The organism is Methylomonas sp. MgM2 (assembly GCF_054172045.1).
In genome coordinates, this window is the sequence record NZ_JBSYXO010000021.1 from 1 (window position 1) to 57,479 (window position 57,479).

A 57,479-nucleotide genomic window follows, 5' to 3' on the forward strand; every position below is an offset into this window, starting at 1 on the left:
ATCAGGCTAGCAGACCACCCGGCGCTTCAAAAAATGGCGTCGAAACCGAAGGTATGGCGGCAAATTTCAACAGCCTGTTAACGCAGCGCGTCCCTTTGACCGACTTGTTAGCCAACGTAGCCCGGATGTAATGAAATGGAATCCGGGGAATGAAGGACATCAAATCCCGGATTGCGCTTTGCTTCATCCAGGCTACTGTCGGCCGATATAAATCAAAAAGTCTGATGGGCCGAGCGCGACCGGCCGTTTTTGACCTTATAACATTAGCCGGGTCAAACGACGATATTCAAGACTAGCGCGGCGAAAATACCTGCCGCGACGTCGTCCAACATGATGCCGACGCCGCCGCCGACATGCCGGTCCAGCCACCTGATCGGCCACGGTTTGACAATGTCGAAGAATCTGAACAAGACGAATCCGGTCAGCAGGTTTTGCCATGAAAACGGCAACCAACACATCGTAATCAGAAAGCCTGCGATTTCGTCCCAGACGATACCGCCGTAATCGTGGACGCCGAGTTTTTTCGCGGCCGCATCGCAGATCGCGATACCGGCTAAAATGCTGATTGCGGTCGCGGCCAGATAAATCCAATCGTTAGTCAGCCGCAAGCCCATATACAAGGGTATTGCCGCGACAGTCCCCAAGGTGCCCGGCATTTTCTTCGCCAAACCGGAACCGAACCCGAATGCCAACAATAACACAGGATCTCTGACGATTTGCGCTGCGCTTAAACGGTTATCGCCGTAATGTTTTCTAAGAAAAATGCTCATAGCCCCTGGCCTCGACTCGAAGGATTTGCCCGTCGCGCCGGATCCGCAAGCCCGGCTCGGCTTCTATGACGCCGACACAAGGGCTCTCTGCCGGTACTTTGTCGGCTAGCCTCTCAGGCACGGTAAAACACAGTTCGTAATCGTCGCCGGCGGTCAGCGGCATTTGCCAATCGCCGGTTTGGTCGATGTAATCCCGCACTGGCGTCGACAACGGTAATCGATCCCAATCCAGACAGGCACCAACTTGGCTTTGGTCCAAAATATGGCCTAAATCCGAGGCCAAACCGTCGGAAACATCGATACAGGCATTGGCGATACCGCGTAGCGCGATACCTTCTTGCACGCGCGGAAACGGTCGATTGAAACTGTGTAACGGCGGTCCGGCGTCGGCGCAGCGGTAACCTTGTTTGATTTTCAAGCCCAGGCCGGCATTGCCAAGTTGGCCGGTAACAAAAATCAGGTCACCGACGCGAGCGCCCGAACGCAATAATGCGCTACCCTGCGGCACCGCGCCCATGGCCTGAACCGACATGGTCAAGGGTCCCGACGTGGTGTCTCCACCGATCAAGTCGACGTTATGCCGTTGAGCCAGAGCGATGAAACCGCCGGCAAAGGCTTGCAACCACTCTTCATCGACCTTGGGCAATGTCAAAGCCAAAGTCACTGCGAACGGCTCGGCCCCCATGGCCGCCAAATCGCTCAAGTTGACCGCGAGCAGCTTATGGCCCAAAGATTCCGGGTCGGCACCGGCAAAAAAATGCACGTTTTCCACCATGGTGTCGGTGGTTACGGCCAGTTGAAACCCGCTCGGCAAATTCAATAAGGCGCAATCATCGCCAATGCCAAGCTGCGTAAAAGGATGTCGCGGCGCTTGAATCGCAAAGTAGCGTTTTATTAAATCAAACTCGGCCAAGGCCATGATCGGCTACTTGGCTCGTTTGGCGGCGATTTCAACGGCGCGATGCTTCTGCGAAACCTTATCCAAAATACCGTTGATATATTTGTGACTGCCCTCCGCGCCGAAGTCTTTGGCCAAATTGACGCCTTCATTGATGATGACTTTGTAAGGCGTTTCCAGCCTGTTTATCAATTCATATACGCCTATACGTAAAATCGCCCGCTCGACCGGGTCGATCTTCTCGACCGGTCTGTCGACGAACTCCGTCAATGCGGCGTCGATGGCGTCAAGCTGTTTCGGCACCCCATGAAAAAGTTCGCTGAAATAGCTTTTTTGCGCCCCTTTCAAATGTTGTTCTTCCAGAAAATACGTTTCGATGCGGGTCAGGCTTTCGCCGCTCATCTGCCATTGGTAAAGCGCCTGAACCGCGCATTTGCGGGCATTGGTTTTCGCTTGACTCATTAATTGCCCATCGTTCTGAACAAACTGACCACTTCGATAGCCGACAAAGCGGCTTCCGCCCCTTTGTTGCCTGCTTTGGTGCCGGCACGCTCAATGGCTTGTTCGATGCTATCGACTGTCAACACGCCGAAGCTCACCGGAATATCGTATTGCAATCCGACTTGCGCGATGCCTTTCACGCATTCGCCGGCCACATATTCGAAATGCGGCGTGCCGCCGCGGATCACGGCTCCCAAGGCAATGATCGCATCGTATTTCTTGGCGGCGGCGACTCGCTTTACCACGACGGGCATCTCGAATGCACCCGGCACTTTGACCAAGGTGATGTCGTTTTTATCGGCTCCGTGACGGACGAGCGCATCGATCGCGCCGTTTTCCAGTTGTTCGACGATGAAGCTGTTAAAACGTGAGGAGACAATGCAAAATTTGCCTCCTTGCGCGGATAGCGCACCTTCCAGGATATTGACTGCTGTCATAAGTTACCTTCGTAATAATTGCTAAAAATGCGTAAAAACCAATGATGCTTTCGGCGGAGTTTTATTTCGCGCTATCGATATGCTCGACGATTTCCAAATCGAAACCCGACAAACCGATGTATTTTTTCTGCGCGCCCATGACCTTCAAACGATGCACCCCCAAGTCCGATAAAATCCTCGATCCGGTACCGGTAGTGCGCCAATCCGAATCGGCGCTGAGATCTTTGGCGGTCTTGACGCCGTGATCTTGCATCTGATAGGTATGAATCAGCTCCACTAACGATTTGTTGTCTTCTTTCTGCCGAATAATGACCAAAACGCCGCAACCGGCTTCGGCAATTTTTCGCAAGGCCTCTCTGACCGGCAGACTACAATCGCTGCGCTTGGAGAAAAACAAATCGTCGACCAGATTACGCGCGTGAACCCGCACTAAAACGGGCTTATCGCCGGCTACATCGCCCATCACCAGCGCCAGATGCACATTGTCGTCGTTGTGATCTTGATAGGCGTACAGCTTAAATTCGCCAAATTCGGTCGGGTAGGTGCATTCGGCGATGCGTTCCAGCGTGTTTTCGTGCTTGATGCGGTAATGAATCAAATCGGCAATGGTGCCGATTTTAAGGCCGTGCTGCTCGGCCAGCTTTTCCAAGTCCGGACGCCTGGCCATGGTGCCGTCGTCATTCAGAATCTCGACGATCACCGCGGCGGGTTCGACGCCCGCCAGCCGAGCCAGATCGCAGCCGGCTTCGGTATGGCCCGCCCGGTTCAATACGCCGCCGGCCTGCGCCATGATCGGAAATATGTGGCCGGGTTGCACCAGATCGGTGGGTTGAGCCTCTTTTGCGACCGCCTTCTGTACGGTCAGCGCCCGGTCGGCTGCGGAAATCCCGGTCGTGACGCCTTCGGCCGCTTCGATCGAAACCGTGAAATTGGTGGTGTAAGGAGTCTGGTTGTCGCTGACCATCAGCGGCAGGCGCAATTGCTGGCAACGCTCGCGGGTCAATGTCAAACAAATCAAGCCGCGGCCGTATTTGGTCATGAAATTGATGTCCTCCGGCCGGACGAAGGCCGCCGCCATCAGCAAATCGCCTTCGTTTTCTCTGTCCTCATCATCCATGATGATAACCATTTTGCCTTGGCGCAGGTCTTCGATAATCTCTTCTATGCTATTCATTATTTAATAAAGCCGGCATTTTGTAATAAAGCCTCGGTGACGCCACCTTGGCATTGTGCAGCGGCTTCGCCCTGCATCAATCTTTCCATATAGCGTGCCAACAAATCGACTTCCAAATTCACTTCCGTACCTGCTTCCGTTTCACCCAATGTGGTTTCCTGCAAGGTATGCGGCACGATGTTGACCGAGAAATAGGCACCGTCGACGGTGTTGACGGTCAGGCTGACGCCATTGATGCAAATCGAGCCTTTTTCGGCAATATATTTGGCTAAGGCGTCCGGCGCTTTGAACTTAAAACGAATCGAACGCCCGTCCGCATGTTTTTCCACCACCTTGCCAATGCCGTCTACGTGGCCGCTCACGATATGCCCGCCTAAACGGCTGGTCGGCATCAGCGCTAGTTCCAAATTGACTTTGGTTCCGGCACGGGCCAATTTCAAGGTGGTCCGAGATAAGGTTTCATTGGAAACGTCGGCGCAGAAATAATGGTCGCCCAATTCGACGGCGGTCAAGCAAACCCCGTTGACGGCAATGCTGTCGCCCAGCGCGCAATCGGATAACGATAATTTGCCGGTGTTGATCTTCAACCGGCAGTCGCCGCCGCGCGGCTGAATGGCGGCAACATCGCCTATCGCCAAAATAATGCCAGTAAACATCGATTCCCTCGTAAACTTAACGAGACAAAGTCAAGCGCAAATCGGGCCCAACTTGTCTAAACTTGTTGATATGAAAGTTCTTTTTGTCAGCCATGCTTTGCAATTCGGGAAACTGAAACAAACCGCGGGCCTGGTCGCCCAATACGCAAGGCGCAATATAAATCAGCCACTCGTCGACCAGATTCGTTTCAAGCAAAGCGCCGTTCAAACCGGCACCGGCTTCGACCCAGACGTTATTGATTTGCAACTTGGCCAGCAGCTCAAAGGCTTGTCGCAGATCGACGCGGCCCTCATATGCATCGACTCGAAAAACCTTAGCGCCGGCGTCTTCCAGACGTTGGCGTTTGGCCGGATCGTGACTGGCCGTAATCACCCAAGTCTCGCCGGGCAATTGCAGCATTTTGGCATTCAACGGCATTCTTAATGCGGAGTCCAGTACCACACGGACAGGCTGTTCGACCTCAAAATCCACTCGTGCATTCAACGACGGATCATCGGCCAGCACCGTATCGACGCCGGTCACAATCGCGCCGCTCTCCGCCCGAAAAAATTGGACATCCTCGCGGGCCTTGGCCGAAGTGATCCATTGACTTCGGCCGTTGGCCAATGCGGTACGCCCGTCTAAGCTCATGGCCAATTTACTGCGCACGTACGGCAAGCCGATTGTCATGCGCTTAACAAAGCCGCGATTGAGTTCTTCGGCATCTTGTTGCAACAGCCCGCAGCTTACTCGAATGCCGGCATCAGCCATTCTTTTCAGGCCGTCGCCGGCCACTAAAGGGTTGGGATCCTGCATCGCCGCCACCACCCGCGCAATACCGGCCGCGATCAAAGCATCGCTGCACGGTCCGGTACGGCCATGATGGCTACAGGGCTCCAATGTCACGTAAGCGGTGGCGCCTTTGGCTTGACCGGGATCAAGCAACTTTGCCAGCGCATCGACCTCGGCGTGAGCTTGGCCTGCCCGATAGTGCCAACCTTCGGCAATGACTTTACCGTCTTTTACCAACACGCAACCGACACGCGGATTCGGATCGGTCGTATAAAGCCCTTTATTGGCCAGTTCCAGGGCTCTAGCCATAAAGCCGGCGTCGGACGACATCATGCGTTCTGTAACTTTTCGATCATCTCGGTAAACTCGCTAACATCTTGGAAGCTACGATAGACCGAGGCAAAACGCACGAACGCGACATGATCCAACGAACTGAGCTCTTTCATAACGAGTTCGCCGAGTTCGTTTGCATGAATCTCCCGTTCACCTTTTCCGACCATATTTTTCTTGATACGGTTAATCGCCGCTTCAACTTCATCGACTTTAACCGGCCGTTTTTCTAATGCCCGCTGCATGCCTGCGCGTAGCTTGGCTTCGTCAAAGGGCTCGCGCGCGCCATTGCGTTTAATGACGCGCGGCAAGCTCAACTCAACGACTTCGAAGGTAGTGAAACGCTCCTTGCAAACGAGGCATTCCCGGCGCCGCTTAACCTGATCGCCTTCGTCGACCAAGCGGGTGTCGATTACCCTCGTATCCTGTGCCGAGCAAAATGGACAACGCATACGCCAATCTCAAAAAACAAGCCGTTGAAAACGGAGCATTTTATTACAGTTTGGATTTTTAATGAAATCGCAGACTTGGCGCGGCCATCAGGCCGGCATAATCCCTTCCGCGACCGAACGTATATGAACATCGCGCTGAGGGAAAGGAATTTCTATGCCGTGACTCTGCAAATTGTTGTAAATCCGCTTGTACAATTCGTGGGTGGCGGCCATTCTATCGCCCAATTCGCGCACATGGGCGGTCACCCGGAAATCCAGCGAGCTTTCGCCGAAATTCAAAAAGGTGATCATAGGCTCCGGCTCCGGCAAAACCGCTTGCACCGAGGAAACCGTCTCCCGCAGTACTTTTTCGACTAAGTCGACGTCGCTGCCGTAAGCCACGCCCACCATCAACACCAAGCGGGTTGTGGTATCGGTCAAGGTCCAATTCACGAAGCGTTCGGTAATGAAGATTTTATTCGGCACGACTAGCTCTTTGCCGTCCCAATCCAGAATATGGGTGGCGCGCATTTGGATACGGCACACCCGGCCGGACACGTCGCCAACCGTCACGGTATCGCCGACCCGAACCGGTCTTTCGAATAACAAAATGATGCCCGAAACCATATTGGCAAAAATTTCCTGTAAACCGAAACCAAGCCCAACACCAAGCGCCGCGACCAGCCATTGCACTTGCGCCCAACTTCCGCCCAATTCATTGGCTATGGCCAAGAAAGCGATCGTCACCAACAGATAGCGCGCCAACTGAATTAAGGCATAGCGGCTACCCGCCGTCATCGCAAACCTTCCGGCCGACAAAAGATCGACCAAGGCCGGAAAGTTGCTGACGAATATAAAAGTCAAGCCTGCGTAAAAAACGCTAACAAACAAGTTAAACAATGTGATCGGCTCTAATACTTCTTTGCCGTCTACAGTCGCGAGATGTTGCCAAAGTTCGAAGCGCTCGAACACCGAAAAAGCCGGCAGGATATCGCTCCAAATCATCCACAAACCGGCGATCAAAATAACCGTAATCACCGTAATCAGTAATTTGTCGCTTTGTTGATTGATTTTGGAAATATCGAGTAATTCTTCTTCGGGCACGTAACCCCCCTCTACTCCGACGCCGCCACTCGCCTGCTCGGCCGCCTGTTTTCGCTTTTTGCGGGCATTTTCCAACGCGAGTTGCCGTTTGGTAATGGTTAACCAACGTATGACCAATGCATGGAATAAAGCGGTGACGAAGACCAATCTCAGCGTTACGACCAGCTTATTCTGCAATTCCAACGCGCTTTGGTAGTAACCCGCTGCCGAAAAACCAATGACCACCCATGGCGCCAGTACGGCCAATCCATACCAAACATAACGCAAACGACTAATCCAACTGCTCGAATAGAGATAAAAATTCTTACCCAGACCGATGTTGGGATGGGTCAAGCGATGCATGACGTAGGACATGATCAGCATCAACAGGATCTGAGCCGTCCTGCCCAGCGTTTGGCTGTGCACGCCGGTGATGTTGATGCCCGCCATGCCGACGATGAAGATGCAGGGTACGATGATCCAGCGGGACCATTTCAATTGTTGATAGATCAACCGCGGCGTACGCTGGTGCCAGTGAAAAAGAGACTCCGCCAAACCTTCCGGCTTAAACATGCGGTAAAAAAACTGCAACATGCCCAGCGACAAAGCCGCCGGTAACAGCCCCACGACAAACGCGCGGCTAAATCCGTCCGCACTCTTAGTCAGGCTCAATATCGAGGCAAGCCAGACCATCAATAGGGGTAGCGGCAACGATAGCATCAGGATATAAACCAAGCCGGTCAAGGTTTGATTAAAGCCGGACAGATACCGGTTGGCGCGCGTCGTCTGCAATAGAACGGACAAATTGTCTTTCAAGACTGTCTTAAAGCGTAACTCTAAGACTATGATTAACACCCCTACCAACAAGATCACCGGATAAGCCTCAATGCCCGCCTGTAAGCTATCCACAACCTGCAGCCAATTCGACGGCGAACAAAACCACTTGACGGAATTGGCAATATTAGACAGGTAGGCATGGGTTATCACCGGCGCATTCGGCACCCATAACAGGCGCTGATCCAAATAAGCGCCGAATTTTTCGGCGTTGCCCAGCATCTGTTGCAAACTGAAATCGACGTCGCCCAAAACTCTGGCGTATTCGGTATACGAAATCGATAAACGCCCGACCAAATCTTTCTGATCGTCCAACAACATGCGTAGCTCGGTGCGAACGCGTAAAGACTCGGCAGGACTACTATCGGCCGGCAACTCCGCCAATCGCAACGATAAGGCCTGATTTATGTCGGACAGTTGCTTTTTGGCGTCGTCAAGCTTGAACGTCTCCAAACTGGCTTCGGCAATCTTGTGTTGAATATCGTCGAACAGCTTGTTGTACTGTTTGCGCTGCGGTAGATTTCTATATTGCTCCAAAAGCAAATTGCCTAGCGCCGGACTTAAACCGGCTAAATCGATTTTCTGTTCGGCGCTTTGAAAATCCTTTTCAATTTGCTCGTTGCGCCCGTTCAGTTCATTCTTCTTCGCCAAATATTGTTCAATTTGCTTGTTGATGTCCTGCAGGGCGTTGTTATATTGCATATTCTGCTTGGTGGCTTCCCGTATTAACGGATGCTTGCCCTCGGCCTCTTTTTCCGCCTGTACCAATTCGGCTTGCTCTTTATCTATTTTCTGTTGGCGCCGTTCCAACAATAAGTTATCCAATTCGGCAATTTGTAAGGTCAAATCCTCTCGCTGCAAATTCAACAATTGCAGCTGATCTTTTTGCAATTGAAGCCGTATCGGATTGGTAATGTTTTCCAACTCCAAAGTCTTCTGCGTGCTATTCAGCAGTCGGGTACGCGTATCCAACAGGATTTGCCTAGCTTCGATTTCCTGCAGATTCCCGCCGTTTTCGCCGGCAAGCAACTGTTGTTCCTGTTGCGTGCTTAGTTGCTTGGCCTTGATTTGAGAAATTTTTTCCCGCACAAGTTTGGGACCGTTAGTCAATTCGAGGATTAAACGCTCGGCCCGCGCGACATCGGCGTCCAAATCGCTAAGCCGGGTTTTTTCTATGACTTGCCGCTGTTCGAGTTCATCGGTCGGAATGGAGAAAAACCTTTGCGTCTTCCTATCCTTTAGCTCGTTTTGAGCTTGAGCAATCTGTCTTTGCAGTTGCTTTGACTCCAATGGAATACTGCCGGACAAGCGTTTTAATTCTTCGGCCTTTTTATCTTGACGTTCAGATTCTTTGAGGTTATCAACGCTTTCCTGATAAGCGGCAACAATGCGCGCTTTTGCATCCTCCGAGATATTCTGCTTATCTTTGATCGTTTGAATACGCCGCTCGATATCGGCTACCGTAATGCTCTTTGGCGTCTTACTATGAACTGCGGCATAGCCCGGGTTAACAGTGAAGACCAGCATGACTAATGCGAAAGTAAAACCTAATTTAGAAAACTGGAATGGCATGAGTTGGAAAACGAAACTAAAAATCGAAATGAATGGGGAACGAGTATGAACCGGCAGGAAGGCGTCATCAAATATCGGTTAAAACATCAATATTGCATATTACCCATTGATTTCGAAATTAAATCAATCAATGCTTGGCGCACTATATTGTTCAAACTTCGACTAATCGGGCAAACACCTGAAAAGTATCAAGGTCTCGGTTATGGGAATTTGAGTTTGCGATTGAAGCCAAACGAAATGCCGTTTCTGATTTCCGGCACCCAAACCAGCCATCTTGATTGTCTAAGTATGCATGACTTTGCCATCGTCGATTCGGCCTCACCGACCGAAAATGTTATCCATTCCAGAGGAAAAAGCAAACCTTCATCCGAAGCGCTGACGCACGCCAGCGTCTATCTGCACAATCCGAACGCCAATGCGGTTATTCATGTACATTGTCCGGAGATTTGGCGCAACGCTGTCAAGCTCCGATTGCCGCACACCGACGCAGACGTTGCTTACGGCACTGTCGAAATGGCCGAGGCCGTCGAAAACCTTCTGACTTCGGAACACCTGGCAAAGACGCCCGTTTTCGCCATGCTGGGCCACGAAGACGGAATCGTTGCCTTTGGCGACAACCCCGCCAGCGCGGCAATCGCATTATTAACCGAGTTCGCCAATGCGATCGCTATTGAGCAAACCATCAAGGCTGGTTAGAATACCACTATCCATTAGAATTTATTAATTTAAACATGTCGGAAATCGTCATATATACCGGACGCTTTTGTCCTTACTGCACTATGGCCAAGCGGTTGCTCGACCGCAAAGGGGCCATGTACACGGAAATCGATGTAGACTCGGAACCGTCGCTCCGCGAGGAATTAATGCAGAGAACCAATCGCCGCACGATACCTCAAATATTCATCGGCGAACGCCATATCGGCGGTTTTGACGACTTACAAGCCATGGATATGAAAAAGGAACTCGACGCCTTATTACAAGCGTGATCGCATTAATCGATCGATAGAATTTGCAAACCCACTTTGATGCTTTCTTCGCTTTCGTTGATCCAAACAATCTTGCCCAGCGCAGCAAGCCCGAAGTCTTTGACTTGAACCTTTACCGGCGCATTGATTTTGATAGAAGGATGCGGCGCCGGCAATGCCACGGATAATCCGTTTTTTGAGCGGTTAATGCCTTCGACTTGCCACTTCTGATTGTCTACGGATAACTCAACCACAAACGACTCGGTTTTACGGTAATCGCGCCGCTTGATCCATAGTTTTTCGGCGTTATAGACCACCTCTTCAAATTCCAGACCCATCATAATTCGATTTTGGTCCTCGCGCACCCAAACCACATTCACTTCGCCGGACAGCATGAGTTCGTCGACAAAAATTTCCGCACATCTATTTTCAGCAAGAAACGCTTCGAAATCGGCAATAGTGCGCAATAATTGCCCGGGCAAAACTTCAATCATCACCCCCTTTACTGAAACGTCGTAGCAATTAATTTGCAAGATTTCGCCGCCCATGTTCAATTGGCCGACGGCACTGAAATTTTTTCGATACTCTTTTCTTTCTCGCAACATACTGAAAATCTCTTGAACATTCCCAAATGCATCAAAGATAGCTGATTTTTCATTCCCCGCTTCAAACCAAGTATCAATTGCGAACTGACGCGCAAGACTTTTAGCGAAAAAGTGATGTGAAACCCTATATATCGCTTAAAGCCCGTCGGCCAAATCCGCTTTAATGTCCTCTAAATTTTCCAGCCCGACCGATATTCTGACCAAACTGTCCTTAATGCCGGCTTCGGCTCGGGCGGCTTCGCTCAAGCGCCCGTGCGTGGTCGTCGCCGGATGGGTAATCGTAGTCTTTACATCGCCCAAATTAGCCGTGATCGACAACAGCCGGGTGGAATCGATCAAGCGCCAGGCCTGTTCTTTACCGCCGGTCAATTCAAAACTGACCACACCGCCGAAATGGCTTTGTTGCCGCTTGGCCAATTCATGCTGGGCATGGGAAACCAATCCGGGATAATGCACCTTCGCTACCGCGGGCTGCCGCTCCAGCCATTTGGCCAGCTCAAAAGCGCCGTCGCAATGCGCTTTCATGCGCACCGCCAGGGTTTCCAGCCCGGATAAAAACACCCAGGCATTAAACGGACTCATCGTCGCGCCGCCGGTACGCAAGTAAGGATAAATGTCATTGTCGATCAACGCTTGGCTGCCGATAACGGCACCGCCGACACAGCGGCCTTGGCCGTCGATGTACTTGGTTGTCGATTGCACGACCAAGTCAGCGCCCAAAGCCAGCGGCTGTTGCAAAACCGGCGTGCAAAATACGTTATCGACCACCAACAAACAGCCACGATCGTGCGCCAAATCGGCCAAAGCCCGGATGTCGGCAATCTCGATCAAGGGATTAGACGGCGTCTCCAAAAACAAAAACCGCGTATTGGGTTTGATAGCCGAGTCCCAAGCCGACAAATCGGTCAAATCGACGAAGTCGGTCGTCACGCCGAACTTACCGAAATAATTCTGAAAGGCCAGCACCGTGTTACCGAACACGCTGCGCGAGCAGACCACATGATCGCCGGCCTTCAGCAAAGCCATACCGACCGCCAAGATTGCAGCCATGCCGGACGAAAACGCCAAACAACGCTCACCCTTCTCCATCAGCGCCAAACGCTCCTGCAAGGCCGTGACGGTGGGATTGGTAAAGCGCGAATAAATATTGCCCGCTTGTTTGCCGGTAAAACGTAACGAAGCCTGTTCGGCCGACTCGAACACATAGCTAGAGGTCGCATAGATCGGCATGCTATGCTCGTCTTCGTGAGTGCGTTTATGTCCGGCTCGAATCGCCTGAGTTTCCAGGGCGGATTGCCGCCAGTCAAAGTTCGTCATGCTCTTATCCCTTAGTTATGCGCGATAGTGTTTGCGCCGGCATTGCGTTGTTCCTGGGCGCTATCGTTGCGTAAGGCTTGGACGCGTGCCAGATAATCATCGTCGATGTCGCCGGTCACATAATGTCTGCTAAAGCAAGAGGTGTCGAACTGCTTGATGTTCGGGTTGCCCTTGCCCACCGCATCGATCAGATCCTCAAGATCCTGATAAATCAGTTTGTCGGCACCGATGGCCTTGCACACCTCCTGCTCGGAACGTCCGTGCGCAATCAATTCGTTGGCGGCCGGCATGTCGATGCCGTAAACATTGGGATAGCGCACCGGCGGCGCCGCTGAAGCGAAATATACTTTATTGGCGCCGGCATCGCGTGCCATCTGAATGATCTGTTCCGAGGTAGTCCCGCGCACCACCGAGTCATCGACCAGCAATACGTTTTTGCCGCCGAATTCCAGCGATATCGCGTTCAACTTTTGTTTAACCGATTTCTTCCGCATTTTCTGGCCGGGCATGATAAAGGTGCGTCCGATGTAGCGGTTTTTCATAAAGCCTTCCCGAAACTTCACCCCCAACTCGTGAGCAATTTGCAGCGCGGCGGTGCGGCTGGTATCCGGAATCGGAATCACCACGTCGATATCGTGATTGGGCCACTCTTTCTGAATTTTTTTAGCAAGCTTTTTGCCCATGCGCATGCGGGCTTTGTATACCGAAATATTGTCGATAATCGAATCCGGACGCGCAAAGTAGACGTATTCGAATATACAAGGACTATGACTGGTCTTCTCGGCGCACTGCTTGATGTGCAATTTACCGCAAGATTCTATAAACACCGCCTCGCCCGGCGCGATGTCCCGGATCAAGCGAAAATCCAATACGTCTAATGCCACGCTTTCGGACGCGATCATATAATCCGTGTAGCCCTCTTCCGTTTTACGCTCGCCGAACACGATGGGACGAATGCCGTGCGGGTCGCGAAAACCGAGAACCCCGAAACCGGCTATCATCACAACCACGGCATAAGCGCCGCGGCAACGCTTATGCACGACGCTAACGGCTTTGAAGACGTCGTCGACGGTCAAGGTCAATTTACCGGTCTGCGCCAGTTCATGCGCAAACACGTTCAACAACACCTCGGAATCGGACTCCGTGTTGATATGGCGTTGATCGTCGACAAACACTTGAATTTTCAATTCATCGGTATTCGTTAAATTGCCGTTATGCGCCAATGTCAACCCGAACGGCGAATTCACGTAAAAGGGTTGCGCTTCCTCGGCGCTGGTGCAACCGGCGGTGGGGTAGCGCACATGGGCTATGCCCATATTGCCTTTCAGTTTCAGCATTTCTTCGTTGGAAAATACGTCGCGGGTCAAGCCGTTTTCCTTGCGCATATGCAGCCGGGAACCTTCGCAGGTTGCAATTCCGGCGGCATCCTGGCCGCGATGTTGTAATACGGTTAACGCATCATAGAGTTCCTGATTGACATTTTGATTGGAAACGATCGCGGCAATACCACACATAGCAAACCTAAATAACTAACGATAATGAATGTAGCCCATCAAAGTCGATGGGATATGACTTTTAAGCCAAACGGCAAGTGCTTGAAACGGAGGAATCAACAAGGATTGTTTCCACCAGGAATCCTCCGGTAGCGGCGTAACGCCGGCCAGCAACACAAGCACTGAAACCAATACGGCTCCTCTGACGATGCCGAACAGCATGCCTAATAAACGATCGGTACCGGTTAAGCCGGTTGATTCGATAAGGTAGTTCAATATGAAACTGACCAGGCTACCCAACAACAATGTCATGAAGAACAGGACAATAAAAGCCGTGACGATACGGGCGGACGGATAGTCGATATGATTTTGCAATAACACCGCAAAATCACGGCTGTATTGTAACCCCACGCCGATCGCAACGATCCAGGTCAACAATGCGAATGCTTCTTTGATAAAGCCCCGGAACAAACCGATGATAGCCGAAACCGACACCAAGCCAACGATGGCAAAATCGATCCATATCATGTTATCCAGCGCAAACGTGCCCGACATAACAGAACCCACACTATTAACGTCTCGCCGCTAAGCTAATCGTCCTCAGCGAAGAAGCTGTTGACATTGATCTTTGCCAATTTAGACTTCATTTCCTGCGCCTTAGCCCTATCCAACATCGGTCCGACTCTGACCTTATAAATCGTTCCTTTATCGCTTGCGGCCTCCTTGACCGATACCGCGAAACCCTGTTTTTTCAAATTGTCCAGCATGGCCGTTGCATTCGATTTTTTACTGAATGATCCAACATTCAAATACCAGCGCGTCGTTGCACTTTCCGCCGCGACGGCAGGCTTACTGGTTTGTTCGTGTACCGATTTTGTCGATTTCTCCGGAGCATCTTCGGACAAGACGCGCGGCGCGGGTGTTTTCAATACTTTAACCGGCGCAGATTCAGCCGGAGCGCCCGGTAAATCGACATCTTCCTCTTCCGCCGTCTTAGGCTCGAGTTGCGTTAAATTCGAGCGGGGTGACGCGCTGGCGACGTCTTTCTCCGAAATCGTCGCGCCGCGACGCGTCGCCATGTCCAAATCGGCTTCATCTTCGTCTTCATATGAAGACGTCGCCGAAGGAGCCGGCGGCTTTTCCGGGGCCGGTATGGTCGCTACGTCTTCCGCCTTTTCGGGTAAGGGCATGATTTCGACATCCTGCGCTTTGCCGGGCAATTCGGGAATCTTCAATTCATTGATGCTTTTACCTGATTCATCGATCGGGTCATCGAATAACATAGGCACAAAAATCGCCGCCAGTGCCGTAATGACGGCCGCTCCGATCAATCGCTGTTTTAACTCTTGATCCATGTTCATCACCTCTAAGAAAAGTGGGATAAATATTCAGACACCAAAAAAAAGGAACCAAAAATCAATATCAAGTCGCCCGGCTGTGCATGGTGCCTAGCGTCTTCAAAGGCCGCCGAAAAATCGGCATAGCCATGATTCACCTTGTCGATGTCTTGCTGATAAAAATAATCTTTCAATAATGCCTCGTCAGCGGCACGCGGAATTTTCAACGGGGCTAAATACCATTGCGCCACGCGCTCGCGCATGATCGCTAAAACGCCTTGAATGTCTTTGTCTTTCATCATTGCAAAAACGGCATGTATCCGAACCGACGGGAAGTCACTTTGTAAATATTCCAATAAGGTTTTTACGGCTTGCGGGTTGTGGCCGACATCCAACAAAATCGGTATTTCTCCGGCGATTAATTGAAATCGACCCTTTAATTGCACGGCTTGTAAACCTTGCCGAATCGCAGAAACATCAACCGGCAAACGATCTTGCAAACAATTGATCGCCATGATAACCGAAGCTGCGTTTTGAAACTGGTGCCGGCCTTTTAAAGCCGGCTCCGGCAACCGACTTAATTTTACCCGATCGCCAACCCATTCCCAGCCGTCACCCAGCTTGCGATAATTAAATGAAGCACCGATCTGAAATAAGTCGGCCTGCTTTTCTTTGGCGGCCTGTATCAGCGACCGGGGCACGCGATAGTCGCCTACGATCGCGGGTACCGCACGCCGAAATATTCCGGCCTTTTCCAGACCGATGGCCTCTTCCGTGTGGCCCAACCAATCGATGTGATCGATAGCGATAGTCGTGACGATAGCCGCATCGGGATCAACGATGTTGACGGCATCCAATCGACCGCCCAAACCGACTTCCAGAATTCTGACATCAACATCGTTTCGACTGAATATATCCAGAGAAGCCAAAGTACCGAATTCGAAATAACTCAAACTGGTCTCGTCACGCACGGCATCGATACGTTCGAACGCGGCACAAATAGCCTCGTCGGACACCGGTTCACCGTCGACCCGGATGCGTTCGTTATATCTAAGGATATGCGGAGAAGTGTACGCGCCGACACGATAACCTTGCGCCCGGTAAATCGCTTCGAGATAAGCCACACAGGATCCTTTACCGTTGGTTCCGGCAACGGTAATGGTCGGGATACTTTTCGGTTTGTGGACTAAGCGCGCATAAACGCCGGCGACCCGCTCCAAACCTAAATCGATCGGCCTTGGATGAAACTGCTCCTGCCAATTCAGCCAGCCATCCAGCGTATCAAAACGCGCCATTATGGCTATTCAACGAACGTTTCGGCAATGCTGTCCGCAATTTGGTGATTGGTTTCTTCGGCGATAACGGTATCGGCATTTGGGTAAAGGATATAAAGAATACTGGCAATTTTATCGCGCATTTCTCGCCTATCGATGATCATATCGATCGCGCCGTGTTCCTGTAAGAACTCGCTGCGCTGAAAGCCTTCGGGCAGTTTTTCGCGCACGGTTTGTTCGATCACGCGCGGACCGGCGAAGCCAATCAACGCATCGGGCTCGGCAACGTTGATATCGCCCAACATCGCCAGACTGGCCGAGACGCCGCCCATGGTCGGATCGGTCATGAACGAGATATAAGGAATGCCGGCCTCGGCCAACTTGGTCAATGCCGCGCTGGTCTTTGTCATCTGGAACAATGAATACAAGGATTCCTGCATACGCGCGCCGCCGCTGGCGGTGAATACGATAAACGGTATCCGGTCTTGCAAACTGCGATTGATGCCGCGCACGAAACGCTCGCCCACGACCGACCCCATCGAGCCGCCCATGAAGTTAAAATCAAACGCGGCCGCGACGATACCCTTACCCTTTAGCGTGCCTTTCATCACCACGAGTGCGTCGTTTTCGTTACTTTGTTTCTGCGCCTGTTTAATGCGGTCTTTGTAGCTCTTGCTGTCCTTGAACTTCAATGGATCGCTCGGTTTCAGGCCCGCCCCGATTTCTTCTCTGTCTTCCGGGTCCAGGAACAAGTCCAAACGGGTACGCGCCGATATGCGCAAATGATGGTCGCATTTCGGGCAAACGCTGAAGTTTTTGACGAGTTCGGCATTGAACAAAATGGCGTCGCAACTGGGACATTTATTCCACAGGCCTTCCGGCACATTGGTCTTCTTTTCCGCACTGTCGGTTCTGATGACGGACGGAACTAACTTTTCAAACCAACTCATTCGGTGTTTACTCCACTTATATTCTTAACTGTCCATTGCATGACGCATGGATTTCAACAAGTCGATGATTTCTCGTTTTGCCTGGTCCGGATTGTCCGGATTGGCTTCGATCTTACTGATCAAGGCGCTGCCTATGACGACGCCGTCGGCAATCTCCGCGATAATTTTCGCCGTATCGGCATCTTTGACGCCGAATCCGACTCCCACCGGCATCGCCGTATTGTTCCGGATCAATTTTATTTTTTGTTCTACGTCGGCCGTATCCAGATGGCCGGCGCCGGTCACGCCTTTCAACGATACATAATACAGATAACCGCTACCGACCGCGTCCATTTTTTGGATACGCTCGGCCGTGGTATTGGGAGCCAGCAAGAAGATTTGATCGATCTCGCGCTCGCGCAACAATGCGACGCAGTCGTCCGCTTCTTCCGGCGGCAAATCCACGGTCAGTACGCCGTCGACGTCGGCCCTGGCCACCGCGTTCGCAAAATCTTCATAGCCCATGATTTCGATCGGGTTCAGATAACCCATCAGCACCAAAGGCGTAATTGGATCGGTTTTGCGGAATTCCATCGCCATGCTTAGCACTTTGCGCAAACCGACATGATGAGCCAAGGCCCGCTCGCTGGCGCGTTGAATCACCGGACCGTCCGCCATCGGGTCGGAAAACGGCACGCCGAGTTCGATGATGTCGGCGCCGGCCGCCACCATTTGATGCAACAACGGTACGGTAAATTCCGGATAAGGGTCGCCGGCGGTAATAAAAGGGATCAGCGCCTTGCGGCCCGTCGCTTTCAATTCGGCAAATTTAGCGGCAAGGCGGCTCATAGACTGATCCCCTCGCGTTGCATGATGGTGTGCATGTCTTTGTCGCCACGTCCTGACAAATTGGTGATGATGATTCGGTCTTTAGCCATGGCCGGCGCCAATTTCATTGTGTAGGCCAAGGCATGGCTGGACTCCAGGGCCGGGATGATGCCTTCCAGCTTGGTCAAGGCATGAAATCCTTCCAAAGCCTCGTCGTCGGTGATATTGACGTAATTGGCCCGGCCGGTATCCTTCAGCCACGCATGTTCGGGCCCGACCCCCGGATAGTCTAAACCGGCGGAAATCGAATGGGTCTCGATGATCTCGCCGTCGTCGTCCGCCATCAAATAGGTGCGGTTGCCGTGCAATACGCCTGGGCGGCCGGCGCACAGCGGCGCGGAATGGCGTCCGCTGGCGATGCCGTCGCCGGCGGCTTCGACGCCGTACATCGCGACGTCCCGGTCGTCGATGAACGGGTAAAACAGGCCGATCGCATTCGAACCGCCGCCGACGCAAGCCACCAAAGCATCCGGCAGGCGGCCCGCCTGAGCCAGACACTGCTGTTTGGCTTCACGCCCGATCACGGCTTGAAAATCCCGCACCATCGCCGGATAAGGATGCGGCCCGGCCACGGTGCCGATGATGTAAAAGGTATTGTCGATATTGGTCACCCAATCGCGCAAGGCCTCGTTCAGGGCGTCCTTTAAGGTCTTGGAACCCGATTCGACCGCGACCACGGTTGCGCCCAAAAGCTTCATGCGGTACACGTTCAAGGCCTGACGGGCGACGTCGACCGCCCCCATGTAGACGACGCATTCCAGCCCCAAACGGGCGGCGACGGTAGCCGTCGCCACGCCGTGCTGGCCGGCGCCGGTTTCGGCGATGATGCGGGTTTTCCCCATGCGTTTGGCCAGCAACGCCTGGCCCACAGTATTGTTAACCTTATGGGCGCCGGTATGATTCAAATCTTCGCGTTTCAGATAAACCTGGGCGCCGCCCAAATGTTCGCTCCAGCGCTTGGCGTGGTACAAGGGCGACGGCCTGCCGACGTAATCGCGTAGATCGTCGTCCAGCTCTTTGATAAAGTCCGGATCCTTCAAATAGCGTTGGTACGCCTCATTCAGCTCGCTTATCGCCGGCATCAGCGTTTCCGCTACAAAAATACCGCCATAGGGCCCGAAATGACCCCGGGCATCCGGCATATCGTATTTATCAGTCATCGTGTTCCAGTGCTCGATTAGTTTTTCTTATAAATTCAGCCATTTTCGCTACGTCTTTGATGCCTTTATCGGCTTCCACGCCGCTGCTGACGTCCAGTGCGTAGGGTTGAACCTGCCGCACGGCCTGCGCCGCGTTGTCGGGAGACAAACCGCCGGCCAAAATGACCGGCAAAGCGCAAGTCCTCGGGATCAATTCCCAATCGAAACCGCTGCCGGTTCCCCCCGGTGCGCCGGGGTGGTATGCGTCCAACAGCAATCCGGCCGCATCGGCGTAACGCTTTTCGACTAGCGCCAAGTCGGTATCCCCTCTCATGCGTATCGCCCTAATATAAGGTTTTCGGTAAATCCGGCAGTCTTCCGGCGCTTCGTCGCCGTGAAATTGCAAGCAATCGATAGGTACTTGCTGCAGCACCCGCTCTATCCACGCCCGCTCGGCATCGACGAATAAGCCGACGACCGATACAAAGGCCGGCAAAGCCGCAGCGATTTCCGCGGCTGTTTCTATCGACACATGACGCGGACTGGGCGAATAAAACACCAAACCGATCGCATCGGCGCCCAACCTGGCCGCCGCCAACGCGTCTTCCGGCCGGGTAAATCCACAAATTTTAACGCGGGTTCGCATATTTCCCCATCTAAAAAAGGCCGGCTAGAATACCACAATAGGCGTTCGAATCGCGCATGTTAAACGCGAAAACCCCCAAAATTTTTGCCGGCCATATCAGCAGCCTAGCGCCTAATGGCTGTGATCGTGCTGATGACCGAAATCCTGGTCGAAATCCTCATGGATATCCTCATGGTCATGTTCGTCGATCATGCTGTCGCCGCCGTGCTGATGCCGCGCCGCCGCCTCTTTGTTGAGTTCCGTGACCGGCTCGACCGCGACGCCGTACTTATAAACCATCAGCCCGCCCAAGTCCGCCGTCAACAGCAGCAAACCAAACAGAATCGCGGATAAAATGAGATAAAGAATGTTGGCCGCGCCGTTAATTCGGCCGCCGGCGGCCCAACGCCAAACCGCCAGAACCAAGGCCAGCAATAATAGCGAAATTCCCAATTGCTCGTGGCGTTCCATGATTTCGTGGACATCGCCCCCGTGAGGAATCGAGGCGGCGGCCGCCAGTCCCAGCGCCACCGTCGCGCCGGTGAACAAGACGCCGAAATACAAAAACCAGCCCGCTGCCCGGCGCCATTCCGATCTGCCGGCCATGCTGCCGAGCAAATCAATTAAGAAGAACAAGGACAACAAAGCGATCGGATAATGCACGAACAAGGGATGCCAATTGGCCATCGCCGAAATGCCCGGCATGATTTCGGCAAACATTTGCGCCGGCGACAAGACCAGCAAGCTTTCGACAAAACTCAGAAAGCCTTCCACCGCTCCGGCTACCCCGCCGCCGGAATCCGCGCCGCCGTGCACGTAATATTGAATAGGACTGCTAGATAAATCGAACACTGCTCCCCCTTCTCAGCTCGAAAAAATTGGCATCACTCGATAACCAAAGCGCTTTCCTGCAAGGCTTGCGATTTGGTTTCGATCAACTCGTCGCCCTGCTGTTGCACGAACAACACTTTCAGATGTTCGGCGTTCGCCAGCTGCATGCCCTGCTGCTGGCCGACGCACAATAACGCGGTAGACCAGGCGTCGGCCACGGTCGGGTCGTCGTGCAATACCGTGACCGCCACCAAATCGTGCGTCACCGGGCTGCCGGTGCGGGCATCCAGAATATGGCTGTAGCGTTTTCCATTGACATCGAAGTAATGCCGATAAGTTCCCGAGGTCATCACGGCAAACGGCTGATCCTTGGGCATCGTCAGCACCTTCATCATCCGCTGTTGGTCCGGCAAGGGTTTTTCCACGGCGATGCGCCAAGCGCTGCCGTCGGGTTTGTGACCCTGCGTTTTCAACTCGCCGCCGATTTCTACCAAATAGTGCCCTACGCCCTGCCGTTCCAGGATCCGGGCGATTTTCTCGACGCTATAGCCTTGCGCCACCGACGACACGTCGACTCTGACCTTCGCCGGCTTCCGCGCGTGGCTGTCGTCGACGATCACCACCTTGTCCATCCCCACTTCCGACATGGCATTGCGCAGGGCTTCTTCATCGGGAATACTCAAGACATCGTCTTTGAAACCCCACAAATCGAACAGCGGTTTTATCGTCAAATCGTAACAACCTTGGGTGGCGCGACTAACCCGGCCGGCCACGCTCAATAGCCCGACGATCTCCTCGCCAACGAACTGGCTGTCGCCGTTCGGATGATGATTGAAAGCCTCGATGGCCGAGTCGGGCCGGTAATTGGACAAGGCCTTGTCGATGTCGGCGAATTCCTTCACCACCGCCGACTTCAAAGCCTGGTCGTCCACCGGCTTTTCCGACCAGTAAGTGATGTGATAAGTCGTGCCCTGGGCGAAGCCCTCGAATTTCGTCATGTCCGGAGTCCGGTTACAGGCTAGCAGCAGCACCGAACCGAGCACTGCAAACGACGAACGGATCGTATTCTTCATGATTAATCGATGATTCAACGCAACAATGCGGAAATAGTTTTGAAATCGGGGTGGCGCGCGTCGCGCAGCCACTCGAACAATACCGATTCGTGATTGCTTACGCTAACGCCCAATTGGCGCAAGCGCGCCAAAGCATTGTCTTTATGCCGGTCCGAGCGCGAACACACGCTGTCTTCGCAAGCCAGCAAAGCATCGGACGGCATCGACCGATCAGCCATGCTTCATCACCCTGGCCTTCTCGCGCTGCCAATCCTTTTCCTTGGCCGAAGCGCGTTTGTCGTGCAATTTCTTACCCTTGGCCAGCCCTATCTTTAATTTGGCCCGGCCCCTGATCCAATACATGGACAACGGAATCAAGGTATAGCCTTTGCGTTCGACCGATCCGATCAACCTGGACAGTTCGCGCGCATGCAGCAACAGTTTTTTCCGCCGCACCGCATCCGGATTGACGTGCGTCGAAGCCGACAGCAGCGGCGATACGTGAGCGCCGCATAACCAGGCCTCTCCGCGCCTGATCTCCACATAGCTTTCTTTCAGCTGAACGCGCCCCTCTCTCAAGCTTTTCACCTCCCAGCCTTCCAATACCAAACCGGCTTCGAATTGCTCTTCTATATAGTATTCGTGCGTGGCCTGCCGATTAACCGCAATGGTATTGTCGTTTTGCTTTTTTTCCTTTTTGGATTTTTTCGATGCCATAGGCTTAGCTTGATTTTTAAACTGACTGCAAACAATAATTTTGTTATTTTAACCGACCCGCTCATAAAATAACGACTTAATCACAGGTTTCTGCACCATGACGGACAAAACCAAATCCATACACGGCGAATGGTCGTCGCGCTTCGCCTTCATCCTGGCCGCCACGGGGTCCGCAGTCGGCCTCGGCAACATCTGGAAATTCCCGTACATCACCGGCGAAAACGGTGGCGGCGCTTTCGTGATGGTCTACCTGCTGTGCGTGTTGGCCTTGGGCATTCCGATCATGATTGCCGAAATCATGATGGGCCGGCGCGGCCGGCAAAGCCCGATCAACACCATGACGACGCTGGCTTCCGAAGCCGGCACCGACCCGCGCTGGCACTACGTCGGCTGGACGGGCATGATCGCCGGTTTCTTGATCTTGTCCTATTACAGCGTGATCGCCGGCTGGGCTATGGCCTACATCGTCAAGGCGTTTTTCGGCGCCTTCATGAACAGCAACCCCGAAGAGATTCAGCGCCTGTTCGAAAACCTGAAGGCCAGCCCGATACAACAGGTTTTCTGGCATAGCGCGTTCATGCTGATTACCATGCAACTGGTCATGCGCGGCGTGCAGGGCGGCTTGGAAAAAGCCGTACGCTTCCTGATGCCGGCCTTATTCGTCATTCTGGTATTGCTCGTCGCCTACGCGATGGGTTCCGGCGCATACGAGCAAGGCATGGCGTTTATGTTCAACCCCGACTTCAGCAAAATCGACGCCGATGCGGTATTGACCGCGATGGGACACGCCTTCTTCACCTTGAGTCTGGGCATGGGCGCCATCATGGTGTACGGTTCCTATTTGCCCGGCCACGTATCGATCGCCCAAACCACGTTTTTCATCGCCGGCGCCGACACCATCGTGGCTTTATTGTCGGGCATCGCCATCTTCCCGCTGGTATTCGCCAACAACTTGGAAGCCGGCGCCGGACCGGGTCTGATTTTCCAAACCTTGCCCCTGGCCTTCGGCCATATGAGCGGCGGCTGGCTGTTCGGCGTCTTGTTCTTCGTATTGCTGTTTTTCGCCGCCCTGTCTTCTTCGATTTCATTGATCGAACCCGCCGTGGCATGGCTGGTGGAAAACAAGGAAATCGAGCGGCATAAAGCCTGTAGTTGGGCCGGGGTGGCTTGCTGGGCGTTGGGCGTGGGCGTGGTGTTCTCGTTCAATATTTGGTCCGAATTAAAACTGTTCGATAAGAATCTATTCGAGCTCTTGGACTATCTGACTGCGAATTTAATGCTGCCGCTAGGCGGCATGGCTATCGCCGTGTTTGCCGGCTGGATGATGAAACAACAACACGCCGAGCAGGAGCTGGAAATCCCCGGCCAAGGCTTCCAAGCCTGGCACTTCCTGATCAAATACGTTTCGCCCGCCGCCGTGTTCCTGGTATTCCTGCATGTGCTCGGAGTGCTTTAATGATCTCCACGGTACAAAAGAGCGCATTGGTAAAGTTTTCCGCGCAGCAGATGTTCGACCTGGTCGACGACATCGAGTCCTATCCGCAATTCCTGCCGTGGTGCAGCGGCAGTAAAGTACTGCGCCGCGAGGACGATATCGTCGAAGGCCGCATCGATATCGCCAAGGCCGGTTTTCACAAATCCTTCGCCACCCGCAATCGTTTGGACCGCGGCGGTAAAATCTACATGAGTTTGCTGGAAGGCCCGTTTAAGTCGCTGGAGGGTGTATGGACCTTCATGCCCTTGCGCGAAGACGCCAGCAAGATTTCACTGGACCTGGAATTCGAAATCGCTAACGCCTTCGCCAGTCTGGCCTTTGGCCCGGTGTTCAACCAAATCTGCAACACCATGGTGTCCTCATTCACCCAACGCGCCAAACAAATCTATGGCAGATGATTCGATTCGGGTCGAAGTGGCTTATGCCGAGCCGGAACGGCAAGCCGTAATCGCTGTTGAGCTGCCCCCGGAAAGCACGGTCGAACAAGCGATCCAGGCATCCGGAATATTGCAACAATTCCCGGAAATCGACCTGACTCAACAACAGGTAGGAATCTTTGGCGCGCTTTGCAAGCTAGACAAGCCGGTTGCAGACGGCGACCGCGTGGAAATTTACCGTCCACTGACTCAAAGCCCTACGCAAGCCAGACGAGAGCGGTTGAAAAAATAATTTGCATTAATCAGGGTTAAATCAGCCTAAGCCATTAGAATTAAAATAGAATTTTTTCAAATACGGCACCTTAGGTGTCTAATTGGTGTTAAGGTCTGCTTGGGAATAGTTTTTCAGTTGGTGCAGAGTTAATGAGCAAGAGATACACTCAGAAGGAAAAAGAGTATATGGCGGATATGGCTATTGAAATTGTAGTTAAGCTAAATGGCGATTACCCCTCGTTCAAAAATTATGTTTGGGCTGCGCAACATCTACTGAACGGCGGCACACCCAATAATCAAGTTGACGAATTAGTTATGGAAAAACTTAAATCGTCGGGCCGCTTATAAGCTTCGCTTTTGATTTTTACCAAAAATGGATACCGTACCTATCATGAACACTATCTCTATTACCGATATCCTTGCGCTTCCGGTACAGGAACGCATTCAACTAGTTGAGCTTATTTGGGACAGCGTCGCGGCAGTACCTGAAGCCGTGGAAGTTTCACCGGAGCTTAAAGCCGAACTGGAACTACGCATGGTTGAATTTGAGAGGAATCCTGAGTCTGGTTATTCCTGGGATCAAGTAAAATCACGCCTTAAAGATGGTTCATGGCGTACCACCTGAAATTTTCTGCACGAGCATTACGTGAAACGGGCGATGCAAAAGAATGGTACGAATCACAGTGCGTTGGTCTCGGCGAAGAATTTATCGCCGCAATGGAACTCAGCTTAAACAAGTAGAGCAAGCACCATTGCCCTATGCCGAAGTAATTCCAGGTGTCCGCCGCGCACTCCTACCCCGTTTTCCATTCGGTTTATTTTATGTGGTGCGCGGCAATTTAGTACATGTGTTGGCTGTATTGCATGACTCCCGAAATCCGAATCGTTGGCCTAATCGCCGCTAAGCCAACGCTCAACTCGAATGTGCTGCCAATAAAGCTTGACGTCGACACTGCGGCAGTAACCATTGATTGGGCATAGGCATTCTACCCCTGCTGCAATACAATATACGGTCCTGCCCTTCGAGATCGAAGGTCACTTTTGTTTTTCATCGGCACGTAAAATTCATGAGCAAAGACATCCGCATACAACGCCTCAGCGGCGAAGCCTTGGTTCAATACATTCCTGAACTGGCCCGCCTGCGCATCGAAGTCTTCCGCGACTTTCCGTATCTGTACGACGGCGATTACGATTACGAAAAAAAATACCTGCAAACCTATATAGACTGCCCGGAAAGCGTCATCGTGCTGGCCTTCGACGGCGATAAAATCGTCGGCGCGTCGACGGCGATCCCATTGAAATACGAAACCGACGAAGTCAAAAAACCGTTCGTCGAAAACGGCTACGATCCGGACGAGGTGTTTTATTGCGGCGAATCGGTGTTGAACAAGGCCTATCGCGGCCTGGGCATAGGCGTCAGATTTTTCGAGGAACGCGAAGCGCACGCCGAAGATTTGGGCGGCTTCAAGCACATCACTTTCTGCTGCGTCGAACGTCCGTCCGACCATCCGCGCCGCCCGGCCGATTACGTGCCGCTGGACAGATTCTGGAACAAGCGCGGCTATTACAAACACCCGGAACTCAAAACCACTTACACCTGGAAGGATCTCGACGAGGACGAACAAACCGCTAAACCCATGACTTTTTGGCTGAAGGAAGACCATGCCTAGAATCGCCAGCGCTCAATACGACATCGGTTTTCTGGAAAACTGGGACAATTTCGAAACCAAAATCCGCCGCTGGGTGGAAGAAGCCATCACCAACAAAGCGGACATTTTGCTGTTTCCGGAATACGCCTGCATGGAGCTGGCGTCGCTATTCCCGAAACAGGTTTACACATCGCTATCCGGCCAACTGGACGCTTTGCAAACCTTGTTGCCGGACTACCTGCGGCTATTCCAAACCCTGGCCGGCGAGCATCGGGTTTATATCCAAGCCGGCACCTTTCCGGTCAAACACGACAACGGCGAATTCCGCAATCGCGCCTACTTCTTCACGCCGCAGGGCGATTACGATTATCAGGAAAAGCTGACCATGACCCGCTTCGAAAACGAACATTGGTTCATTTCTCGCGGCTTGGATATCAAGGTATTCGATACGATATACGGCAAAGTCGGCATCAACATTTGCTACGACAGCGAGTTTCCGCACTATGCCCGGCAACAGGCCGAACGCGGCGCGACCTTGATTCTGGTGCCTAGCTGCACCGACACCGAAGCCGGCTATTACCGGGTCCGCATCGGTTGCCAGGCGCGCGCGCTGGAAAACCAATGTTACGTGGTGCAAGCTTCGTTGGTCGGCAATGCGGACTGGTCGGAAGCGGTCGACGTCAACTGCGGCGCCGCCGGCGTGTACACCGCCGTCGACAAGGGCTTTCCGAATAACGGCGTTCTGGCGATCGGCGAATATAACAAGGTGCAATGGGTCTACGCCGATCTGGATTTGACCGCGGTTGCCACCGTTAGGGAACAAGGCCAGGTATTCAACTACCGGGACTGGCCCAAACAGTTCGATTGCCGATAGCCGGGGGGAACTAACTCTTATTCGGGCCGCCGCGTTAATTCGTAACGGAAGAATCCGCCCGGCCCCTCTAATGTAAAACTCTAAACTCGGCCTTAACAGGCCTCGAGTTAAATCACCCCCGGCAAAGCCGGGGGCTCATATCGGTTAGCCCCTCAAAGGGGCGGATGCTGGAATCGCCTAAAGGCGATCAACTTTTCCAAAGGCTCAACTGCTCGTAACGCTCCTCTTCACGTTCCTGCTCTCGGATATAAGTTCGGACCCTCTCCAAAGCTGTTCTAAAGTCCTAACACTTTTTTGATTCACAATCCGGATGAGACCGAAAAAGCGCCTATGCGGCCTTTGCTCGGACTCAACCGGAAAAGCGGGACTAGTCTTTAAGCTTGATGGTCACGCCTTGAGTTCCCAAAGCGAATTTCAGCCCTTCGCCGCTGCCATTCAGTTCGAGCACGACACCATGCTCGTTTTTCAGCGCTATCGCTCCTTTTCCACCAGCGATGGTAACGCCTCCCTTCACTCCGTAATAAACACCTTCGAAGTCTTTCAAGTCGTTTAAGTTATACACGATACCGGCCGCGGTAAACTTAGAAATGCCGACATCGGCCAGGCTAAGCCCGCTGATATCGAAGTTGTGCTCGGCACCCTCGTAAGTCATGACGCCGCCGCCCCAGCTCCAGCCAATCCCGGCAGCGACGGAACCTACGTTAAGGTTAATCGTGCCGCTGATTCTGGACGCACACCCGTTCTGGTCCTCGCCGCTTCATTGTTGACGAACCATTCGCGTTAACGTTCAATAGAAATTCAAGCGACCGGCCGCTCAAGTGCCTGCCCGATTGCGCAAGTCCTCCGGCATATAGCTGCGGTCTCCCAGCACTTCCAACATCGGTCCGTAAGTCGCAAATTTAACGATGGACAATGACGCCGCCGGAATATTGATGCGATCCCGGTAACGGCCCACATCGATGCCCAACAAGCTGCAAAGGATGATGCGCAAGGTGGCTTTATGGGACACCACCAGCACATTGCCCGAAGCATGCGTGGCTTCGATCTCGGAGATCACCGGCAGCGCGCGCGACGCTATTTGCATGGCGGTTTCGCCGCCGGTCGGCGGATTCCAGGCCGGATCGGTTTGCCATCGTATGTAATCCTCGGCGTAATGCTGTTTTACATATTCCTGCTCTTGATCCTCCCAGGCGCCGTATGCGATCTCGCGCAGGCCGTCGCGCGGTTGTAACGGCATATTCACGGCATCGCATAGCGGGCCTACCGTTGCTAGCGCCCGTTTCATCGGACTGGCGTAAACCGCGGCCCAGGCTATCGTTCGATACGCTTCGGCAAAAGCCTGCGCCATTTGTTTGCCTTCCGGCGTCAAATCGATGTCCAGATTGCCGCAATAGGCACCGCGTTGGCTGTATGCCGTCTCCCCATGACGCAGCAGATAAATTTTCAGACTCATGGCTATCGGCTTCCTTTACCGGCATTAGGCACCGCCGGAACTTGCCAAATTTCGTCGCAATACTCGCGGATCGCCCGATCCGAGGAAAACTTGCTGGCCCGCGCCGTATTCAAGATCGACATCCGCGTCCAGCGTTCCTCGTCCTTCCATGCGGCATTGACTTCATCCTGACACGCCAGGTAAGCGCCGTAATCGGCGCAAACCATAAACGGGTCGTGATTGGCCAGATTTTCGACCACCGAGCGGAATACTTCGTCGTCGCCATAGGAAAAATGCCCCGATCCGATTAGCTTAATCGCATCGGCAAGCTCGGCGTCTTGTTCAATATATTTCGAAGGCCGGTATCCATCCTTTTGCAACTGTAGAACCTGATCGGCCGTCATGCCAAACAAGAAAAAGTTCTCGTCGCCGACTTCTTCCCGGATTTCGATATTGGCCCCATCCAGCGTGCCTATGGTCAATGCGCCGTTCAGGGTGAACTTCATATTGCCGGTGCCCGATGCTTCCTTGCCGGCCAACGAAATTTGTTCGGACAAATCGGCCGCCGGATAAATGAGTTGGCCATTCTGCACATTGAAATTGGGCACAAACGCGACCCTAAGACGACGATTCACCTCCGGATCGCCATTGACGACCTCTGCCACCGCGTTGATCAGTTTAATGATGCGTTTGGCCATGAAATAACCGGGCGCCGCCTTGCCTCCGAAAATGAACGCCCGTGGCACCGGCCGATAATCCGGATCGCGTTTCAAGCGATTATACAAGGTGATTACGTGCAGAATATTCAAATGCTGACGCTTATACTCGTGAATGCGTTTGACCTGCACATCGAACAGCCAGCTCGGATCGAGTTCGATGCCGGTCTGCTGCCGAACATAGGTTGCCAACCGTTGTTTGTTGGTCAGCTTGACGTCGCGCCACGCCTTGCGAAACGCCGCATCGTCGGCCAAAGGTTCGAGTCTGGCCAATTGAGCGGTATCGCATAGCCAGGCTTCTCCAATCGAACGATTGATCAAGTCAGACATGGCCGGATTGGCCAGGGCCATGAATCGCCGAGGCGTCACACCGTTGGTTTTGTTGCTGAAACGCTCCGGCCACAGGGTGTAAAAATCCTTGAGGACATTCTCCTTCAGCAGCTGCGAATGCAAGGCCGCCACGCCGTTGATGGAGTGGCTGCCGACACAGGCCAGATGAGCCATGCGCACCCGTTTGCTGCCGGCTTCATCGATCAAGGACAGCCGCGCGATCAAGGCATCGTCTCCGGGATGATCCCGGCGCACCTGCTCCAAAAAGCGCGCGTTGATTTCGTAGATAATCTCCAGATGTCTGGGCAACAATTCCGCGAACAACGGTAATGGCCAAGTCTCCAGGGCTTCCGGCAACAGGGTATGATTGGTGTAACCCATGGTGCGAACCGTCAAATCCCAAGCCTCTTCCCATGCCAGTTGCCGCTCATCCACCAACAAGCGCATCAGTTCGGCGACGGCGATCGACGGATGGGTGTCGTTGAGTTGAACGGCAAACTTATCGGGAAAATGCTGCGGCGGCAAGCCGAGCACATCCAGAATTCTCAGCATGTCCTGCAAGGAACACGACACAAAGAAATACTGCTGGGCCAAGCGCAAACGCTTGCCTATTTCAGGTTCGTCGTTCGGATACAGCACCTTGGTCAAGGTTTCGGAAACCACCTTGTCGTTGACCGCCGCGTAATAATCGCCGCTATTGAAGCGTTGGAAATCGAAGCTTTCGCACGCCTCCGAACTCCATAAGCGCAGCGTATTGCAATTATTGACCCGGTAACCCAATATCGGCGTGTCGTAGGCCATGCCCTTGACCGCGTAATGAGGTACCCAACGCGCTCTCACAGCTCCTTGCCGATCCTGATAACGTTCGACGTGTCCGCCGAAATTGACGTAATAACAAATGTCCGGCTTAGCGATTTCCCATGGGTTGCCGCCCCTCAGCCATTTGTCGGTGATCTCGCATTGCCAGCCGTCGCGGATCTCTTGATCGAAAATACCGAATTCGTAGCGGATACCGTAACCGGCCGCCGGCCGCTCCAGCGTCGCCAGGGAATCGAGATAGCATGCGGCCAGCCGGCCCAGACCCCCGTTACCTAAGCCGGGTTCTTCCTCTTCGGCCAGCAATTCGTCAAGCTCGAAACCGAGTTCTCGCGCCACTTGGCGCGCCTCGGATTCTATGCCCAAATTCAGCAAATTGTTGCCGAGATGCGGTCCCATCAGGAATTCGGCGGACAGATAGCAAGCCACCTTCGCGTCCTTTTCAAGTAGATTCTGCAGCGTGTTGACCCAGTTCTTTTGCAAGCGGTCGCGTACGGCCAAAGCCATTGCCTGGTAATAATCGCGCTTGTTTGCCAATACCGGCAGTTTGCCCAGGCTATAGATCAAATGGTCGCACACGGCCTGCTTGAGCGGGGCCGCGTGAGCGCTTGAACGGCTGTTGTTTATGTCGGCTGATGGCTGCGGATTCTTGGCATCGATGTTCGATTTTTTTAACATTTCGCATCCTCATCTGTCAGTCGGATTAAAACGGCCATTTCCAAGCGGTAAACTCCGGCACGTCAACGCCGTGTTCGTAGGCATAGTGGCTGCAGGCGATCTGCATGCCGCGCAATTTCTCCTTGACATGCGCGCCGGATACATTCAGCCCCGGAACCCGGTTGATCACGTCGATGGCCAGGCTGAAGCGGTCGACCTCGTTGCGAATCGCCAATTCCAGCGGCGTATTGATGTTGCCTTTCTCCTTATAGCCGCGCACATGGATGTTCTTATGATTGGTGCGGCGATAAGCCAGGCGGTGTATCAGCCACGGATAACCGTGGAAATTGAATATGACCGGCTTATCGACGGTGAAGAGACTGTCGAAGTCCCGGTCGGAAAGACCGTGCGGATGCTCGCTTTCCGGCGTCAGGCGGTAAAGGTCCATCACGTTGACGAAGCGGATTTTCAATTGCGGGAAATGCTCGCGCAACAGGCACACCGCCGCCAAGGCTTCTTGGGTCGAGATGTCGCCGCAGCTGACCATGACCGCGTCCGGTTCCGCGCCTTGGTCGTTGCTGGCCCAATCCCAGATGCCTATGCCTTTGGTGCAATGTTCGATCGCGGCATCCATGTCCAGGAATTGCAAGTGTTTCTGTTTGTCCGAAACGATCACGTTGAAGTAATTCGTACTTTTCAAGCAATGATCGGCAACCGACAGCAAGGTGTTGACGTCGGGCGGCAGATAGATGCGGGTCACGTCGGGGCTTTTATTGACGACCACGTCCAAAAAGCCGGGATCTTGATGGGTAAAACCGTTGTGATCCTGGCGCCAAACGGTTGAGGTGATCAACAAGTTCAGCGACGACACCGGCGCGCGCCAGGACAGTTCGTTGCAGATATCCAGCCATTTGGCGTGCTGGTTGAACATCGAGTCGATCACATGCACGAAAGCTTCGTAACTGGAGAAGAAGCCGTGGCGGCCGGTCAATAAATAGGTTTCCAGCCAGCCTTCCAAGGTGTGCTCGGACAGCATTTCCATGACCCGGCCGTCCGGAGCCAACTCGCCGCCGTCTTCGTCTTCCGGCAGGTAATCGGCCAGCCACATTTTCTTGCTGGCCTGATAAATGTCGTCCAGTTTGTTCGAGGTGTTTTCATCCGGACCGAATACACGGAAGTTGTTCGGATTCAATTTGACTACGTCGCGCAAAAATACGCCCAATGGCCGGGTGTTCTCGACTTCGGCTTCACCGGGGCGCTCTACCCTGACGCCATAGTCACGAAAATCCGGCAGGCGCAGGGCCTTGCGCAACAAACCGCCGTTGGCGTGCGGATTGGCGCTCATCCGGCGCGTGCCTTCAGGCGTCAGCGCCTTCAATTCCGGAATCAGTTTGCCGTCGGCATCGAACAATTCTTCCGGATGGTAGCTGAGCAGCCATTCTTCCAATTGTTTCAGATGCGCGCGGTTTTCCTTCATGCCGGACATCGGCACCTGGTGAGCGCGCCAAAAACCTTCGACTTTGTGGCCGTCCACTTCTTTCGGCCCGGTCCAGCCTTTGGGGCTGCGCAGCACGATCATCGGCCAGCGGGCCCGACTCGGCGTGCCGCTGCTGCGGGCCTGCTCTTGAATGGCGCGTATTTCGTTGACGCAATGCTCCATGACCGCCGCCATGCGTTGATGCATGGTTTCCGGGTCGCTGCCCTCGACGAAATAAGGCGTCCAGCCGTAGCCTTTGAACAGATTTTCCAGTTCTTCGTGGCTGATGCGGGACAGCAAGGTCGGATTGTTGATCTTGTAACCATTCAGGTTCAACACCGGCAATACCGCGCCGTCGCGGATAGGATTCAAGAATTTATTGGAATGCCAGGAAGTCGCCAACGGCCCGGTTTCGGACTCGCCGTCACCCACCACCACAGTGACCAGCAAATCCGGGTTGTCGTATGCCGCGCCAAAAGCGTGAGACACGCTATAACCCAATTCGCCGCCTTCGTGTATCGAGCCCGGTGTTTCCGGGGTACAGTGACTACCGATACCGCCGGGGAAGGAAAATTCCTTGAAGAACAGGCGCATGCCGTCCAGGTCTTCGCTTTTGTTCGGGTAAATCTCCGAATAGGTGCCTTCCAGATAAACCGGCCCCAATACGCCGGGCGCGCCATGGCCGGGACCCGCCAAGAATATGGCATTGAGGTCATACTGCTTGATCAGGCGGTTCATGTGGATATAGGTAAAACTCAAGGCCGGGCTGGCGCCCCAATGGCCGAGCAAACGATTCTTGATATGCTCGGGCCTTAGCGGTTCCCGCAGCAAAGGGTTGTCCCGCAGGTAAATCATACCCGCCGCTAAGTAATTACAAGCTCTCCAGTAGGCATGTATTTTCGATAGGGTTTCGTTATCCAGTGGCGTCGCATTGCTCAAGGTTGGTTCGGACATGATAGTCTCCTTTTGACAGTTAATTTGCTGAACACGCTTATTAATTAAAGATTCTTAAACCCGAATTCGGGATAAACACACTTCACTCAGACTAGAGTCCTTTTTTGGCGCCGTTAGCACACTCAACATTCGAGGCCGCTTAACGACAATCATCCTTAACGGGGAACCGGCTTATTGATCCAACAGCCCGACGAGGTATATTCCAGCGATGGCGTTGAGCCTTATTTCCCCCATTTTTAAAAATGCTTCATCAACCAGTTTGGCATTAGGCCATTCGGCGACGATTCGAAGACGACTTCATATTAATAGCTATCCTGTTGAACACCGGCGTCGGCAAAAACCTGCTGTTCGAATACGTTTTGGACGATGAACAACATCACGTAGCAGATGATCGCCGCGCTGATCGGCGTGGACACCCAGCCGATACCGATTTTCCCGACCTCCCACCAGCGTATCTGCCGCAATCCTTTGATGCCGCGCGCCAAAGCAACGCCGACCACCGCGCCGATAACCGCTTGAGAACTTGAAACCGGCACCAGTGGAATCGGCGGGAGCCCCAACTCCATGACAAATTTTTGCAGCGAGACGGAAGAAAAAATGAATAACACCAGGGATTGGGAAACCACCACGACCCATCCGCCCAGAGGCCCTATCGGCACGATGCCCTTTCCGACAGTGATCATGACGGGCCTTGAATAGAATACGCCCACACCGATCGCGATGCCTCCCCATAGGAACAAACGTTGCGGAGCGGACAGCGAAAACAGGTCGCCGACCTGAATATCCTGTAACGGCGAGGAGGCGACGAAAACCCCCATGACATTGCCGATGTTGTTGGCGCCCAGGCTGTACGCGCCAAACATGCCTGCCATCACCAGGCCAAGCCGTGTCCACTGATCCAGCCACAGCAGATGCGGCTTCGTGCGGCCGATCAATGCATCCAGCCCTAGGTAAATTAGCCAGGCAAACAACGCGCCGAGTATGGGGCTTGCTACCCAGGTGCCGGCGATTTGACTCAGAGAGCCTAAATCGGTGGGTGAATCGCTGAATAAATTCCAGCCTATGATGCCGCCGACGACGGCCTGAGTGGTCGAAACCGGCACCCCCCATTTGGTCATGCTGTATACGGTCACAGCCGCCGACAAAGCCACGGTGAAAGAACCTGCCAACGCATTCACCGCGCCCAATTTGCCTAGACCATGCGATGCGCCTGCGCCGCTGACGACGGCTCCCAATACCACGAAGATCGCGCATAGGATAGCTGCGGTGCGAAAGCGCAGCATGCGGCTGGTCACCGCCGTACCGAAAATATTCGCGGCGTCGTTGGAACCCAGCGACCAGCCTAAAAACAAACCACTGGAGAGAAAAACGAAAAAGGCGATATCGATCATCGTAGCGATCTGCTAAACGGAACGTTTCAGCGCATAGATGGCTAAGGCATCCCCGGCTTCATCGGCCAAATCGGCCAATCTATCGATATGGAGTAAATGATCGCGCAAGTGACATTTACGCTCCAAAGGATACTCGCCGGCAAAAATATTTTTGAGCAGCCGAATAGCCAATTTTTCGGCTTCTTCTTCATGATAATGAATCTTATGAATGAGATCGTTGACCCCTTTAGGATCGCGAAAATAAACACGGGATGCCGCGACGGCATGTTCCATCGCACTACAGGCATGACAGACAAAATCGACGATAAGCTCGGCGCAGTCGGCCGGAAAACGCGGTTCTTCTATCCCCAGCAAGATAAAATGTCCGCGCATTCGGTCCAACAAGCTATCCAGTTCGGCCAGCAGGCTCAACACGTCGGCGGCGGTATCGGGCAGCAACATTTCCGTATAAAGGATTTGCCCGATATGCGATCGCAAACCGTCGCCGCGCGATTCGCTAGCGGAAATCAGCTGCATTTTTCCTTCCGCGGTTTCCTGCCAGCCCTCTTTCAAATAGGCGGTCACGCCTTCCTGATAAGCCAAAATCGCGGTCGATACGGCGTCCAAAAAGTCTTGGATTTGCGACTCGACTATCCGCGTGGTGCGAAAAGGGGAAAACTTCATATCCAGCATAGGGTCATTCCTCTTCCAAGGCTTGTTTGGCTTTTGCCAATAGTTCCCGCTGCTCGTCATTCATCTCGGGAAACTTCAGATCGAGGTCGTTTAATGTCCTGCTGACAATATCCGCAACGATGGCCCGCATCGCCCACTTGTCGTCGGCCGGCACGATGTACCATGGCGCCCATTTGGTGCTGGTGGCGCTGATGGCTTTCTCATAGGCATCGACGTAATCGTCCCAATAGCCACGCTCCTTCATATCCGCCAGCGAAAACTTCCAATTCTTTTCCGGCCGTTCCAACCTGTCCATGAATCGGCGTTTTTGCTCCTTTTTGGAAACGTGCAGGAAGAATTTCAAAACGATGGTGCCGTTGCGCACCAGATGATGCTCGAACGCGTTGATGTCTTCGTAACGCGCTTCCCAAAACGCCTTGCCGTGCTTGCCGTCCGGCAGTTTCTGTTGTTCCAGCACATCGTCGTGGACTTTGACCACCAGCACGTCTTCGTAGTAGGAACGGTTGAAAATACCGATGCGGCCGCGCTCCGGCAGCGATTTCATGTAACGCCACAGGAAGTTGTGGTCCAGCTCCTCGGCGGACGGCTTCTTGAAACTGAAAACCTGACAGCCTTGAGGATTGACGCCCGACATCACATGCTTGATGGTGCCGTCCTTCCCTGCCCCGTCCATGGCTTGAAAAACGATCAACAACGAATAGCGGTCGTCCGCGTACAACAATTGCTGAGATTCGGCCAGTTCTTCTATGCTCTGTTGCAAGATTTCGTTCGCTCTTTCCTTGACGGCCTTCTTGCCGAACTCTTTCATTTCGTCGGTTTGATCCCAACCGGTATGGTAGTCCTTGAGTCTAACCTTGCTATCGGGCTTGACCTTGAACAGGTTTACGATCTCTTTTTTTATCATGGTGCTGCTCCCAGCCGCGCTTCAGTGTTTATGCGTTCAGCGCCGGCGAATACTGTTCGGCAAGTTGTTCTATGTTCCCGAAATATTGCTGATAATCCGGCGAGTCGACATGGCTGTAATTCCAGTTTTTATATAAGTCGGTAATTTTGGTAAAAAATTCCCGCGCATCGTTTTTGTCTTTAAATTTAAACTCGGAGGTAATCAGCTTCTTCAACAAGCGAAAACTGGCGAGTTGCCTTTCGCGCGGCATGCAGGCATCCACCTCGTCGAAGGCGTCCTGCTGCAGATACACCATATCCAGCAACACCGATTTTTGCCATTCGACAAAATCCTCCAGTGAGATGCCTTCTTCGCCGGTGACCTGCATGATTTGGTAGATGCCGTCACCGCGCTCCAGAAGTCCCATCATATTCTTGACATCGCCCACCCATTGCGGATCGAGTTCCTTGGTAAACCAGGGCGCCAATTGATCCAAATAACGCGACCAAGACATCAGCGGATCGATGGCCGGGTAAAAGCGTCGATAGGCGCGGTCGGCGGACAAACCGAGAAAGGTCTTCACCGTGCCCAGCGTCGATTGGGTAACGGGTTCTTCGAAATTACCACCGGCCGGCGAGACCGTGCCGATCAAGGTCAGCGTGCCGGTCGAACCGTCGGCGCAACGAATGACGCCGGCGCGTTCGTACAGATTTTTGATCGACGAATCCAAGTACGCCGGAAAGGCTTCCTCGCCTGGAATTTCCTCCATGCGGCCAGAGGTTTCCCGCATCGCCTGCGCCCAGCGCGAAGTCGAATCGGCGATCAACAGCACGTGGAAGCCCATTTGCCGAAAGTATTCGCCCAAGGTAATCCCGGTATAAATCGAGGCTTCGCGGGCGGCGACCGGCATCGAAGAAGTGTTGCAGATAATGATGGTACGATCCATCAAGGTGCCGCCGCTGCGCGGATCCTTGGTGTTCGGATATTCGTGTATGGTCTCGACGACTTCCCCGGCGCGCTCGCCGCACGCGACGATGATGACGATATCCACGCTGGAATAGCGCGCGATCAGACTCTGCAACACGGTCTTGCCCGCACCGAACGGCCCCGGGATACAGCCGGTGCCGCCTTGGGCGATCGGGAAAAAGGTGTCGATGATGCGCGTGGCCGTGGTCAAGGGCTGAACCGGGAACTGGCGTTCGGCAAAACGTTTGCGCAGCAGATTTTCCGTAATCGGGCGCCGAATCGGCCAGGTACGGGTCAGGGTCAATTCCTTTTCCTCGCCCCCGGGCGCTTGATAGCGTGCAACCACTTCATTGATGTTAACGCTGCCGCTGCGGATCCAGGTGATCTTCACGGCTTCGGCTTCCTTGAAGGGAATCATGATTTTGTGCTTGAACGGGCCTTCCGGCACCGTGCCCAACACCGCGCCGGGAGTTAATATATCGCCTACCGCGGCCTCGGCGCTGAACTGCCATTTTTTCTCGGGATCCAAGGACGAAACCGTAACCCCTCGCGGCAGAAAAAAACCGTATTTTTGCGCCAACACATGCAGGGGGTTCAGCAAGCCGTCAAAAACTTGGCCGAGCAAACCGGGGCCTAGCGTGGCGGACAGCATTTCCCCGGTCAGTTCGACTCGGTCGCCGACCCGCACGTCGCGGGTATCTTCGAATACCTGCATGTCCGCGGTGCGTCCCCGCACCCGCAGAATTTCGGCTTTGAGCCGTTCGTCGCCGACACGGATATAACCGACTTCGTTTTTCATGACCTCAACGGCATCGTCAAACTCGATCAAGATCAGACTTTCCTTCACGCCAATCACTGTGGCATAGGAAGCGCCGGTATTGTTATTAGTCATGTCTTACCTCATCCATCAATTTTTGGAAGCGTTGTTTTGCAGTGCCAGCATCGTGAACCAGCCAAGCCTGCAAAATATCCCACTTAAAAACAAAAGCCGTAATCGGTTCGAAACCGAAAGGATTGACGTCGCTCAATCGGGACAAATGCCGCCATACGATGTCCATCATCAGGCGCTCCAATCCTACCGCGTCGCCCGCCGCGATCAGGTTGCCGGCTTCGCCTATCCAGGGATAAATGGAACCCAAACGAAAGTCCGGCGCGTCCCAATGGCTTTCAATATGGCTGACCCAGCGACCGATACCCCAATTGGTCAGGCTTTCCGAAACATCCCGTTGCGCATGGCGCAGGCGCAGCGCGGCCAGAACGGTCTGTAGTTCCAGGCGATATTCCACGAAATTCCTCAATGCGGGCTGCTCTAACGCTTGCAAAGTTTTAGCCGCATAGGGCACGAAATTGCGGCGACCCAACTTTTGCGCCGACAAACGCCAGCCGACCAATTGTTCGGCTTGATAAACTTGCCTGGTTTCATGCGCTTCCAGCATGCGCAAACGCTGCTCCAGGCGTAAACGAGTCAAGGGCAGGCGTTCGGCATGCGCGAAATAGGGCAAAAAAGGCAGACTGGCCACGACCGTGTAATAATCCTTCATCGTCTCGACCCTAAGCGTCTACTCTAGGCCCGTCACGATAGCCTGAAACCGCGGCGACAAGCGATCGGCCAACATTTTGGAAATGGCCTTGTCCGATAAATCGATTTCCAGCTGTTCGCCGATTAGCCTGACTTTGGCCCCGCCCTCGACATCGCTTGCGGCAACCAGCTCGACCCCTTCGCGCAGCATATCGCTGGCAATGTTCAATATCGCCTGTTTGCCCATCGCCTGCAGTTCCTCGTCGGAATGACCGCTGAATATGGCCTCGGATAAAAGGATCTGGATTTTTTTGTCTTTGACGAATTCATCCACGCTATGGCCGGCCAATACCAAAACCAGATTTTTAATCAGCTCCCGGTCTTGGGTCGCGGACGTCACCAATCTGCGTAAGAAGGTTTCAAACGCAGCGGATACATTATTTTTCAACTGCAGAACGGTGTCGCGGGCGGAAAGTTTTAAGGCTTCCGAGGCGGCAGCCCGCTCGGCTTCGATTTCAGCCGAGGCCTTAAGCCGCATTTGTTCGACTTCATTCCGAGCGTCCGCAAGCAAGCGGGAGGCTTTTGATTCGGCGTCAGCCAGAATTCGTTCCGCTTCTCGACTGGCACTTTGTACCCCCTGATCGCGGATTCTATCGATCAAGCTCTGTACGCTCGAATCGGCATTTTTTTGATCCATAATATCGGCCTCCCGTTAGCTTACTTAGGAATTCCGGCGGAAAGCACCAATGCAAAAACAAATGCGAACACGGCAAAGCCTTCGACCAGTGCGGCCGGCGCCAGAGAAATACCGAAAATTTCCAATTTGCTTTTGGATGCGTTGATCGCCGACGCGCAGGCACTGCCTTGGGCGAGTCCGCTCAACAACAAGGCAATGCCCGTCAATATGCCCAAGCCGAAAATAGCCGGCGAGTTCGACAGCGTAATGTCGCGCCGCAGCACCATGGTCACCACGACCCCGAATATCGCTTGCGACGATGGCATTGCGGCGACGGCAATGAAGCGCCCGAAACCGCTCTCAATTTCTACCATGGCCCCACAGGCCGCCATTCCGGCTCGGGCGCAACCAAACATACTGCCGACCGCCCCGAGCGCCAACGGCGCATACATGCCCAGCCAACCCAGCGACATCATCAAGGAATCCATATCTAACCTCTTATCTATTAAATTAACTAAACCTGTGACCGGAACTCCGCCGCGCTTTCATCTTTCCGTGCGCCGGAAAGGATTGAACGGTGTGCCTTCATCTTTTAAGCCCCAATTGAAAAATTCGATCACGTTCAAACGCAGTCCTTGAATCACGCCGCTCATCAGACCCAACACAAAATTGATCGTATGCCCTAACAGCAGCACCAAGAACGCGAAGACTAATCCTATGCCGGGCATCGCCTGGTAGATATCGCCCGCCATGCGGTTGAACTCGATCGCCAGGGAACCGCTGGCAAGCCCCAAGGCAAACAAACGCAAATAACTGAATATGTCGCCGAACGCACCGGTGAATTTGGTCAAGCCATGCAAGCCATGCAGCAGTCGTTGTAAAGGTTTTTCATAGGGCGATGAAAACAACAACACCAATATGCCGCCTAGGCTCGCCAAAATGACCGGCAGGATTTTCAAATCGTCGAGCGCGAACGAGCTTATGAACAACAACACCAAGCCGGCGCTAACGATCAAGGCCCACCCCACCGGAGCCAACGCTTCCAGCCTGCCCCGGTAACGCAGCGCGTCCATGATGGTCGCCAGCAGAATATGCAGGCAGCCGATGAAGATCGAAATTTTCATCATTCGATTGGAATCGTTCATATTCAATAGATGGAACGACGCCAAGGGCGAATCTTCCGAAGGCTCGATGCCGAAATAGCTGCCGATCAACATCCCGTACAATAGCGAAAGCGCTACGATCGTGGCGCACAGCGGCCGAAACCGCCGTCCCGCGCGGCCTTGGCCCATTTTTCTCCAAAAGGCGATTAATAAGCCGCCTAAAATCAGGGCATAACCGGCATCGGCCAGAATCATGCCGAAAAACAAGGCGAAGGAAATAAACACTATCGCCGAAGGATCCCAGGTACGATAGCCCGGCGTCATATAAAAATTGACCAAGTCTTCCCCTGCCGCGAGCCAATCGGGATTTTTCAGATAGGTCGGCGGACTGTCGTCCGGCTGCGTTTCCCGGATTTCCAGATGCACGCCGTGCTGCGCCGCATAATCTTTAATCCGGCCCATCCGCTCATCAGGTGCCCAACCGCTCAGGGCAAACATGCCTTTTCGCGATAAGGTTTGATTCTGCGCGGCCTTCAAGGCGGCCTTGTCTTCGACTTCGGCGATATTGTCGCTGAATAACGTGTACCAACGCGTCAAATAGGCCCGTTCCGCTTGGGTATCTTCAATGACCAACTCCAAGTCTTCCAGACGGGCTTCCAGATTGGCTCTCGATTGGCTACCGATTAAGGTGCGAGTGACCGGCATATCCTGCGGTTCATTTTCGGCAATCACAACCACAAAGCTGAAACGGTGGTCTTTTTTGACCACTTCGTAAACGATAGGCAAATCCCGTAGCTTGGCCATATCGGCATGCGGCACTTGATAGAACCATAGGCGAAGATTGCCCATTTCCGGCAACGGGGAAAACACGAAGTCCCCCCATGGACGCATGTCCTGAATGCGCTTGATCAGGAAATCCCGTTCATCGGCCAGTGCGTGTAAACGGCGTTTGACGTCCAACGTTTGTTGCTCGACGGTAACGGCATCAAACCGGGTTACATCTCTGCTTTGCCGCCGCCTGTGCGGATAGTCCCGTAAAAAATTCAATGCTTCGCGCGACTCGGCACTGGGACCGGCATGCGCTTGGCTGGCGTTATCCTCCGCCAACGGCACGATATGCAGACAGCCTAATTCCTGCAAATCGCTTAATAAACGTTCGCGGTCTTCGGCGAAACCGACCAGCAACACTTTGGACAAGCGAACTATGCTCATTCCTCGGCCTCCGTTAACGCGCCCCGTATTTGCAATTGCTTGGACTTGGCCAATTTCGACGTGACCACCGCCGAACGTTCGGTTTCGCCGAGATAGATACGTAAGCGTTGAATGTTTTGATGCGTGGTCGGAATCAGGATTTTTTCGAACAGGTTGACGCGCTGGGTGATGCGGCGCATTTGCACCCGCAAAATGTCCAAACGCTCGGCGGCGATTTCCGCTTGCAATTGGCTGATCTTGGCATCCTTCAGACGCTGGACCAGCAAATCGAGCCACGGCGGCGTTCCTAGAAGCGAATAATCGGCGACTTGGCAATCCATGGACTCCAGCACGGGCAGCCTGACGCCCACCACGTTTTGTTCGCCCCGCTGATAAGCTTTGACGACAATGAGATCCTTTAACCGCAAACTTTCATCGGCCAGCATCGGCAACTCTTCACCGATACGCGTCTGCAAGGCGTCCAAGGCCGACAATGCCGCCGCATACTCCTCTTGCGCTTTTTGCGTCTCCATCGTCAACTGCCTGCGTTTCAGATCGAGCGAAGGCAACAGGCGCTTATACAGCTTCAGTTGTTCCTGCTGATGATGCAAGGCCTGCTTGCTCAGTTTCAACTTGGCCATGCAGGATTACTCCGAATTCGTTTGCGCGGCTTGCCGTGGAAAATATTTTTCGATCAGATTTTTCTTCATCAGCAGCTCCTCCGGCGCGAAACATTCCGCCAAGGTCTGCCAGCATAAATCCAAAGCCTCGATCACCGGCAAGGACACGCCGATATCCATGAAACGCTGCTTGAACAAGCCGCCGAATTTCAACAACTTTTCGTCGAATGGCGACAATTCGAAGGCCATCGCTTGTTTCTTTTGCGCTTCGACCGAACCGGAATAAAAACGGATCATGGTATTCATGATTTGTCCGTGGTCTTCGCGGGTGGCCTTGCCGATCACATGCTGCTTGAGCCTGGACAAGGAACCGAATGGGTCGATGATGCCGTCGTGCAAATAGAACTGGCCCTCGGTGATATAGCCGGTATTGTCCGGCACCGGGTGAGTCACGTCGTCGCCCGGCATCGTGGTGGCGGTCAAAATGGTGATGGAGCCCGCCCCTTTAAAATCACAGGCCTTTTCATAGCGCTGGGCAAACTGGGTATACAAATCTCCCAGGTAGCCGCGCACGGCCGGGATACGCTCCTGGGCGATACCGAGTTCTTTCATGGCGTCGGCGTAGGCGGTCATGTCGGTCAACAACACCAGAACCCGCTTGTTTTCCTCCACCGCCATTTTTTCGGCGACGGCCAACGCCATATCGGGAATGGTCAGACGCTCGACCAATGGGTCCGAAGCTTGATTGACGAACATGACGGTGCGGTGAAACACGCCATGCTCTTCAAACGCGGTGCGGAAAAAGTAGTAATCGTCGAAAATCAGACCCATGCCGCCGAACACCAATACATCGGCATTGGCTTGAAAACCGATGCGCGCCAGCAATTCGTTGTATGGCTCACCGGCCACCGAAAAAATCGGAATTTTCTGGCTTTCGACCAGGCAATTGAACAAATCGATCATCGGCACTTTCGTTTCGATCATGTGCGTCGGCATCACGCGCATCACCGGATTGACGGTGGGGCCGGCCACCGGAATACGAGGGTCGTTCCTAAGTTCCGGCCCGCCATCGATGGGCTCGCCTGATCCGCGGAAAATTCTACCCATAATGTTAGGCGAATAAACCACATCCAAACCGCGCCCTAGAAAATTAACGCTGGCACCGGTCGACAAGCCCTTGCCGCCGGAAAAGACTTGCAGGCTGGCGATGTCTTTATCCAATTCGACGACTTTCGCCAGAGAGGTTTCGCCATCGGGATTTTCGACGACGGCCATCTCGCCGAACGCTCTGCCTTTGGCGCGGACTCGGGCCGTGTCGCCGACGATTTCTAAAATACGGGTGTGGCGGGCAAGATTTTGAATTTGACTCATAAGTGTTGCTCCAATTCGATGATGATCCTTCAAGAGGCGATAGCCTCGTTTTCTAGCCGACTGCACATTTTTGTCAAACGTTACGGATTATTCACCAGTTGAAGCAACAAAGCAAACCAAAGCAATTTCTCGAAGATATTTCGCTTACTCAAGTAACACCTACTTTTGACATGGGTATTCGCCGCATATTAAAGCGCATTAAATATGACAAAATTATGAAACATGACACGCAGAGCGCGCCTTTTTCGACGGGAAAGTACACCCTGCCGGTCCGTTTTTTCTTTACACGCGTCCGAATAAAAGTTTGTTCTCAACAGACTGAGACATTTTACTTGGCTAATATTTGAAAAACCGCTAGTCTGTTGTCGCGACTAGCCTACTTTTTCGAAATCCTGGATCAACTGACGACGCATGAACGCATCTAAATTCGGTATGACTTTCCACTCGTATAGGTATCATTCACTTAACACAAGCCTCTTTACCCTCTCTGTACTCTTAGCGAGTCTGCTGACTGGATGTGACAAAACGGAAGCCCCCCCCGCGCCCCCCCCGCCCAAGGTTGATGTGGTCGAGGTCATCCAAAAGGATGTGCCCATACACCAAGAATGGATTGGAACGCTGGACGGCATGGTCAACGCGAAGATCCTGCCCCAGGTTACCGGCTATTTGATTAAACAGAATTATCAAGAGGGGCATTTAGTCAAAAAGGGCCAGTTGCTGTATGAAATCGATCCCCGGGTTTTTCAATCGAACCTAGACGGGGCACTCGGCAACTTGGCAAGGCAACAGGCTATTTTGAAGACCGCCCAGCTCGATTTGCACCGGGTGGAACGATTGTTACCCGAAAAGGCGGTTAGCGTAAGGGACCGGGATAATGCGGTCGGTCACTATGCCTCCGCCGAAGCGGACGTGATAGCGGCCAAAGCCGAGGTTGAAAACGCGCGCTTGCAACTAGGCTTTACCAAGATTCTATCGCCCATCAGTGGTATCGCCGGTATATCGAAAGCTCAAATCGGCGACCTGGTAGGTCCAGGAAGCAGCACGCAGGAACTGACCACCGTCTCGCAGCTCGACCCGATCAAAGCCTACGTCCCGATGAGCGAGCAGCAATATCTTTATTTCGCCCGAACGGACCCTGGCGACATGGATCAGCATAAGAATTCAATTCAACTGATTTTGGCCGATGGAACAACCTATCCGATATCCGGAGAGTTTTTCTTTGCCGACCGCGAAATCAATATCAAGACCGGCACCATTCAGGTCGCCGTTCTATTTCCCAATCCGAATAATCTATTGCGCCCCGGACAATATGCTAGAGTTCGGGCCGTTACCAAATACAAACCCGGAGCCCTCCTGGTACCGCAACGCGCCGTCGGCGAAATTCAGGGCAGGCGAATGGTGGCGGTGGTCAAACCCGACAATACGGCGGAGCTGAGGCCGGTCAAAGTCGCCGAAACCATAGATGATTTGTGGATTATCGAAGAAGGACTGAAACCCGGTGAACGCGTCATCGTCGAGGGTATTCAAAAGGTTCGGCCCGGTTCGACGGTCGATCCGCAGCCGTATCGGGCGGACACCACCCCAGCCTCGGCGAGGTAGTTCCACATGGCTAAATTTTTCATCAATCGCCCTATCGTCGCGATCGTCATCGCTATTCTGATGGTAATGATCGGTCTGGTTTCCATGACGGAACTGCCGATTGCCCAATTCCCGAACATCGCCCCGCCCGAGATTCAGGTACAAACCACCTACACCGGCGCCGATGCCGTCACCGTGGAGCAATCGGTCGCGACGCCGATAGAGCAGCAGATGTCCGGCGTCGACAACATGAACTACATGTACTCGATCAACGCCAACAACGGCCAGATGACCTTGCGCGTCAATTTCGACGTCTCCACCGACCCGAATACCGACCAGGTATTGGCGCAGATGCGCAAATCCCAAGCCGAATCGCAACTGCCGCAGGACGTACGCAACTTCGGCGTGAACGTGCAAAAATCGACGGCCTCGCCGCTGATCATGTTCGCGTTGTATTCGCCCAACGGCACTTACGACAACATCTTTTTGGCCAACTACGCTTACATCAACATCAACGATCAGATGACCCGGGTCAAAGGCATCGCCAGCGTCTCGGTATTCGGCGCGGGCCAATACGCCATGCGCATATGGGTCAAGCCGGATCAATTGGCCAAACTGGACATCACGATTCCCGAAATCATCAACGCCGTACAGGCGCAAAACACGGTCAATCCGGCCGGCAAGGTCGGCGGCGAACCGGTACCGCCGGGCCAGGAATTTACCTACGCCGTGCGTGCGCAAGGCCGTCTGCAAACCGAGGAGGAGTTCGGCAATATCGTGTTGCGGGCGGAACCCGATGGTTCCATCGTCCGCATCAAAGACGTCGGCCGCATCGAGCTGGGCGCCCAATCCTATGACATGGTCGGCCGTTTGAACGGCAAACCGGCCGCGCTGGTAGCGCTGTATCAACTGCCGGGCACCAACGCCATCGAAGCCGCCGAAGGCGCCAAGAAAACCATGGAGGAACTGAAAACCCGCTTCCCCGATGATTTGGATTATGTCGTAGCGCTGGATACCACATTGGCCGTAACCGAGGGTATCAATGAAATCGTACACACGCTATTCGAAGCGCTGGTACTGGTCATTTTGGTGGTGTTCCTGTTCCTGCAAGGCTGGCGCCCCACCCTGATCCCCTTGCTGGCGGTTCCGGTCTCACTGATCGGTACCTTCATGCTGTTCCCGATGCTGGGCTTTTCGATCAATACCTTGTCGCTATTCGGCCTGGTACTGGCGATCGGCCTGGTGGTCGACGACCCTATCGTGGTGGTGGAGGCGGTGGAACATCACATCGAGAAAGGCCTGAGCCCCAAGGAAGCCACCTTAAAGACGATGCAGGAAGTCACCGGCCCCATCATCGGCACGTCGCTGGCCTTGATCGCCGTGTTCATGCCGACCGTGTTCATCCCCGGCATCACCGGCAGCCTTTATCAGCAATTCGCGGTAACGGTCGGCGTATCGGTGATGATCTCCACTTTCAATTCTTTATCGCTCAGTCCCGCCCTGGCGGCGTTGATATTGAAACCGAAGGTGCGCGGCACCGGGCCTATGCAAAAATTCTACGACGGCTTTAACCGCCGTTTCGGCATTGCCAACGAAGGTTACGTCAGTTTTTGCTCGGTACTTATTCGCAAGGCCGTGATCAGCATGATTTTTCTGGGTAGCTTGACCTTTGTTGCCGGCGGTATCGGAAAAATCGTGCCCATGGGTTTTCTGCCGGATGAAGATCAGGGTTACTTGTTCGCCGCCATTCAACTACCGAATGTCGCTTCACTGCAAAGGACGGACGAGGCCACCCGCAAGGTCGAGGAAATACTGAAGAACACCCCAGGGGTGGAATATTACTCATCGGTCATCGGCTACAACATGCTCAGCCAGGCCAATACTACTTACAACACCTTCTTCTTTATTTCGCTGAAAAACTGGGCCGAACGTACCAAACCGGAAGAACAATACACGGCGATCAAGGCGCATTTGAATAAAGAACTGGCCAAATTGCCGGAAGCCATCGGCGTGGCCTTCCCGCCGCCGGCGATTCCCGGCGTGGGCACGTCCGGCGGCGTTACCATGGTTCTGGAGGACAGGGCCGGCAAAGACGTGGCGTATTTGGCCGAAAACACCGCCAAATTCATCGGGGCCGCCAAACAGCGGCCGGAAATCGCTAACGTCTTCACGACCGCATTACCGTCGGTACCGCAGATATTTGTAGACGTCGACAGAGACAAAGTATTGAAACAAGGCGTGCAACTGTCCGATGTCTACAAAACCTTGCAGGCTTACATGGGTTCCGGTTTCATCAACTACTTCAACCGCTTCGGACGGCAATGGCAAACCTATGTACAGGCCGAAGGGGAATTCCGTAAGGACATCAGTGCGCTAGGACAGTTTTATGTGCGCAACAACACCGGCGAAACCGTACCGCTTGCCGCGCTGACCAGCGTACGTAAGACCGAGGGACCGGAATTCACCATGCGTTATAACCTGTTCCGCAGCGCGCAGATCAATGTCACGCCCAAGCCGGGTTTTAGCTCGGCGCAAGCGATGACCGCTTTGGAAGAAGTCTTTGCCGAAACCATGCCTTCCGACATGGGTTACGACTACATCGGCATGAGCTTCCAGGAAAAAATGGCGCAGCAAGGCGTTTCACCGGCGGCGGTATTCGCGTTCGCCATATTCTGCGTATTCCTGATTCTGGCCGCGCTCTACGAAAGCTGGAGTCTGCCTTTCAGCGTGCTGCTGGGCACGCCGATTGCCGTGTTCGGCGCCTTTGCCGGTTTGTTGATAGGCCAATACGAAAATAATCTCTACGCTCAAATCGGCTTGGTCATGCTGATCGGCCTGGCGGCCAAAAATGCCATTTTGATCGTCGAATTCGCCAAAATGGGGGTCGAGGAAGGCAAAAGCGTGTACGACGCGGCAATCGAAGCCGCCCGCCTGCGCTTGCGCCCAATCATGATGACCGCCTTGTCCTTCATTCTGGGCTGCGTGCCGTTGGCGATCGCCAGCGGCGCCGGTGCGCTATCCCGGCGTGTGATGGGCTATGCGGTGATCGGCGGCATGACCGCCGCAACCACCATCGCCATATTCTTGATTCCTGTACTGTTTTATGTCGTGGAAAAATCGGCCAAATCCAAAACGGCGCCGGCTGAAGGAGAAGGTCATGAATAAAGTGACGATTTTGAGTCTTGCTTTAACCATGACAGGCTGCTTCATGGTCGGCCCCGATTACGAAAAACCGCAAATCGATTCGCCCAAGCAATGGCGCTTCGGTGTGAACGATGCTAAAGACACGGCCAATCTGCCTTGGTGGGAACAGTTCAACGATCCCGTCCTGAACAGCCTGGTTGAACAGGCCCTGCTGAACAATCTCGACTTGAAAGTCGCAATCGCCAATGTCGAGCAATTCATGGGGGTTTACGGATCTACCCGGGCAAGCTTATTCCCACAAATTTTCGGCCTAGGCGGTTTCGAACGCCGGCAACAGAGTAACGCCGACAAAGGCTTAAGCGGAAAGGCTAGCGATACCGATCACGCCGATTTGGGCGCCGTAATGATCTGGGAACTGGATGTCTGGGGACAGTTACGCCGTGCAAAGGAAGCGGCGGCCGCCGATTTATTGGCTCAAGAAGCGGTACGCGACACCGTGGTACTGACCTTGGCCAGCACGGTTGCGCAGACCTACATCATACTCAGGACACTGGACCAGAGCTTGCAAATTACCCGAGATACCGTCGCTGCGCTTATCGAAGAAAAACGCATAGCCAAGGCACGGTTTGACGCCGGTTTTTCCTCTGAAATGGAAGTCAGCCAATCCGATTCGGAATTGGAACGCCGCCGCGCGCTGATTCCCTTCTATGAGCAGGAAATTGCCCAAACGGAGCACGCTTTGAGTGTTCTGCTTGGCAGAACGCCCGGGGCCATTGCCCGGGGCCTGACTTTGGACGAAATGGCCGCGCCTGCCGTCCCCGCCGGCTTGCCGTCGGAATTGCTGGTCCGGCGCCCGGATATTCAACAAGCGGAACAAAACCTGATTGCAGCCAATGCGCGTATCGGTGTTGCACGGGGAGAATACTTTCCCAAAGTCCGGCTTACCGGAGATGTCGGGCAAGCCAGTCTGGAAATGGCCGCACTGTTTACGCCGGGGGCCAACTTTTGGACCATCGGCGCGCGCGTGTTAGGACCTATCTTCACTGCCGGTCAAATCGCGGGACAAGTGCAAACCGCGGAAGCCGCTCAACGAGGCGCGTTAGCCGCTTACCAGAAAGCGATTTTGTCCGCGTTTCGCGAGTTCGAGGATGGCTTGGTCGCCAGCATCAAATCCAAGGAACGCCGAACAGCGCAAGCAGAACGGGTAGCGGCGCTGGATAATTATTTGCGCTTGTCGCGGGTACGTTATGACGAAGGTTACGCCGACTACCTCACCGTTCTGGATTCGCTGAGGCAAAATTACGAGGGCCAAATCGACTTGCTAAACGCACGTAGCGAAACCTTGACCTCGCTCATTCAACTGTACCGCGCGATGGGTGGCGGCTGGATCGTCGCGGCCGAAGAAAAAGCGCAGGTTCCGGAGCCTAGCCCGGCATCCCTATTCCCATAAAATTCGCATAGAGCGCTCGCCGGGATAAATGCAGGCGAGCGTTCCAAATTTCCGCCACGGCCACGGCGTAAGCGGGAAGCAAAGGCCATATTCAATCCGAAGCTTATAAAAACAGGCCGAAACCGCTTTACGCATCGAGCCGCTACCGGCTCATCACGCCAGCCGTCGCTTAAATCCACTCAACGCCACTGTCATTGATCGATCAAAACCAAACCCCGCGTTTTTCCGGAAGTTTGATCTATCGTGTTCATAGCCTTCCATAACAATTCGGCGTCGACCCAGACCGGCGGGTATTTGTAGCGTGATACGTCCAGGATTAAAAAGCTGTCGCTGGCTGCATGATACGCGGCCAATGGCGAAATATGACCGCCGCTTTGCTGTCCGATGGCCTTACGCAGGTAGTTGACGACAACAAAATTATCCGGTTCGGTCAAATTCTTGACGGCTAGTGCTCGAAATTGCTCGGGGCCGACTTCTCCGGCATGGATCGCTTTCGTCTTCAAGCCATGGGCCGCCAACAACTGACTCAATTGTTCCAGCGTCAGTCCCTGTCGCAGTACGGTTTCGACCCTGACGACCCGGTCCGTCCGCTCATTGAATACATTGTCCTGAGTAAACAGCGGATAGCCTTTAAATTCCGGTACGGTCGGCGCGGTAATTCGACTCGCGTTCAATACCATCGCCATGCTGGCAACACCGCAATAGGCCGGATTTTGCTGGGTTTCAAAACGCATGCTCAGGGGCAAGAAGTCCGTACGGGCCTGACTTTCGTACAATCTTTTTTCGCCCTCAGGCGAACTTAATTCGACCGCTTGCCGGCCGGCAGGTTGGTATGAAACTTGGTTTTGACCGGATTCGACGGACCGGTTGACGGATGAACAAGCGGCGAGAAGCAAGGCCATAAAAACGACGGCCAGGCTTTTGCAGTAGCGATCGCTTGTCTTACTTCCAATTGATAATTTCATGGCACGATCCATTAGTTGAGTGAATGCGACTCCGGTCTTCGAACAGGCATGCTAGAGCCTTGATTCAACGCATCGCTGAAAATTAGATCATTCATGTTCGTCATCGAAAACTGCCTTTCATGACCGCATCGCTCAACGCGGCCCCGCCGCCGCGAGGATCGGCCATACCGTATAGTCTCCCATCGGGCAGGCGCATAATCGATTGCGTTTCGCCTTGAAACATCGGCCAAGCTTCGGTTTTATAACCCAAAGCGTTCAATCGAGCCAATACCTCCGGACGCACTCCGCCCGTTTCATAATGCAGTACGTCGGGCAGTTGTTGATGATGTAAGCGCGGTGCCACCGTAGCTTGAAATAGATTCATCTCGAAATCAACGATATCCGAGATAAGCTGAACCACGGTTGTGATTATGGTCGGACCGCCGGGAGAACCCGTGACCAGCTCCAAGTCTCCTGCCGGACCGAGCATGATGGTGGGAGACATCGACGAAAGCATGCGCTTTTCCGGTGCGATGGCATTGCGATTGCCTTGCACCAAGCCGAATTGATTGGGTTTGCCCGGGTCTGTCGTGAAGTCGTCCATTTCATTATTCAGCAGAAAACCAGCCCCTTTGACCATCACCCCGCTTCCGTATAAGGAATTGAGTGTCGTGGTCACGGCGACGGCGTTACCTTGTTTATCGACGATAGAATAATGGGTGGTGTGCTGCTGCCGGGGCGATATTGCCGGATCAGCCGCATCGGTCGGTCCGAGGCCGGGACGGATTTGTTCCGAGGGCGTAGGGCTGCCGGCACGAATACGCTTGCGCCTTTCTGAGGCGTAAGCATCCGAAATCATCCGGTCGGTGGGCTGTTCCGCAAAATCCGGATCGGCCAGATAGGCGTTGCGGTCGGCAAAAGCCCTTTTTACGGCTTCGGTCCAATAATGAATGTGTTCGGCAGAGTGATAGCCCATCGAGCGAATATCGTATCCTTCCAGTATGTTCAGAATCTCGGCCATCGTAGCGCCGCCGGAAGACGGCGGCGGCATCGTGATCACGGTATGATCGCGGTATCGAAATGCGACGGGTTTCCGCCAAACCGCCCGGTATCGAGCAAGATCGTCCAGACTAATGATGCCGTTACCGCGGCGCATTTCCGATACGATCAACTCAGCCGTTCGTCCTCGATAGAAACCGTCTTTTCCGTACCGTTTAATCCGTAGCAACGTTTCCGCAAGCCGTTTTTGTTCGAGCCGGTCGCCAACCCGAAGCGCTTGACCGTTGACCAGAAAGGCATTTGAGGCTTCCGCGTTCTTCCGCAATACCGATTCGTGACTTTGCAACGATCGCGCCAAGCGGTCATGTACGACGATGCCTTCGGCCAAGTTTGCGGCCGGCTGCAGCAATTCCGCCCAAGGCCTTAGCCCGAATCGTTGATGAGCCTCCCACATGCCGGCGACGGAGCCGGGCACGCCGGCGGCAAGCGCGCCGATGATACCGGCCTTGGCCGCGGCCCCATCACCCGTGACATACATATCGCGCGTCGCTTTCAGCGGCGCTTTCTCACGAAAGTCGAGTGCGGCGGTAGCACCGTCGGCCATCCTGAGCAGCATGAATCCGCCTCCGCCGATATTGCCGGCCTCCGGGTTGACCACCGCCAAGGCAAACTGGACCGCAACCGCCGCATCAATCGCATTCCCCCCGCGCCGCAACATTTCTATGCCGACTTCGGCCGCTATTCGGTCCGTCGTTGAAATCATACCGCCTGAGCCGTAAACGCCGGCCGAACGCCCCTGCTGTAGTTCCCATTGGTGCAGTCCGAAAAAACCGCCGGACGCCGGCTGCGAGATATCCTCCGATTGTCGCGAGTGATCGGCGCAAGCGGCTAAACCGATTATCGAAACGATCAGAAGCAGAACGCAAGGTAGTGTGTAAGCCGTACGCATGTTGATCTTTGCCGATTAATGCCCCGGTGATGAAGATTATCGCCGGTGCCTGTTATTTATCCGGAAACCGGCAGACCGTAAAACCTTAATCGAACAAAGCCAGGGCTTTTTTCAGGGTTTGAGTGACACCCCAGGCCAACGGCAAGGCCACGTAACACCAAAACAGCGCCAGCAGCCAGAGCGGCGTCTTTTTATCTCGAGCTTGACTCATCATTGCCCTCCATCCGGAGCGGCCTTTCGCGGAAAGGCGCCATCCAATTCGTCGAATTCATCGTGCTTCATATGATGTTTTTCATGCACCGGCTTGATCAATAAATTGCAAATAAAACCCAACACCAAAATGCCGGCCATGATGTACATCGTCACATTATAGGCCTCGGCCTTGGCAATACCCTGTTCGATTTGGAATTCGCGAATGTAATTGACCAATACCGGCCCTAATACCCCTGCGGTGGACCAGGCCGTCAGTAAACGCCCGTGTATGCCGCCGACGTAACGGGTGCCGAAGATGTCGGCCAGATAAGCCGGTATCGTCGCGAAACCGCCGCCGTACATGCTCATGATAACCGCGTACAGCAGCACGAATAACGCGATATTGCCGATTCGTCCCATGCCGGGTACCAGTGAATACAGAACCGCACCCAACACGAAAAACACAAAATAGGTATTTTTACGCCCCAAATAATCCGATGCGGAAGACCAAAAAAAACGCCCTCCCATGTTGAACAAACTCAACAAGCCGACAAAGCCTGCCGCGGCAGCCGGCGTCGCGCTGCCTTTAAACATCTCCTGTATCATCACCGAGGCCTGACCCAATACGCCTATACCGGCGGTCACGTTCAGACACAACACCAGCCACAGCAAATAAAACTGCGGTGTCTTCAAGGCCTGGTCGATATGCACGTGGTTTTGGGTGATCATTTTGTTTCCGACTTCAGGAGGCCTCCAGCCTTCCGGTTGCCAATCCGGCGGCGGAATCCGGATGGTCAACGCCCCTATCAGCATGGACACAAAATATATCCCCCCCATTACCAAAAAGGTTTCCATCACGCCGACCGATGCGGCCGATTTAAAGTAATCCATCAGCCAGACCGACAACGGCGCTCCTATCATCGCGCCGCCGCCGAAACCCATGATGGCCATGCCGGTCGCCATACCGCGCCGGTCGGGAAACCATTTGATCAAGGTGGAAACCGGCGACACGTAACCCAATCCCAGCCCTATGCCGCCGATGACGCCATAGCCCAAATAGAGCAACCAAATCTCGTGTAAATAAACCCCCAAGGCCGCGATCCAGAAGCCGCCGCCGAAGCAGCAGGCGGCGACGAACATGGTCAGACGCGGCCCGACTTTCTCCAGCCATTTGCCGCCGAAGGCTGCCGACAAGCCCAAAAACACAATGGCCAGACTGAAAATCCAACCCAACGTCGTCAGTTTCCAATCTTCGGCCGTCGACGATGTGACGCCCAGAACCCGGGTCAGGGGCGCATTAAAAACACTAAAGGCATAGGCCTGGCCGATGCACAAATGCACCGACAAGGCCGACGGCGGCGCCAGCCAGCGGTTATATCCCGGACTCGCGCTAATGCGAGATTTGGAAAAAAAGCCCGGCATGAATTTCCCTCATGATTAACGTCAAATATTAAACAAACGCAACTATAACAAGCTAAGGATAGGGTCGGAAATAAGTTCCTGAAAAAAGCTGCGTTATATGGAAGGAGTAAAAAAGCTTTAGCTTTTTTATGCAAAAGCTGAAGCTTTTGCACTCCTTACCCCTCTGCGTCAGAATAGCCAACGCAATGCATCCCTACATTTTAGCCTTTACCAGAATCTCCCATAAAAAGGAATTACCATGACCAAACCCAAAGTTCTGATTACCCGGCGCTGGCCCGCATCTGTAGAACAAAAGTTGCGGCAACTTTATGACGTCACGCTCAACCCTGACGACCACCCTTTCACGGCTGACGAATTTAAACATGCCCTACAAAATTACGATGCCGTTTGCCCGACCGTTTGCGATAGGCTTCCTGCCGAGGTGCTGGAAGTGCCGAACAAACGTTGCCGGATTTTAGGCAACTTCGGCGTGGGTTATAACCACATCGACATCGCCGCGGCAGAACGGCAGGGTCTGGTCGTCACCAATACCCCCGGAGTGCTGACCGAAAGCACTGCCGATATCGCAATGACCTTGTTGTTGATGAGTGCAAGGCGTGGCGCGGAAGGCGACAGGTTGGTGCGCTCGGGTCAATGGACGGGATGGTGTCCGACGCAAATGATGAGTAGCGATGTTACCGGCGCCAGCTTAGGTTTGATCGGCTTCGGCCGCATCGCCCAAGCCATGGCTCGTAAGGCTCACCACGGTTTCGGCATGAAAATCCTGTACGTCAAACCGACACCGGCGGACCCGGCAGTCGTCGCCGACTTGAAAGCCGTCCGTTGCGAAACGATCGAAGAGCTACTGCCGCAATGCGATTACGTATCTCTGCATTGCCCGGGCGGTGCCGAAACCCGGCATTTGATCGACGAAAGCCGAATAAACCTGATGAAACCCAGTGCACATTTGATCAACACGGCCCGCGGCGACGTTGTGGATGGCAAGGCGCTCATCGAAGCGTTGCGAGAAAACCGCATCGCCGGCGCAGGTTTGGACGTCTATGAAAACGAACCCAATCTCGACCCGGGCTTTTTGACTTTGGAAAATATATCTCTGTTGCCGCATCTAGGCAGCGCGACGATTGCGACACGCACGGCGATGGGGGAAAAGGTGTTGGATAACCTGGCGGCTTATTTTGCCGGTCGAGAACCGCCCGACAGAGTATTTTGATTAAAAAAAAACCGCGAACGTTTGAAAGCGTTCGCGGTTCAACGGGTAAACCGATAGATGGGTCTAGGTATTAAGCGGGTTTACGTTTTCTTAAAGCCGCGATTCCGATCAATCCGCTCAGGAAAGGCCAAGCCGCGGCCGGTAACGGGACCGGTGCCGCTTCCAAATACGCGGTATGCGCAACGTCGACACCAAACCCTTTATATCCGCCCGGCCCAAGCGTAAAGGAAAACTGCATCGGTCCTGGCGCGCTGTGACCGGTCGAGTTCGTACTCGTCGACGCCCCCACAGAATCCATATAATTAGTCGATTCGTCATCCCAATCCCAATAGGCGATATCGATACCCGCAAAACCGTTTTGGCCTTGGACCTGGGCGGTTAGATCGTACGAAAAGTCCAAGGTTATATCGAAGGTGTCCGGACCATTGTTCGTGATGCCCAGATCATACCAAGCGACTTGATTTAAATCGATTGTTCCGTCGGAAACGCTTCCTCCCAGATTAAAGCCATGAGCGAAAGACGCGCCGATATTGACGGACGAAAAGGCCTCCGGAATTTCCGGGTTATTATCGTTGACGCTCGCGTCACCCGTCGTTTCGGTAAAAACATAGGGAAATCCGTCGCCGGAACGCATAAAAGAACCCGCCATTTCCAATGACGACAAATCGCCGCTGCCCGTTACGTTAGCGATCGAAAAATTTAACGTGACATCGTTGCTGAATGTCGTGGCGGCCCCCGCATTGTTCGCATTAGCGCCAAAAGCCAGAGCTGCCGCCAATGCAACTAGGTTTTTATTAAACTGATTCATTTTCATATCAAATCCATAAGTACATTCTTAAAATGCCGGCCATGGCAAGCACGCGGCCGGCACGCTTTCAAAAGTCTTGGCTCCTCCTACGGCTCCAAAAAGTCTTCAAACGGTTTTAACGGCTCCGCCCTGCCATTGGCACCGACTGCCGGCACATTTAAAGTTTCGTCGGCCGCTAGATCGGGATTCAGTGGATTCGATTGATCAACGTTATGCCCGTTCGGCACATTGACCTCCGGATGGTCGAACGGGGCTTTTTCGTAACGAACCCTGTCGTCGGTAAAGGACTTTAATAGAGCGACCACGGCGTCGCGCGCATACGCAGAGATACTCAGCGAAATGTTATCGACTAATTCGCTCTTATTCGGGTTATTGAAGTTACCGTGTCGAGAGTAAAATTCGACGACCTGGTCCAATGTCGCCATGCTACCGTTGTGCATATAAGGCCCGGTCAGTTCAATGTTACGTAAACCCGGTATTTTGAAGCTACCGTTCGTCGCTACAGCCAACTTCGCGGGCTGATTCACGAACGCATCGTTGGCCGCCGCTACCGATGGAATATATATTTTATTTGGATCCAAACAATTTTGATCCCTTAGTTCGCCTTCTCGTGACCCGTCTATAATAAGTTGATCAAGCGATGTAAAAGTGTATTGACTTGGAGCCGGTATATTGAAAGCGATTGGGTTGATAAAATCGCAACTGCGCGTT

56 protein-coding genes (1 of these 56 running past the window's edge) are annotated in these 57,479 nt (G+C 53.6%); 13 read left to right on the top strand and 43 right to left on the bottom strand.

What is annotated here, in order from left to right; all coding sequences use genetic code 11:
- Positions 1–272: 272 nt before the first annotated feature.
- From ACW73I_RS15260 to ACW73I_RS15300, 9 genes are all read right to left on the bottom strand, one after another.
- A complete protein-coding gene (locus tag ACW73I_RS15260; RefSeq protein ID WP_458030277.1) occupies positions 273–770 on the bottom strand; it encodes a phosphatidylglycerophosphatase A family protein in 498 nt (165 codons plus the stop codon).
- Positions 754–1,689 carry a thiamine-phosphate kinase gene (gene thiL, locus ACW73I_RS15265; RefSeq protein ID WP_458030278.1) on the bottom strand — a complete coding sequence of 312 codons (936 nt, stop codon included), beginning with the start codon at positions 1,687–1,689 and terminating at the stop codon, positions 754–756. The genes ACW73I_RS15260 and thiL overlap by 17 nt, the downstream gene beginning before the upstream one ends.
- A gap of 6 nt (positions 1,690–1,695) precedes the next feature.
- A complete protein-coding gene (nusB, locus tag ACW73I_RS15270) occupies positions 1,696–2,130 on the bottom strand; it encodes a transcription antitermination factor NusB (RefSeq protein WP_458030279.1) in 435 nt (144 codons plus the stop codon).
- Entirely contained in the window at positions 2,130–2,606 is a 477-nt protein-coding gene (gene ribH / locus ACW73I_RS15275) for a 6,7-dimethyl-8-ribityllumazine synthase (RefSeq protein ID WP_458030280.1), read from the bottom strand. The genes nusB and ribH overlap by 1 nt, the downstream gene beginning before the upstream one ends.
- Positions 2,607–2,667: 61 nt before the next feature.
- Positions 2,668–3,780, bottom strand: a complete 1,113-nt coding sequence (gene ribBA / locus ACW73I_RS15280; RefSeq protein ID WP_458030281.1) for a bifunctional 3,4-dihydroxy-2-butanone-4-phosphate synthase/GTP cyclohydrolase II — start codon at positions 3,778–3,780, stop codon at positions 2,668–2,670.
- Positions 3,780–4,436, bottom strand: a complete 657-nt coding sequence (locus ACW73I_RS15285) for a riboflavin synthase (RefSeq protein WP_458030282.1) — start codon at positions 4,434–4,436, stop codon at positions 3,780–3,782. The genes ribBA and ACW73I_RS15285 overlap by 1 nt, the downstream gene beginning before the upstream one ends.
- A gap of 16 nt (positions 4,437–4,452) precedes the next feature.
- Positions 4,453–5,541: a bifunctional diaminohydroxyphosphoribosylaminopyrimidine deaminase/5-amino-6-(5-phosphoribosylamino)uracil reductase RibD gene (gene ribD, locus ACW73I_RS15290; protein WP_458030283.1), complete on the bottom strand. Its 1,089-nt coding sequence runs from the start codon at positions 5,539–5,541 to the stop codon at positions 4,453–4,455.
- A complete protein-coding gene (gene nrdR, locus ACW73I_RS15295; RefSeq protein WP_458030284.1) occupies positions 5,538–5,990 on the bottom strand; it encodes a transcriptional regulator NrdR in 453 nt (150 codons plus the stop codon). Before nrdR ends, ribD begins: the two co-directional genes overlap by 4 nt.
- Positions 5,991–6,077: 87 nt before the next feature.
- Positions 6,078–9,413 (bottom strand): mechanosensitive ion channel domain-containing protein, encoded by a 3,336-nt coding sequence (locus tag ACW73I_RS15300; RefSeq protein ID WP_458030285.1) that lies wholly within the window; start codon positions 9,411–9,413, stop codon positions 6,078–6,080.
- A gap of 90 nt (positions 9,414–9,503) precedes the next feature.
- Here ACW73I_RS15300 and ACW73I_RS15305 point away from each other — a divergent pair, with 90 nt between their 5' ends.
- Positions 9,504–10,154: a class II aldolase/adducin family protein gene (locus ACW73I_RS15305; RefSeq protein WP_458030286.1), complete on the top strand. Its 651-nt coding sequence runs from the start codon at positions 9,504–9,506 to the stop codon at positions 10,152–10,154.
- A gap of 35 nt (positions 10,155–10,189) precedes the next feature.
- Entirely contained in the window at positions 10,190–10,444 is a 255-nt protein-coding gene (gene grxC, locus ACW73I_RS15310) for a glutaredoxin 3 (RefSeq protein ID WP_458030287.1), read from the top strand.
- Positions 10,445–10,449: 5 nt separating this feature from the next.
- Here the strand turns inward: grxC and ACW73I_RS15315 are convergent, their stop codons facing one another.
- The 14 genes from ACW73I_RS15315 to smpB form a co-directional block, all read right to left on the bottom strand.
- The gene (locus ACW73I_RS15315) at positions 10,450–11,028 is read right to left on the bottom strand and encodes a PilZ domain-containing protein (protein WP_458030288.1); all 579 of its coding nucleotides are present in this window, start codon (positions 11,026–11,028) and stop codon (positions 10,450–10,452) included.
- Between the two features lie 135 nt (positions 11,029–11,163).
- Positions 11,164–12,345, bottom strand: a complete 1,182-nt coding sequence (locus ACW73I_RS15320) for an O-succinylhomoserine sulfhydrylase (RefSeq protein ID WP_458030289.1) — start codon at positions 12,343–12,345, stop codon at positions 11,164–11,166.
- A gap of 11 nt (positions 12,346–12,356) precedes the next feature.
- Positions 12,357–13,859 (bottom strand): amidophosphoribosyltransferase, encoded by a 1,503-nt coding sequence (gene purF, locus ACW73I_RS15325; RefSeq protein WP_458030290.1) that lies wholly within the window; start codon positions 13,857–13,859, stop codon positions 12,357–12,359.
- Positions 13,860–13,874: 15 nt separating this feature from the next.
- Positions 13,875–14,393 (bottom strand): CvpA family protein, encoded by a 519-nt coding sequence (locus tag ACW73I_RS15330; RefSeq protein ID WP_458030291.1) that lies wholly within the window; start codon positions 14,391–14,393, stop codon positions 13,875–13,877.
- 35 nt (positions 14,394–14,428) lie between these two features.
- Positions 14,429–15,193, bottom strand: a complete 765-nt coding sequence (locus tag ACW73I_RS15335; protein ID WP_458030292.1) for an SPOR domain-containing protein — start codon at positions 15,191–15,193, stop codon at positions 14,429–14,431.
- An 11-nt stretch (positions 15,194–15,204) separates the two neighbouring features.
- The gene (gene folC, locus ACW73I_RS15340) at positions 15,205–16,470 is read right to left on the bottom strand and encodes a bifunctional tetrahydrofolate synthase/dihydrofolate synthase (protein ID WP_458030293.1); all 1,266 of its coding nucleotides are present in this window, start codon (positions 16,468–16,470) and stop codon (positions 15,205–15,207) included.
- Positions 16,471–16,475: 5 nt separating this feature from the next.
- The gene (gene accD, locus ACW73I_RS15345) at positions 16,476–17,399 is read right to left on the bottom strand and encodes an acetyl-CoA carboxylase, carboxyltransferase subunit beta (RefSeq protein WP_458030294.1); all 924 of its coding nucleotides are present in this window, start codon (positions 17,397–17,399) and stop codon (positions 16,476–16,478) included.
- 24 nt (positions 17,400–17,423) lie between these two features.
- On the bottom strand, positions 17,424–18,227 hold the full coding sequence (gene trpA, locus ACW73I_RS15350) for a tryptophan synthase subunit alpha (RefSeq protein WP_458030295.1): 804 nt from the start codon (positions 18,225–18,227) through the stop codon (positions 17,424–17,426).
- Entirely contained in the window at positions 18,224–19,426 is a 1,203-nt protein-coding gene (trpB, locus tag ACW73I_RS15355; RefSeq protein WP_458030296.1) for a tryptophan synthase subunit beta, read from the bottom strand. Before trpB ends, trpA begins: the two co-directional genes overlap by 4 nt.
- Entirely contained in the window at positions 19,419–20,051 is a 633-nt protein-coding gene (locus tag ACW73I_RS15360) for a phosphoribosylanthranilate isomerase (protein WP_458030297.1), read from the bottom strand. Before ACW73I_RS15360 ends, trpB begins: the two co-directional genes overlap by 8 nt.
- A gap of 111 nt (positions 20,052–20,162) precedes the next feature.
- Positions 20,163–20,882, bottom strand: coding sequence for a DUF2231 domain-containing protein (locus ACW73I_RS15365; RefSeq protein WP_458030298.1), 720 nt, complete (start codon positions 20,880–20,882; stop codon positions 20,163–20,165).
- Positions 20,883–20,914: 32 nt separating this feature from the next.
- Positions 20,915–21,934 carry an FAD:protein FMN transferase gene (locus ACW73I_RS15370; protein WP_458030299.1) on the bottom strand — a complete coding sequence of 340 codons (1,020 nt, stop codon included), beginning with the start codon at positions 21,932–21,934 and terminating at the stop codon, positions 20,915–20,917.
- 14 nt (positions 21,935–21,948) lie between these two features.
- Positions 21,949–22,152: a hypothetical protein gene (locus ACW73I_RS15375; protein WP_458030300.1), complete on the bottom strand. Its 204-nt coding sequence runs from the start codon at positions 22,150–22,152 to the stop codon at positions 21,949–21,951.
- Entirely contained in the window at positions 22,145–22,630 is a 486-nt protein-coding gene (gene smpB / locus ACW73I_RS15380) for an SsrA-binding protein SmpB (RefSeq protein WP_458030301.1), read from the bottom strand. The genes ACW73I_RS15375 and smpB overlap by 8 nt, the downstream gene beginning before the upstream one ends.
- A gap of 97 nt (positions 22,631–22,727) precedes the next feature.
- On the opposite strand from smpB, the gene ACW73I_RS15385 reads away from it, so the two are divergent.
- The 7 genes from ACW73I_RS15385 to ACW73I_RS15415 all read left to right on the top strand — a co-directional run bounded on the left by ACW73I_RS15385 (position 22,728) and on the right by ACW73I_RS15415 (position 27,298).
- Positions 22,728–24,086 carry a sodium-dependent transporter gene (locus ACW73I_RS15385; protein ID WP_458030302.1) on the top strand — a complete coding sequence of 453 codons (1,359 nt, stop codon included), beginning with the start codon at positions 22,728–22,730 and terminating at the stop codon, positions 24,084–24,086.
- Positions 24,086–24,523: a type II toxin-antitoxin system RatA family toxin gene (locus ACW73I_RS15390; RefSeq protein ID WP_458030303.1), complete on the top strand. Its 438-nt coding sequence runs from the start codon at positions 24,086–24,088 to the stop codon at positions 24,521–24,523. Before ACW73I_RS15385 ends, ACW73I_RS15390 begins: the two co-directional genes overlap by 1 nt.
- Positions 24,524–24,527: 4 nt before the next feature.
- Entirely contained in the window at positions 24,528–24,794 is a 267-nt protein-coding gene (locus tag ACW73I_RS15395; RefSeq protein WP_458030361.1) for an RnfH family protein, read from the top strand.
- Positions 24,795–24,925: 131 nt separating this feature from the next.
- On the top strand, positions 24,926–25,123 hold the full coding sequence (locus tag ACW73I_RS15400) for a hypothetical protein (RefSeq protein ID WP_458030304.1): 198 nt from the start codon (positions 24,926–24,928) through the stop codon (positions 25,121–25,123).
- Positions 25,124–25,166: 43 nt separating this feature from the next.
- Positions 25,167–25,400, top strand: coding sequence for an addiction module protein (locus tag ACW73I_RS15405; RefSeq protein ID WP_458030305.1), 234 nt, complete (start codon positions 25,167–25,169; stop codon positions 25,398–25,400).
- Positions 25,401–25,842: 442 nt separating this feature from the next.
- A complete protein-coding gene (locus tag ACW73I_RS15410) occupies positions 25,843–26,445 on the top strand; it encodes a GNAT family N-acetyltransferase (protein ID WP_458030306.1) in 603 nt (200 codons plus the stop codon).
- A complete protein-coding gene (locus tag ACW73I_RS15415; protein ID WP_458030307.1) occupies positions 26,438–27,298 on the top strand; it encodes a carbon-nitrogen hydrolase family protein in 861 nt (286 codons plus the stop codon). The genes ACW73I_RS15410 and ACW73I_RS15415 overlap by 8 nt, the downstream gene beginning before the upstream one ends.
- 367 nt (positions 27,299–27,665) lie before the next feature.
- Here ACW73I_RS15415 and ACW73I_RS15420 read toward each other — a convergent pair whose 3' ends face one another.
- From ACW73I_RS15420 to ACW73I_RS15485, 14 genes are all read right to left on the bottom strand, one after another.
- Entirely contained in the window at positions 27,666–27,950 is a 285-nt protein-coding gene (locus ACW73I_RS15420; RefSeq protein ID WP_458030308.1) for a hypothetical protein, read from the bottom strand.
- Between the two features lie 162 nt (positions 27,951–28,112).
- Positions 28,113–28,751, bottom strand: a complete 639-nt coding sequence (locus ACW73I_RS15425; RefSeq protein ID WP_458030309.1) for a histidine phosphatase family protein — start codon at positions 28,749–28,751, stop codon at positions 28,113–28,115.
- Between the two features lie 2 nt (positions 28,752–28,753).
- Positions 28,754–31,270: a glycogen/starch/alpha-glucan phosphorylase gene (locus tag ACW73I_RS15430; protein ID WP_458030310.1), complete on the bottom strand. Its 2,517-nt coding sequence runs from the start codon at positions 31,268–31,270 to the stop codon at positions 28,754–28,756.
- Positions 31,271–31,295: 25 nt separating this feature from the next.
- The gene (locus ACW73I_RS15435; RefSeq protein ID WP_458030311.1) at positions 31,296–33,680 is read right to left on the bottom strand and encodes a phosphoketolase family protein; all 2,385 of its coding nucleotides are present in this window, start codon (positions 33,678–33,680) and stop codon (positions 31,296–31,298) included.
- A gap of 302 nt (positions 33,681–33,982) precedes the next feature.
- On the bottom strand, positions 33,983–35,071 hold the full coding sequence (locus ACW73I_RS15440; RefSeq protein ID WP_458030312.1) for an inorganic phosphate transporter: 1,089 nt from the start codon (positions 35,069–35,071) through the stop codon (positions 33,983–33,985).
- A 12-nt stretch (positions 35,072–35,083) separates the two neighbouring features.
- The gene (locus ACW73I_RS15445; RefSeq protein ID WP_458030313.1) at positions 35,084–35,743 is read right to left on the bottom strand and encodes a DUF47 domain-containing protein; all 660 of its coding nucleotides are present in this window, start codon (positions 35,741–35,743) and stop codon (positions 35,084–35,086) included.
- Between the two features lie 4 nt (positions 35,744–35,747).
- Entirely contained in the window at positions 35,748–36,647 is a 900-nt protein-coding gene (locus ACW73I_RS15450) for a polyphosphate kinase 2 family protein (protein WP_458030314.1), read from the bottom strand.
- Positions 36,648–36,675: 28 nt separating this feature from the next.
- Positions 36,676–38,484 carry a V-type ATP synthase subunit A gene (locus ACW73I_RS15455; RefSeq protein ID WP_458030315.1) on the bottom strand — a complete coding sequence of 603 codons (1,809 nt, stop codon included), beginning with the start codon at positions 38,482–38,484 and terminating at the stop codon, positions 36,676–36,678.
- Positions 38,477–39,133, bottom strand: coding sequence for a DUF2764 family protein (locus ACW73I_RS15460; RefSeq protein WP_458030316.1), 657 nt, complete (start codon positions 39,131–39,133; stop codon positions 38,477–38,479). Before ACW73I_RS15460 ends, ACW73I_RS15455 begins: the two co-directional genes overlap by 8 nt.
- An 18-nt stretch (positions 39,134–39,151) precedes the next feature.
- Positions 39,152–39,808 carry a hypothetical protein gene (locus ACW73I_RS15465; RefSeq protein WP_458030317.1) on the bottom strand — a complete coding sequence of 219 codons (657 nt, stop codon included), beginning with the start codon at positions 39,806–39,808 and terminating at the stop codon, positions 39,152–39,154.
- 20 nt (positions 39,809–39,828) lie between these two features.
- Positions 39,829–40,275 carry an ATP synthase subunit C gene (locus ACW73I_RS15470; RefSeq protein ID WP_458030318.1) on the bottom strand — a complete coding sequence of 149 codons (447 nt, stop codon included), beginning with the start codon at positions 40,273–40,275 and terminating at the stop codon, positions 39,829–39,831.
- Between the two features lie 57 nt (positions 40,276–40,332).
- Positions 40,333–42,102, bottom strand: a complete 1,770-nt coding sequence (locus ACW73I_RS15475; RefSeq protein ID WP_458030319.1) for a V-type ATP synthase subunit I — start codon at positions 42,100–42,102, stop codon at positions 40,333–40,335.
- Positions 42,099–42,722: a V-type ATP synthase subunit D gene (locus ACW73I_RS15480; protein WP_458030320.1), complete on the bottom strand. Its 624-nt coding sequence runs from the start codon at positions 42,720–42,722 to the stop codon at positions 42,099–42,101. The genes ACW73I_RS15475 and ACW73I_RS15480 overlap by 4 nt, the downstream gene beginning before the upstream one ends.
- Before the next feature lie 6 nt (positions 42,723–42,728).
- Complete coding sequence (locus ACW73I_RS15485; protein ID WP_458030321.1) at positions 42,729–44,072, bottom strand: V-type ATP synthase subunit B; 1,344 nt, start codon at positions 44,070–44,072, stop codon at positions 42,729–42,731.
- Positions 44,073–44,504: 432 nt separating this feature from the next.
- Here ACW73I_RS15485 and ACW73I_RS15490 point away from each other — a divergent pair, with 432 nt between their 5' ends.
- Genes ACW73I_RS15490 through ACW73I_RS15500 form a run of 3 tightly spaced genes read left to right on the top strand, consistent with a single transcriptional unit; the run spans position 44,505 to position 50,244 of the window.
- Positions 44,505–45,671: an efflux RND transporter periplasmic adaptor subunit gene (locus ACW73I_RS15490; protein WP_458030362.1), complete on the top strand. Its 1,167-nt coding sequence runs from the start codon at positions 44,505–44,507 to the stop codon at positions 45,669–45,671.
- Positions 45,672–45,677: 6 nt separating this feature from the next.
- Positions 45,678–48,815 (top strand): efflux RND transporter permease subunit, encoded by a 3,138-nt coding sequence (locus ACW73I_RS15495; protein WP_458030322.1) that lies wholly within the window; start codon positions 45,678–45,680, stop codon positions 48,813–48,815.
- A complete protein-coding gene (locus ACW73I_RS15500) occupies positions 48,808–50,244 on the top strand; it encodes an efflux transporter outer membrane subunit (RefSeq protein WP_458030323.1) in 1,437 nt (478 codons plus the stop codon). The genes ACW73I_RS15495 and ACW73I_RS15500 overlap by 8 nt, the downstream gene beginning before the upstream one ends.
- A gap of 191 nt (positions 50,245–50,435) precedes the next feature.
- Here the strand turns inward: ACW73I_RS15500 and ACW73I_RS15505 are convergent, their stop codons facing one another.
- The 4 genes from ACW73I_RS15505 to ACW73I_RS15520 form a co-directional block, all read right to left on the bottom strand.
- Complete coding sequence (locus ACW73I_RS15505; protein ID WP_458030324.1) at positions 50,436–51,209, bottom strand: phytochelatin synthase family protein; 774 nt, start codon at positions 51,207–51,209, stop codon at positions 50,436–50,438.
- 100 nt (positions 51,210–51,309) lie between these two features.
- A complete protein-coding gene (gene ggt / locus ACW73I_RS15510) occupies positions 51,310–53,136 on the bottom strand; it encodes a gamma-glutamyltransferase (protein ID WP_458030325.1) in 1,827 nt (608 codons plus the stop codon).
- Between the two features lie 85 nt (positions 53,137–53,221).
- Positions 53,222–53,350, bottom strand: a complete 129-nt coding sequence (locus ACW73I_RS15515; protein WP_458030326.1) for an MFS transporter small subunit — start codon at positions 53,348–53,350, stop codon at positions 53,222–53,224.
- Positions 53,347–54,750 carry an L-lactate MFS transporter gene (locus ACW73I_RS15520; RefSeq protein WP_458030327.1) on the bottom strand — a complete coding sequence of 468 codons (1,404 nt, stop codon included), beginning with the start codon at positions 54,748–54,750 and terminating at the stop codon, positions 53,347–53,349. The genes ACW73I_RS15515 and ACW73I_RS15520 overlap by 4 nt, the downstream gene beginning before the upstream one ends.
- A gap of 238 nt (positions 54,751–54,988) precedes the next feature.
- Between ACW73I_RS15520 and ACW73I_RS15525 the strand changes: the two genes are divergently transcribed.
- Positions 54,989–55,960 carry a 2-hydroxyacid dehydrogenase gene (locus tag ACW73I_RS15525; RefSeq protein ID WP_458030328.1) on the top strand — a complete coding sequence of 324 codons (972 nt, stop codon included), beginning with the start codon at positions 54,989–54,991 and terminating at the stop codon, positions 55,958–55,960.
- A 70-nt stretch (positions 55,961–56,030) separates the two neighbouring features.
- Here ACW73I_RS15525 and ACW73I_RS15530 read toward each other — a convergent pair whose 3' ends face one another.
- Both ACW73I_RS15530 and ACW73I_RS15535 read right to left on the bottom strand, forming a co-directional pair.
- Positions 56,031–56,768, bottom strand: a complete 738-nt coding sequence (locus ACW73I_RS15530; RefSeq protein WP_458030329.1) for a hypothetical protein — start codon at positions 56,766–56,768, stop codon at positions 56,031–56,033.
- 86 nt (positions 56,769–56,854) lie between these two features.
- Positions 56,855–57,479 carry the 3' portion of a cytochrome c peroxidase gene (locus ACW73I_RS15535; protein ID WP_458030330.1) on the bottom strand. Its footprint extends 1,628 nt past the window's final position, so only the last 625 of its 2,253 coding nucleotides appear in the window; its start codon lies off the right edge, out of view; its stop codon occupies positions 56,855–56,857.

Bases quoted from the DNA above. Each gene is read 5' to 3' on its own strand.
- ACW73I_RS15470 (WP_458030318.1), bottom strand. From the start codon at position 40,275: ATGGATTCCTTGATGATGTCGCTGGGTTGGCTGGGCATGTATGCGCCG.
- ACW73I_RS15480 (WP_458030320.1), bottom strand. From the start codon at position 42,722: ATGGCCAAGTTGAAACTGAGCAAGCAGGCCTTGCATCATCAGCAGGAA.
- ACW73I_RS15495 (WP_458030322.1), top strand. From the start codon at position 45,678: ATGGCTAAATTTTTCATCAATCGCCCTATCGTCGCGATCGTCATCGCT.
- accD (WP_458030294.1), bottom strand. From the start codon at position 17,399: ATGAGTTGGTTTGAAAAGTTAGTTCCGTCCGTCATCAGAACCGACAGT.
- ACW73I_RS15415 (WP_458030307.1), top strand. From the start codon at position 26,438: ATGCCTAGAATCGCCAGCGCTCAATACGACATCGGTTTTCTGGAAAAC.
- nrdR (WP_458030284.1), bottom strand. From the start codon at position 5,990: ATGCGTTGTCCATTTTGCTCGGCACAGGATACGAGGGTAATCGACACC.
- smpB (WP_458030301.1), bottom strand. From the start codon at position 22,630: ATGGCATCGAAAAAATCCAAAAAGGAAAAAAAGCAAAACGACAATACC.
- ribH (WP_458030280.1), bottom strand. From the start codon at position 2,606: ATGACAGCAGTCAATATCCTGGAAGGTGCGCTATCCGCGCAAGGAGGC.
- ACW73I_RS15425 (WP_458030309.1), bottom strand. From the start codon at position 28,751: ATGAGTCTGAAAATTTATCTGCTGCGTCATGGGGAGACGGCATACAGC.
- thiL (WP_458030278.1), bottom strand. From the start codon at position 1,689: ATGGCCTTGGCCGAGTTTGATTTAATAAAACGCTACTTTGCGATTCAA.
- ACW73I_RS15430 (WP_458030310.1), bottom strand. From the start codon at position 31,270: ATGTTAAAAAAATCGAACATCGATGCCAAGAATCCGCAGCCATCAGCC.
- ACW73I_RS15400 (WP_458030304.1), top strand. From the start codon at position 24,926: ATGAGCAAGAGATACACTCAGAAGGAAAAAGAGTATATGGCGGATATG.
- ribD (WP_458030283.1), bottom strand. From the start codon at position 5,541: ATGATGTCGTCCGACGCCGGCTTTATGGCTAGAGCCCTGGAACTGGCC.
- ACW73I_RS15385 (WP_458030302.1), top strand. From the start codon at position 22,728: ATGACGGACAAAACCAAATCCATACACGGCGAATGGTCGTCGCGCTTC.
- ggt (WP_458030325.1), bottom strand. From the start codon at position 53,136: ATGCGTACGGCTTACACACTACCTTGCGTTCTGCTTCTGATCGTTTCG.
- ACW73I_RS15440 (WP_458030312.1), bottom strand. From the start codon at position 35,071: ATGATCGATATCGCCTTTTTCGTTTTTCTCTCCAGTGGTTTGTTTTTA.
- ACW73I_RS15370 (WP_458030299.1), bottom strand. From the start codon at position 21,934: ATGAAGAATACGATCCGTTCGTCGTTTGCAGTGCTCGGTTCGGTGCTG.
- ACW73I_RS15405 (WP_458030305.1), top strand. From the start codon at position 25,167: ATGAACACTATCTCTATTACCGATATCCTTGCGCTTCCGGTACAGGAA.
- folC (WP_458030293.1), bottom strand. From the start codon at position 16,470: ATGGCGCGTTTTGATACGCTGGATGGCTGGCTGAATTGGCAGGAGCAG.
- ACW73I_RS15490 (WP_458030362.1), top strand. From the start codon at position 44,505: ATGACTTTCCACTCGTATAGGTATCATTCACTTAACACAAGCCTCTTT.
- ACW73I_RS15445 (WP_458030313.1), bottom strand. From the start codon at position 35,743: ATGCTGGATATGAAGTTTTCCCCTTTTCGCACCACGCGGATAGTCGAG.
- ACW73I_RS15475 (WP_458030319.1), bottom strand. From the start codon at position 42,102: ATGAGCATAGTTCGCTTGTCCAAAGTGTTGCTGGTCGGTTTCGCCGAA.
- ACW73I_RS15335 (WP_458030292.1), bottom strand. From the start codon at position 15,193: ATGGATCAAGAGTTAAAACAGCGATTGATCGGAGCGGCCGTCATTACG.
- ACW73I_RS15530 (WP_458030329.1), bottom strand. From the start codon at position 56,768: ATGAATCAGTTTAATAAAAACCTAGTTGCATTGGCGGCAGCTCTGGCT.
- ACW73I_RS15300 (WP_458030285.1), bottom strand. From the start codon at position 9,413: ATGCTGGTCTTCACTGTTAACCCGGGCTATGCCGCAGTTCATAGTAAG.
- ACW73I_RS15525 (WP_458030328.1), top strand. From the start codon at position 54,989: ATGACCAAACCCAAAGTTCTGATTACCCGGCGCTGGCCCGCATCTGTA.
- nusB (WP_458030279.1), bottom strand. From the start codon at position 2,130: ATGAGTCAAGCGAAAACCAATGCCCGCAAATGCGCGGTTCAGGCGCTT.
- ACW73I_RS15515 (WP_458030326.1), bottom strand. From the start codon at position 53,350: ATGATGAGTCAAGCTCGAGATAAAAAGACGCCGCTCTGGCTGCTGGCG.
- ACW73I_RS15320 (WP_458030289.1), bottom strand. From the start codon at position 12,345: ATGACGAACTTTGACTGGCGGCAATCCGCCCTGGAAACTCAGGCGATT.
- ACW73I_RS15520 (WP_458030327.1), bottom strand. From the start codon at position 54,750: ATGCCGGGCTTTTTTTCCAAATCTCGCATTAGCGCGAGTCCGGGATAT.
- trpA (WP_458030295.1), bottom strand. From the start codon at position 18,227: ATGAGCCGCCTTGCCGCTAAATTTGCCGAATTGAAAGCGACGGGCCGC.
- ACW73I_RS15410 (WP_458030306.1), top strand. From the start codon at position 25,843: ATGAGCAAAGACATCCGCATACAACGCCTCAGCGGCGAAGCCTTGGTT.
- ACW73I_RS15285 (WP_458030282.1), bottom strand. From the start codon at position 4,436: ATGTTTACTGGCATTATTTTGGCGATAGGCGATGTTGCCGCCATTCAG.
- ACW73I_RS15435 (WP_458030311.1), bottom strand. From the start codon at position 33,680: ATGTCCGAACCAACCTTGAGCAATGCGACGCCACTGGATAACGAAACC.
- ACW73I_RS15505 (WP_458030324.1), bottom strand. From the start codon at position 51,209: ATGAAATTATCAATTGGAAGTAAGACAAGCGATCGCTACTGCAAAAGC.
- grxC (WP_458030287.1), top strand. From the start codon at position 10,190: ATGTCGGAAATCGTCATATATACCGGACGCTTTTGTCCTTACTGCACT.
- trpB (WP_458030296.1), bottom strand. From the start codon at position 19,426: ATGACTGATAAATACGATATGCCGGATGCCCGGGGTCATTTCGGGCCC.
- ACW73I_RS15305 (WP_458030286.1), top strand. From the start codon at position 9,504: ATGAACCGGCAGGAAGGCGTCATCAAATATCGGTTAAAACATCAATAT.
- ACW73I_RS15375 (WP_458030300.1), bottom strand. From the start codon at position 22,152: ATGGCTGATCGGTCGATGCCGTCCGATGCTTTGCTGGCTTGCGAAGAC.
- ACW73I_RS15315 (WP_458030288.1), bottom strand. From the start codon at position 11,028: ATGTTGCGAGAAAGAAAAGAGTATCGAAAAAATTTCAGTGCCGTCGGC.
- ACW73I_RS15390 (WP_458030303.1), top strand. From the start codon at position 24,086: ATGATCTCCACGGTACAAAAGAGCGCATTGGTAAAGTTTTCCGCGCAG.
- ACW73I_RS15485 (WP_458030321.1), bottom strand. From the start codon at position 44,072: ATGAGTCAAATTCAAAATCTTGCCCGCCACACCCGTATTTTAGAAATC.
- ACW73I_RS15360 (WP_458030297.1), bottom strand. From the start codon at position 20,051: ATGCGAACCCGCGTTAAAATTTGTGGATTTACCCGGCCGGAAGACGCG.
- ribBA (WP_458030281.1), bottom strand. From the start codon at position 3,780: ATGAATAGCATAGAAGAGATTATCGAAGACCTGCGCCAAGGCAAAATG.
- ACW73I_RS15330 (WP_458030291.1), bottom strand. From the start codon at position 14,393: ATGTCGGGCACGTTTGCGCTGGATAACATGATATGGATCGATTTTGCC.
- ACW73I_RS15500 (WP_458030323.1), top strand. From the start codon at position 48,808: ATGAATAAAGTGACGATTTTGAGTCTTGCTTTAACCATGACAGGCTGC.
- ACW73I_RS15465 (WP_458030317.1), bottom strand. From the start codon at position 39,808: ATGGATCAAAAAAATGCCGATTCGAGCGTACAGAGCTTGATCGATAGA.
- purF (WP_458030290.1), bottom strand. From the start codon at position 13,859: ATGTGTGGTATTGCCGCGATCGTTTCCAATCAAAATGTCAATCAGGAA.
- ACW73I_RS15460 (WP_458030316.1), bottom strand. From the start codon at position 39,133: ATGAAGGATTATTACACGGTCGTGGCCAGTCTGCCTTTTTTGCCCTAT.
- ACW73I_RS15455 (WP_458030315.1), bottom strand. From the start codon at position 38,484: ATGACTAATAACAATACCGGCGCTTCCTATGCCACAGTGATTGGCGTG.
- ACW73I_RS15260 (WP_458030277.1), bottom strand. From the start codon at position 770: ATGAGCATTTTTCTTAGAAAACATTACGGCGATAACCGTTTAAGCGCA.
- ACW73I_RS15450 (WP_458030314.1), bottom strand. From the start codon at position 36,647: ATGATAAAAAAAGAGATCGTAAACCTGTTCAAGGTCAAGCCCGATAGC.
- ACW73I_RS15420 (WP_458030308.1), bottom strand. From the start codon at position 27,950: ATGACTTACGAGGGTGCCGAGCACAACTTCGATATCAGCGGGCTTAGC.